The sequence below is a fragment of the Halomonas sp. WWR20 genome, from assembly GCF_054602495.1.
Genome location: NZ_JBTRHR010000007.1, coordinates 228,547 through 286,217, shown reverse-complemented (window position 1 = coordinate 286,217; position 57,671 = coordinate 228,547). Strand labels below are relative to the sequence as shown.

Genomic DNA, 57,671 nt, shown 5'->3' with positions numbered 1-57,671 from the left:
GATCATCAAGGGGCTACTGAGTCTAGTGACGGTGCTGGGGCTGCTGTTGGCGGGGCCTGCCTACATGCTGGCCGGCCATCAGCTCGAGCGCGACGTCGCGTGGTTCCAGGCGGATCGGACCAGCACCGGTCAGGCGCCGGCGCCTGACGAAGTGCGTGATGCCGTGGTGCAAGTCTATGCGGCACGAGCCTTCGACTGGCGGGGCGCCTTTGGCGTGCATACCTGGATCGCCACCAAGGCCGAGAATGCCGAGCAATACCGGACTCATCAGGTGCTGGGGTGGCACCGGCCCACGGTAATCTCCCGTTTCGAAGCGCCCGATCGGACCTGGTTCGGCAATCCGCCGACACTGCTTGCCGAGCTGCGTGGAGACGCCGCGGCACGCGCGATTCCCGCTATCGAGGCGGCGGTGGCCCGCTATCCCGCGCCGGATGTCTATCGTATCTGGCCGGGGCCCAACAGCAACACCTTCACCGCCTGGATAGTGCGTCAGGTGCCGGAACTGAAGGTCGACTTCCCGCCGTTGGCATTGGGCAAGGACTATCTGCTGGAGGGCCTGGTGGCACGCGCGCCCAGCGAAACCGGTTATCAGCTCGCCTTATGGGGGGTATTGGGTGCCATGGCGGCATGGGACGAAGGAGTCGAACTCAACCTGCTGGGCCTGACGGTCGGCGTGGACGTTACGTCGCCGGCCTTGAAGCTGCCGGGAGTCGGGCGTCTGGGTATGCCCCAGCCTACGGGTAGCGACAGACAGCGACAAGTAGATCAAAACGCCGAGCTTGAGCGGATGATAGATCCTGAGCCGGTAACACCGTAGTGGCAATGAAACCGAGGGTCGGCAGGCTGAGCCGTCGCTTTCTTCCGCGCACAAAAAAACCGACACCTTTCGGTATCGGTTCTTTGATGTGGGTAGCGGGGGCCACCGAAGTTGAAACGAGAGGGAGCCGACGACCGGCGCGCCTTTTCGTTCCATACAAAAAAACCGACACCTTTCGGTATCGGTTCTCTGATGTGGGTAGCGGGGGCTGCCGAAGTTGAAACGAGAGGGAACCGACGACCGGGGCGCTTTTTCGATCCATACAAAAAAACCGACACCTTTCGGTATCGGTTTCTCTGTGTTGGTAGCGGGGGCCGGATTTGAACCGACGACCTTCGGGTTATGAGCCCGACGAGCTACCAGGCTGCTCCACCCCGCATCAAATCGATGGGGCGTATTCTACGGATATTCGCCGCTAAGTCAAGGGCGACCAACGTATTTATGCTGACGTCGCCGGAACGCTTTAATCCTTGGTCTCAGAAGGCGGAAAGTTGCCCGGCTCCTGTAGCGCAAGCGATTGAAGCAGCGAGGCCATACGCGGGAGTTGTGCTTCCCATTCGGCGCGGCCGAGCGGGCCGGTAGCCAATATCGCGAGGAGCACTTCGCGCAGTTCGTCTGCCTGACGCTGGGGCTGGCCCCAGCCGTTATTGAGCCGTAATACCTGTACCTGCAGGCGCAGCGGCTCCTCGCTGGGCTCGATGGGGTCGCCCGCCAGCAGGGCGAGATACACGCGCAACTGGGCGAGCCGCTCTAGCGCAGCCTGGCTGTCCGAAATGGTCCGTGCATCGTTGCGGCGTTCGTGCGCACGATGGACATCATCGGGCAGGGCGTTTCCGGCCAGGGCATCACTGACCTCAACGCGAGTTGGCGTATCGCCAATCAACGCTCGGGTATCCGCATCGACGTGGGCTTCAATCAGCGCGCGCCATGCTTGCCAATGCTGTGCCTGCTCCGCCAACGCCAGCCGCTCGAGGCGCTCCCGTCGGGAGCGCACGATACCCTGCCAGCGCTGACGCATGCCGATGCTACGTCGCCCGCCCGGTAACGGTTCCAGTGCATCGGCCTCGGCAATGGCCGTTTCCAGCAGCGCGCTTTCACTGCTGCTGGTCGGCTGCCAGGCTTCGAACCGGTCGATCAGGGCCTGCATGGCCTCGAGCCGCTGCTGGGTGCGCTGGGTACGGTGCTCGCGCTCGGCATCGCGCGCTGCGAAAACGCGATCGCACAATCCGCGAAACTCGCGCCATAACAGTTGTTCTTCCCCTTTAGGCGCGCGCCCCAGGGCGCGCCAGCGGCTTTGCAGTTCCTTGGCCCGTTCGGCGCGTTGCACTGCGGGCAACTCGGTTTCGAGGAGTCCGCGCACCTGGTCGATCAACTCGCGCTTGGCGGCGGCGATCTCACTGGCACGTTGATCGATAAGCTCCTGCAGCGCACGCCGGATCTTGCCAAAGCGTTGGCCGATGGGGCGGGCTTGATCGCGGGGGACGGGGGTCAGGCGCTGCCATTGCTCGCGGGCCTTGTCACGGATTTGGCGCAACGCATCGGGATCCGCGTCGGGGTTGGGCTGGGAGAGCAGGGCCTCGAGCTGTGCGCATAACGCCTCGCGAGCTTCAAGGTGCTGCTGGCGCTGGGTTTCGAGTGCTTCGCGCCAGGGAGCGAGCTGACTATGAATGCGATCCGAGGCATCACGAAACCGAGCCGCCAGCTCTTGGGTCGCGGCGGCGTCGCCCAGCGATTTCCATTCCTTGACCAGTTGGCGATGTCGACGCTCGCGTTCGCCTTCCGGCATGCCGGTCTCCGCCGCCAAGGTCTCGATGGCTTCGAGCAACTGATCGCGTTTGGGACCTGCCACGAAACCTCGCCAGTCACGTAACTCCGCGAGTCGGGCACCTTGGCGTTTCAGAGCCGCCTCATAGGTATGACGAGTAGCGACGTCGAGACTGTCAAAGCGCTGGCGAAGGGTGCGATGCAAGCGGCTGGCGGCCTTGAACGCGCCGCGATCCAGCAGGGTCTCGAGCTGCTCGAGATCGTCACGCCAGGCACGTGCCTCGGTTGCCGGCGTGGGAGTGATCTTCTGCTGTTGCAGTCGTTCTCGAGCCTGGGCGATGCTGGCTGGCGGCGGCAGGTCCGCAGGCCAGGCCAGGCGAGCAAGGCTTGCCTCGAGTTCCGCCACCGAGCCCTCCAGCGCCTGTCGCAACTCCTCGGCATGCACCTCTGCCTTGTCCCAGGCATCACTGATTGCGGCAATATCTTGCAGTGCCTGGGCATAGCGCTCGGCAGTCTGCGTATCGGGGGGATGGCGATCGGAAAGCGTCTGCCAGCGCTCACTGTGCAGACGGCGTTGGGCACGCAGGGTGTCGATATCCTGAGCGGTGAGGTGTTGAGCCTGACGTAGCCCCTGAAGGGTGTCTTCCAGAGCCTCGATCAGAGCCTGACGTGCCTGCGCGGCAGCGTCTCGCCGGCGTTGCTGTTCCGCGAGGGCGTGATCTTCGGTTTCATGATCGCTCAGTACCTTGTGGCAACGCTGGCTGGCTTGGAAAAAGCGTTGCTCCTGCTGTGCACTGGCGGGGTCGCCCAACGCTTCCCAGGCCCGGGTCAGGTGACGATGGCGGGCGGCGTAAAGTGGCTCCCAGGGCTGCTGTGCCAAGTTCTCCATGGCGTCAAGAATACGCTGCCGCTCGGCGCGCATGGCCGCGGCTTGGGCTTCATCGGCCCGTAGGCGGTTGAGGCGTTCACGGGCGAGTCGCGCGACTTGCTTGTCGCGCCTGGCTTCGCGAATCAGTTGTGCCAGCCCGGTTTCGCTAGTCACTCTTTCGGCCGCCGCGTGGCGTACGGCGGCAATGCCATTGTCGCTGGCTTGGCGGATCAGCGCTGCCTCGTCTTCGAGTTTGTCGAGGGCGGCAAGGCGCAGTTGAAGGTTATCACCCTGCAGGGCGATGGCGGCGAGGAGCTCCTGATCATCGAGGTGAGCAATCAACGATTGGCGCAGAGCGAGCGGGGGTGTTTCAATGCCTCCGCACAGCAGGCGCAAAAGCCGTTCCCGCAACTCCGCTGAGCTATGCGTAGGCAACAGAGCCAACAGCCGTTCGGGATTGTCGAGCCGGGATAGCGCGGCGTGGCGTACCCGGGCATCGGGATCCCCGGCGAGCTGCTCCAGGCGCGTCAGATCCTCGTCGTGCTGAGGGTCGAGACGGGCCACGGCCTGGCAGCGAACCTCGGGATCGCGGTGCTGCCAGCGGGGGGAGAAGAAACGGCGAAAGAATCCTGACATGACCCGGCGTGCATCCTATGCATGGTGTGGCTAGATGATGAAGTGGCGGTGGCGGCCACGACAGCGGCTCCTGCTGGTGGCACCGATAGCATATTATCTAAGCATGTGCTGTTGACGGGGGGAAGAGGAAGTCTGTCGTCAAGCGGAGACACCTATCAACTCCCGAGTGCTGGGCATATCATCAGTTGCAGCAATGCTGTCGCTCGCTTAGCTTTATTCTGATTATCCGACGTGGAGTTCGGCCATGAGCCTCAACGTGGACAGGGCAGGTGATGCCTTTACTTTCAAAGGGGGCATGCTGCCCATGACGGTACTGGAGCTAGCCAGTGCCGATCCTGAGCGTATTCAGGCGCAGTTGGCGGGCAAGATGCGTCAGTCACCGGCTTTCTTCCAGCATACCCCGGTGGTGCTCAGTGTCGAGCGTCTCGATGAGCCGCACTTGGCGCTGGAACGCATTTGTGCCGTCTGCCGAACCCATAAGCTGCTGCCGGTGGCGGTACGCGGAGGGGGGGATCCCGTCCGTCAATCGGCGTGGGCATTGGGGTTGGGGTGGTTTCCGCCTCAGGAGTCCCGACCGAGGGTCGTAGCGCCGAACGATGAAAACGATACGGCAGCAGAAGCGGAGCCCGTGACGGCGGTGGCGGGTGGTAGCCGGTTGCACCGTGGCACGGTGCGCTCGGGCCAACAACTCAGTGCTCCGGACGGCGATCTGATCGTGGTCGGAGCTGTCAATGCCGGGGCCGAGGTGCTCGCGGCGGGTAGTGTGCATGTTTATGGTCCGTTGCGCGGGCGCGCGCTGGCCGGTATTCACGGCGACCGTGAAGCGGGTATTTTCTGCAATGAGCTGCACGCCGAGCTGCTATCGCTGGCAGGCAATTACAAGCGGCTTGACGATATCGATCCGCGGCTTCTGGGGCGGGCGGTACAGGTACAGCTCAGCGACGATCAGCTCAGTATTTCGCCGTTGGCATAAACGCTATCGATCATCTTATATGCAACAGGAAGCTTAATCTTGGCCAAGATCATTGTAGTGACCTCCGGCAAGGGTGGGGTCGGCAAGACGACCAGCGCGGCAGCCATCGCCACCGGCCTGGCGCTGCGCGGCAACAAGACGGTGGTGATCGACTTTGACGTGGGGCTGCGCAACCTGGATCTGATCATGGGGTGCGAGCGTCGCGTGGTGTACGATCTTATCAACGTCATTCAGGGCGAGGCGGGGTTGAATCAGGCGCTGATTCGCGACAAGCGGGTCGAGAACCTGCATATCCTGCCGGCGTCTCAGACACGCGACAAGGATGCCTTGACGGCGGAGGGCGTGGAAAAAGTCTTCGATACGCTTGCCGAGACTTTCGACTTCATCATCTGCGACTCGCCGGCGGGTATCGAGCGCGGCGCGCAATTGGCGATGTATTACGCCGACGAGGCGGTCGTGGTGACCAACCCCGAGGTATCCTCGGTGCGCGACTCCGATCGTATCCTCGGGCTGTTATCCTCCAAGACGCGCCGTGCCGAAAAGAATCTCGATCCGGTCAAGGAGCATCTGCTGGTGACGCGCTACGATCCGGATCGCGTGGATAGCGGTGACATGCTCAACCTGGATGACGTGCGGGAAATCCTGGCGATCAACCTGATCGGGTTGATTCCCGAGTCGGAGGCGGTGCTGCGTGCCTCCAACCAGGGGATCCCGGTGACACACGATCAGAGCAGCGATGCCGGTCAGGCCTATGCCGATACCGTCTCGCGCTTGCTGGGAGAGGATGTACCGTTACGCTTTCATTCGGTCCAGAAGAAGGGCCTGCTAAGCCGTATGTTCGGAGGAGGTCGTCGGTGAAACTGCTCGAATTCCTCAAAGGCGAACGCAAGAAGTCGGCATCGGTCGCCAAGGAGCGGCTGCAGATCATTGTGGCCCACCAGCGTGGCCAGCGAGGACAGCCCGACTACATGCCGATGCTGCAGAAGGAGCTGCTCGAGGTGATTCGGCGCTATGTCCAGGTCGATCAGGATGCCATCAACATTACCCTCGACAGCGAGGACGACTGCTCGGTTCTGGAGCTTAACGTCACTCTGCCGCGTAGCGGCTGATTGTCCCACGTGGCTGGCGGTGCCCGCGAGCCGGAACGCAGGGCGATGAACGCTTCGGCCAATGATAAGTGCTGAGGCGGTTGTCGCTCTATGCTAGGCTGGGCGTTTTTCGGCATGTGTGGAGACCGGCATGGCGCAGCCCGCATCACGACAGCCCACCTTCCTCTGGCACGACTATGAAACCTTCGGCGCCGATCCGCGCCTGGATCGCCCCTCGCAGTTCGCCGCCATTCGTACCGATGCCGACCTCAACGAGATCGGCGAGCCACTGACACTCTACTGCAAGCCCGCCGACGATTACCTGCCTCATCCCCAGGCCTGCCTGATCACCGGAATCACGCCGCAGACGGCGCGCCGGCGTGGCTTGCCCGAGGCCGAGTTCGCCGCGCGTATCAATGCCGAGATGAGTCAGCCCGGCACCTGTTCGCTGGGATACAATACCCTGCGCTTCGACGATGAAGTCAGTCGGCACCTTTTCTATCGCAACTTCCTCGACCCCTATGCCCGCGAATGGCAGAACGACAACTCCCGCTGGGATCTGATCGACGTGGTGCGCGCCTTTCACGCGCTGCGCCCCGAGGGCATTGAGTGGCCGCTGCGCGAGGATGGCGCGCCCAGCTTCAAGCTGGAGCACCTAACCGCGGCCAACGGCATTGCCCATGCCGGCGCGCACGATGCCCTGGCCGATGTGCGGGCGACGATTGCCCTGGCACGGCTGTTGCGCACCTGTAACGCGCGTCTGTTCGATTATCTCTTGCGACTGCGCCAGAAGCGCCAGGTCGCGCAGCTGCTGGACATCACGGCGCGCAAGCCGATGCTGCACATCTCGCGGCGTTATCCCGCCAGCCGGGGATGCAGCGCCCTGGTGGTGCCGCTGGCCGCGCACCCCAGCAACCCCAATGGCGTGATCGTCTACGACCTGTCCATGGACCCGGCAGCGCTGCTCGAGCTATCCGCCGAGGCGATCCGCGAGCGGGTATTCGTCAGCGCTGACGAGCTGGCCGAGGGCGAGTCGCGCATCCCGCTCAAGGTCGTGCACATCAATCGCAGCCCAGTGCTGATGCCGATCAGTGCCGTAACTGCCGAGGTGGCGGCGCGGCTGCAATTGGATCGTGAGCGTTGCGAGGTCCATTGGCAGACGCTGACGGCGCATCCCGATGCCGCCCACAAGGTGGCGACGGTCTTCGCGGCGAATAACGAGGCAAACGGGCCGCGGGATCCCGATCTGATGCTCTATTCCGGCGGTTTCTTCTCCGCTGCGGACCGCCAGGAGATGCAGCGCGTACGAGACGCCGCACCGGAGGCCCTGGGGCAGGCCTCTTTCGCCTTTCAGGATCCACGTCTGGAGGAGATGTTGTTCCGTTATCGGGCGCGCAGCTATCCGCATACGCTTTCCAGCGACGAGCAGGCGCAGTGGGAGAGCTACCGCTGGGCTCGCATGAATGATGCCTCGCTGGGCGGGCTGACGCTGCAGGGCTTCGCTCGTGAAATCGAGCAGTTCAATCAGGCCGCGTTGGATGACCGCTCCCGACAGGTACTCGAAGAGCTGGTCATGTACGTGGAGTCGATCATGCCGGCCGAGGCGTTTGGCTAAGTCTTTCGTTCTGGGCAAGGAAACGCCCGGCACCTTACGGTGCCGGGCGTTTTCGTTGGTGCTTTCTCTGCAGTCAATGCCGGACAAGTTAGGGCGATACTTCCGGCAGGGGAGCGAAGCCTTGAGTCAGTGCCATGATATCGCTGGGCTCGGCATCCGGGGCGGAGGTGATGCTGAGTACCGAGGCCTGGCGCAACTGCTGCCATGCCTGACGGATATCTTCCGCCTGCAGGGGCGCGACCTGTTTGGCTAGGCGCTCCCGGCGATCGAAGGTGATGTCGCCGTAAGCCAGCGTCTGCCATAGCCGGTCGGTCAGATCGCCGAGGGACTGGTCGCGCTCGAGCAATCGGTCGTGTACGGCCTGACGGAACGGGACCAGGCCGCGCTCATCGAGCGTGGCAATGCGCTTGTCGAAGCTGTCGAGGAAGGCGTCCATGCGTGCCTGGATGACAGAGCTGGGCGTGTCGGGTGATTGCACCAGCAGATTCAGACCCGGCGCGTCGAGCAGCGGCTGATAGCCGGCGCGCACCACATAGCCGAGCTGCTCCTCGGTACGCAACTGCGTATAGAACGGCGCGTCGATCAACTGGCCGATCACCGCCAGGCGGGCCTGCGCCGCGAGAGAGCGATCGGGCCCTTGCATATAGCGAAGTACGGCAAAGTCATCGCGCCCCGTCTGCGGGTGCAGTTCAGGGGCTGAGGCGGGAATGTCCAGCGGCTTGAGCTCGGGAATCGCCGAATCGCTCAGGGTGGGGGCGAGTGCATTGGCGACCGTCAGCCCTTCCCGGCGTGCCAGCTCGCTATCAAGATTGCCGACCACCATGGCCTGCAGGTGGAGCTGGTGAAGAAATTGCTCGCGATAGGCGCGTACGTCTTCGGCGCTCAGCGGCTCGATGGCCTCGAGAAGCGCTTCGCTGGTCCACTGTGGGCGGATCAATGCTTCGCCCAAGGTGCGATACATCTGCTGATAGAGAGCGTCCTGCGGCAGATTGCGCCACTGCCGCTGTAGCCCGAGTTTGACCCGAGCGACGCTGTCGGCATCGATGTCGCCATGCAGCAGTTGTTCGACGACGTCGTGCATCAGCCGACCCTGACGGTCACGCCAGCCCGAGAAGGACAGCGTCATGCCGCGGGCATGGGCGTAGGCGTTGAAATCCTGCCCGGCCAGACGGGCCGGATAGAAGCGCTCGTTAAGACTGTCGTTCAGCCAGCCGGCGAGCAGGCGGGTCAACGCCGCGTCGCGAGCATGTGCCGCCGCGCTCGGGTTCTGCAGACTGAAGCGCCACTCCACGCGTGGCGTCCCGAAATCGTTGTCGGGCAGATGCCAGAGTTCGACATTGGGCGAGTCGACGATGAGCGCGGGCATTTCGGCGTCCACGTCCTGCAGCGTCAAATCCTCGGCGATGAACGGGTTGGGTGCCGGCAGTGCGAGGCCCGGCAGCGGCTCAGCCTCGGGCCATTGCGTGACCCGGGTCAGGGTATAGGGGGCATCGAAGTAATCGCTGACCTGCTGGCCTTCGACCTCGGGGCCGCTATAGACACGCAGCAGTTGTTCCGGGGTCAGTTCGTCCAGGTAGTCGTGGATGCGCGCGGCATCGAACGCATCCATGCGGTAGGGGGCGTACTGGACATCCTTCAGCGGATAGTAGGCGAGGCTCATGGCCAAGGCGCTGACGGTATGGATGGGCTCGCCGCGCTGCTGGAAACGGAACTCCTGCTCGGCGAGGCGCGCCTGTTCAGCGTAGCGCCACTGCTCGATGCCCTGCCGGCGCAGCCGCTTGATCTGCGCGAACAGGCTGGCCTGGATACGGTCGAGGTGCTGGGCGCCTTCCGGCGTCAGACTGATGGAGACGGCAAACAGCGCATCGTCGCCATCGGACTGCGCGGTTCCCGCCGAAAGACCGTCCGCCCAGCCGGCGTCACGCAGCGCTTCCAGCAGGCTGCCTTCGCCTTCGTGACCGAGTAGATTGCCGATGTACTCCGCCGGCTTGGTGCGGTAGTCGCCGATAGGATCGGGGATTGGGAACAGGAAACGCACCTGGCGCTCCTGCTGTAGCGATTGCACTTCCAGGCGGGCCGGCAGCTGGGCGTCGGTGACCAGGGATTCGGGAATCTCGGGACGCTCAAGACCGCGATCGGGGACCGCGGCAAAGCGTTCTCGAACCAGTTGTTCCAGCGTATCCAGGGATTGCGGGCCGAGTACTGCCAAGTGCATGACGTTGGCGCCGTAGTGACGCTGGTAGAAATCGATCAGGGCTTCACGCAGCGGCTGCTGGCCATCGATCAGGGTCTCCAGGCTGCCCACCGAGAAGCGCGTGGCCGGATGCTCGGGGTTGAGGGCCTGTCCCAGGGCTTCGTTGATACGGCGGCTATCGTCGCGCAGGCGGGCCTGGTATTCGGAGTTGACGGCGTTGCGCTCGCGGTTGACGTACTCGGGGTTGAACTGCGGATCGATGAAGAAGTGACTGAAACGATCCAGGGCTTCGGGAAGCGACTGAGGCTCGATATCGAAGAAGTAGTTGGTGTCCCGGTCGGCGGTGAAGGCGTTGTGGTTGCCGCCGTGCTGGCTGATGAAACTCTGGTAGGCATCGGCTCGCGGATAACGGTCGGTGCCCAGGAACAGCATGTGTTCGAGAAAATGCGCCAGGCCCGGAACTGCCTCGGGATCGTTGTCGCTGCCCACGGCCACGTTCATGGCCGCTGCAGCCTTGTCGGCGTCGGGGTCGCTGACCAGCAGCACTTCGAGTCCGTTGTCGAGCGTCAGGGCACGATAGTCGCGGCTATCGTTGGGGCTTTGGATCGGCGCGACGCTCGCGCTATCCGTCTCGGAGCGGGTCATGTGCTGACAGCCGGCGAGGCCCAGTAGTAGCGTCAGGGCGAGAAGCCAGACGCGCGGGATCAAGTGAGGCATTGTCACTCCTTAAGTCAGTTGCCAAACGGCCATCGGCCCGGTGGGGTGGCCGCAGCTCCAGTCCTGGTGCAAAGGATCGTTCACCAGCCTTGATACCGGAAATATGCCCAACAGTTCCAAGGGAGCCGGAACGAGCTGCGCCTGGGCGACGTCAACCGGCGTCCCGGGGTCCAGCCAGGCGCCTGCCTGGGCCGGGTCGATGATGGCGGGAAAACGATCGCTCAGCGGCGCAATCAGTGAGTTGGCCGCCACGGTAATCAGCGCCGTCGAGTCGGTGAAGGCGGTCAGGGTGGTGTGGTAGCGACACCACACGCCGGCCAGCAGCAACGGGCCTCGGTCGGCCCGGGTCACCAGGAAGGGCTGCTTCATGCGTGGCTGGGGCTTCCAGACATAGACACCGCTGACCGGAATCAGGCAGCGCCGGGCGGCGAAGGCCTCGCGGAACATGGCGCGCTGTTGCAATGACTCGGCGCGCGCGCAGTGTGGCGCGTGATCGAGAACCTTGAGCCAGGGAGGCGTCAGTCCCCAGAATGCCGGCACCAGGCGTGGCGCATCCTGCTCGAGCCGGATCATCGACAGAGGGTGGCGTGGCGCAAGGTTGGGGCTGGTGATGGGCGTGTGATCGACCGTCAGGCCGGGTAGCAGGCGTGACGGCTCCCACGAAGTAATGTGCAGTCGGCCGGCCATGAGGACTCCTGAGTCATTGCTGCGACAGGTTAGCTAAGGCAATAAGACGTGACTAGTAAGACGTTGCTACTTGCGTTTGCGCGCTGTCTCGATATGCTGGTGAAAACACTGTTCGCGCATGGAGTTGTGGCGACGGTGCTCGGTCGGCTCGGTTTCGGTCCGACATCCAGACGTGAGGAACTCAATGGCTCGTCCCAGACAGCATGCGCCCGAGGCGCTGCATGCCCAGGTCATGGCGGCGTGTGATGCTTGGCTGCGCGAAAATCCCGTGCATACATTGTCGTTGCGCGCCTTGGCAAGAGAGGTCGGTTGTGCGCCGAGTACGCTGCTGAAGCTTTACGGCAGCTTCGGTAATCTGCTGCAGTACGTCAATATCGAAACTCTGGGTCGGCTGCGTCATGCCGTGGGAGAATTGAGCGGCGCCACGCCCGAGCCACAGCTGAAATCGCTGGCCATGGCCTACTGGCAGTTCGCCCAGCGTGAACCCTACCGTTGGCAGATGCTCTTCGATTATCCATTGGCGCAGGAAGGCGAACTCGATCAACGCCAAAATGACATGATCGAGGGCTTGTTTGCACGTGTCGAGGCGGCTCTCAAGGAGTACCAGCCGGAATTGGGCGATCTCGAAGCCCGGCGCATGGCCAGGACGCTATGGGGCAGTGTGCACGGATTGGTGCAGTTGGGGCTCAACGAGCGCCTGGGCTACTGGCAGGGCCAGCTGCTCGAGGTGCCGGAGCTGCTCGAGCAGCTGCTGACGACTATTCTGGCCGGACTCAAGCATTCTCCGAGAGCCCCGTGACATCCGCCTTACTCGCCCAGCGTCGTTTCGCCCCCTTCTTCTGGACCCAGTCGCTGGGGGCGTTCAACGACAATGTCTTCAAGAACGTGCTGCTGCTGTTGCTGACCTTTGTCGCTGTGCCGCGTCATGGCTGGGATACGGGGTTGCTCAATAATCTCGCGGCAGGCCTATTCATTCTGCCGTTTCTGTTGTTTTCCGCCTGGGGCGGTACCCTGGCCGACCGACTCGACAAGCGTACCCTGATACGTCGCCTGAAGCTGCTGGAACTGGCCACCATGTGCGTGGCCGCCCTGGCGGTGTGGTACGAGGCTTTTGCGCTGCTGCTCGGCCTGCTGTTCATGATGGGCACGCAGTCGGCGCTGTTCGGCCCGGTCAAATACGCCATTCTCCCCCAGCATCTCGCCCCTACCGAGCTGGTCAAGGGCAATGCCTGGGTGAATCTGGGGACCTTCGTTTCGATCCTGCTAGGCACGCTGCTGGCGGGTGTGCTGGCCTCGCTGGAGGGTGTCTGGGCGCGGGGCGCCATCGCCGCCACGCTAGTGGGGCTGGCGGTGTTGGGCTATTTGGCTAGCCTGGGCGTGCCCAGCGCGCCTTCTTCGGCGCCGGGACCGGTGACCTGGCAGCCGTTGACCGGCACCTTGGCGGTGTTGCGCGACAGCTGGCGCAATCGGCGTGTGTTCACTGCCTTGGTGGGAATCAGCCTGTTCTGGTTTCTCGGCGCCAGCTATCTGACCCAACTGCCGGCCTGGACGCGCGATGTGGTGCAGGGCGGCGAGGCTGCGGTAAGCACCCTGCTGGGCGCCTTCGCCTTGGGGGTGGGAGCCGGCGCATTGTTGTGTGCCCGGTTATCGGCGGGGCGTCTTGAGGTCGGGCTGGTACCGATCGGAGCATTGATCATCGGGCTGGCGGGGCTCGAGCTTGCCCTGCAGCCGGCGCTGCCTGGGGCCGGCCTGCCGGGTGAAGCGCTGGCACTGGAGGCACTGTTGGTACAGCCCGGCTTCTGGATCATGGCGCTGGACCTGGCCATGATCGGCGTGGGGGGCGGGTTATACATCGTGCCCCTGTACACCCTGATCCAAACGCTTAGCCAAGAGGAGCATCGCGCCCGGATGTTTGCCGCCAATAATATTCTCAACGCCCTATTCATGGTCGCCGCGGCATTGTTCGGCATTATCGTGTTGAGCTTGATCGGTGCCTCGCTGCATGTGTTCTTCCTGTGTCTGGCGCTGCTCGCGCTGGCGTTGGGCATGGGCCTGCTGGTGGCCAACCCCAGGCCGGTGCTGCGATTGATGATCTTCGTACTGATGCGGGTGCTCTATCGGGTGCGCTTTCGAGGCCGGAGCGAAATACCCTCGAGCGGTGCAGCCCTGGTGGTATGCAACCACGTCAGTTTCATGGATGCGTTGATCCTGGGCGGCGCCTGCCCGCGTCCGCTGCGCTTTCTGATGGACAGGCCCATCTACGAGTCGCGCGGGCTAAGCTGGTTTTTCCGCATCGCCGGGGCGATACCGGTGGATTCCGAACGTCGCGATCCGGGCGGAATCCGGCGGGCACTGGACGAGGTCAGCCATGCGCTGCGCCAGGGCGAGGTGGTCATGCTGTTTCCCGAAGGGCGCCTGACACCGGATGGCGAAGTGCACCGCTTCCGGCGCGGCGTGGATATCATTTTGAGGCGTGATCCGGTGCCGGTGGTGCCGGCCGCGCTGGCTGGGCTATGGGGATCCTGGACATCGCATTGCGAAGGCCGTGCCTTCACCAAGTGTCCGCGGCGCTTCCGACCGCGCGTGGCGCTCTATTTCGGTCAGTCGTTCAAGGCGTCGGAGGCAACACGCGAGCGTCTGGAGGCCAAGGTGCGCGAACTCAAGCTTCAGGCCGAGGCCGATATACGGCACTAAGTGGGCGCAGCGGTACGGCTGCTCTCGCCGAAAGGCGATATAACATCAGGCCCGCTCGCGATTCGTGAGCGGGCCTGATCGGTTTAGACGCGTGGTTGCCAGGCGGCGAGTTGCCTCGCCTGTCAGGGGATGAGCTTGCGGGCGCGGCGGGCCTGGTGCCAGCAGCGGGCCGAGGTGATCAGGTTGTCCTTCAGCGTCAGTATCTCCATGCGCGTGGCGCCGACCTGCAGGCACGCCGGAGCATCGGGAAACGATTCGAGATGTTCGAGGATCAGACCGTTGAGCGTTTTCGGGCCGTCGGTGGGCAGCTGCCAGCCGAGGACCTTGTTGATATCGCGAATGTTGGTCGTGCCTTCGATCACATAGCTGCCGTCATCCTGCAGATGGATCTCCCGGTGATTGCCGGCGACATCGGTGGTGAATTCGCCGACGATCTCTTCGAGAATGTCTTCCAGCGTGGCCAGGCCCTGTACGTCCCCGTATTCGTCGACCACGATGGCGATGCGGCGCTTCTGCTGCTGAAAATTGAGCAGTTGGGTGTGCAGTGGCGTGGATTCGGGAATGAAGTAGGGTTCGCGGGCTTCCTGAACGATGGCGACCTTGGTCAGCTCCGGCTTGGACAAAAAGCGTGCAGCGTTGCGCAGGTGCAGGATGCCGATGATGTTGTTGATGTCGCCCTTGTAGACCGGCAGGCGCGTATGCTGGCTGGCGCGGATCTGAGTGAGCAGGGTTTCGAGATCATCATCCAGGTCGAGACCCACAATCTCGTGGCGCGGCACCATGATGTCGTTCACGGTGACGTTCTCGAGGTCGAGAATCGACAGCAGCATGGCCTGGTGGCGACGCGGAATCAGGGTACCGGCTTCGTGAACCACGGTACGTAGCTCATCGCGGGTCAGATTGTCGGCACCACCTTCGATCTCCTTGACCCCCATCAGGCGCAACAGGCCATTGGATATCGCATTAACCAGCCACACCAGCGGGTAAAGCACTTTCAGCAATGGATCGAGGACCACGGAGGTGGGGTAAGCGATACGCTCCGGCTTGATGGCGGCGTAGGTCTTGGGTGTCACCTCGGCGAAAATCAGCACTACAATCGTCAGCACCAGCGTGGAAATGGCCGGGCCGGAAACGTCGCCGAAAAAATGGATGGCGATGATGGTGGCGATGGAGGCGGCAAGGTTATTGACGAAGTTGTTGCCGATCAGAATGACGCCGATCAACCGGTCGGGGCGGGCGAGGAGTTTCATCACTCGTTTGGCGGCCCGTTCGCCGCTGTTGGCTCGGTGGCTCAAGCGGTAACGGTTGATGGACATCATGCCGGTTTCCGAACTGGAAAAGAACGCAGACAGGCAGATAAGCAGGAAAAGCAGGCCGAACAGCAGCCCCAGGGGGATGTCGTCGTTCAATGTAGAGGAGTCCTCAATGACATATCAGATTCGTTTGTAGGGATTACCCGATGATGTGTCAAGGAATCCGGCGAGTATCCGTACTCGTTCCGTCGAAAGTGGAATCAGCCCGGCGGGAAAATGATCTGAAGGGCGAATTTGCTGCCGAAGAAGGCCAGCAGCAGTGCCGCGCAGCCGACCAATGTCCAGCGTACGGCACGCGCGCCGCGCCAGCCCAGCCAGTGGCGCCCCGACAGCAGCCCCGCGAATATCAGCCAGGCGATAATCGACAGTACTGTCTTGTGTACCAGGTGCTGGGCAAAAAGATTATCCAGGAAAATGAAGCCGCTGATGATGGAGGCCGTCAGTAGCAGCATGCCGCTCCAGATCAGCTCGAAGAGTAATCGTTCCATGCTGGTCAACGGCGGTAATACCTGAACGATGCCAAGGGTATGGCGCGTCTTGAGCGCATGGTTCTGGAACGCCAGCAGCACGGCCTGGACCGCGGCGATGGTGAACAGCGAGAAAGCCACCACCGAGGTCAGAATGTGAAAGACGATACCCGCCGAAAGCCCTGATTCGACGGCGGCGCTGGGCAGACCGACCACGGCGAGTACGGTTAGTGCGGCCAGGGGAAAGAGGCCCGCGGCGGCATTGAGCACCGGCTTGAACAGGCTGACTATCAGTAGCAGCAGGGCAATCAGCCAGCCGATCAGTGAGGCGCTCTCGAACAGGCCCAGGTGCAGCCCGCTGGCACCTCCGACGCTCACTACCACCACCACGGCATGGCAGGCGACCGCGAGCAATCCGATGCCGCGCACCAGGGGCGGGCGCGGCGGCACTCGGCGCGCCAGGGTCAGGCCCTGCCAGGAACCGGCACCCAGATAGAAGATGATAGCGAGAAGGGCGAAAGGAAGCGCCTGCATCGGTTGCAATCCATGCCGCTAGGCGGCGAAGCAGTAAAAGAGAATCGGTTCGGGCGTTACTATACCCAATCGAGGCATTGGCGCCCAGCCATCGCCGGTCAAGTGCGACAACAAAAGACACCCTGGACGGTGCATGGAGACTGACGAGAGGAAGGCGTATAATCCCCCCCATTATGCTAAGGCACCCCTGCCGGAGAGGCCCATGTTTGAGAGTTTGACCGATCGCCTGTCGCGGACGCTTAAGTCGATCACCGGCCAGGCCAAGCTGACCGAAGACAATATCAAGGACACCCTGCGCGAGGTGCGCCGTGCACTGCTGGAAGCCGATGTGGCGTTGCCGGTGGTCAAGGCCTTCATCGAGCGTGTGCGCGAGCGCGCAGTCGGCCAGGAAGTCTCGCGCAGCCTGTCGCCGGGGCAGCAGTTCGTCAAGATCGTCCAGCAGGAGCTGGAAGCGATCATGGGCGAGAGCGAAGCCTTGTCGCTCAAGGGATCGCCATCGGTGATTCTGATGGCGGGCCTGCAGGGCGCGGGCAAGACGACCTCGGTAGCCAAGCTGGCACGTTACCTGCGCGAACGCGAGAAGAAGAAAGTGCTGGTCGTCTCGGCGGACGTCTACCGCCCGGCGGCCATCGATCAGCTCGAGACGCTGGCGCGGGAAGTCGAGGTCGACTTCTTCCCCTCCTCGAGCGATCAGCAGCCGGTGGCCATTGCCGAGGCGGCCATCAAGCACGCCAAGATCCAGTTCCATGACGTGGTGATCGTGGACACGGCGGGCCGCCTGCATATCGATACCGCGATGATGGACGAAATCCAGGCCCTGCATCGCGCCGTTGCGCCGCAGGAAACGCTGTTCGTCGTCGATGCCATGACCGGCCAGGACGCCGCCAATACCGCCAAGGCCTTCCACGAAGCGCTGCCGCTGACCGGGGTGATCCTGTCCAAGGCGGATGGCGACGCGCGGGGCGGGGCGGCGCTATCGGTGCGCCACATTACCGGGAAGCCGATCAAGTTCCTGGGCGTGGGCGAGAAGGTCGATGCCTTGGAAGCGTTCCACCCGGATCGCGTCGCGTCGCGCATCCTCGGCATGGGCGACGTACTGTCGCTGATCGAAGAGGCCGAACGCAGCGTCGACAAGGACAAGGCCGACAAGCTGGCCAAGAAGGTCAAGAAGGGCGAGGGCTTCGATCTCGAAGACTTCCGCGACCAGCTTCAGCAGCTCAAGAGCATGGGCGGCATGGGAAGCCTGATGTCCAAGCTGCCGGGGATGGGGCAGATGGCCGAGATGGCGCAGAGCCAGGCCAGCGAGAAGGAACTGGGCAAGCTCGAGGCGCTGATCAACTCCATGACGCCCAAGGAGCGCCACAAGCCGGAGCTCATCAACGGCTCACGCAAGCGGCGTATCGCCGCCGGCGCAGGGCTGCAGGTGCCCGATCTCAATCGTCTGCTCAAGCAGCACAAACAGATGCAGAAGATGATGAAAAAGGTCGGCAAGAAGGGCGGCATGCAAAAGATGATGCGGGGCATGTCCGGCATGCTGCCGCCGGGCATGGGCGGTCCTGGAGGTCCTGGCGGCCCCGGAGGGCCGGGCGGTATCGGTGGCGGAGGTTTCCCGCGCCGCTGAGCCTCGGGCCGGAGATATCTGGCCGGCTGTCAAGGAAAAAGGTTTCCAATGCGGGCCGTTTTCCGTAGAATGCTGCGTCTTCATGACGGCCTCTCGCTTGTCATGACAAGTCTGTGGCGTAATTTCGAACATCAACCGAAGGATTGTTAACGCAATGGTTACCATTCGTCTGGCACGTGGTGGCGCCAAGAAGCGTCCCTTCTACCACCTGACTGTAAGCGATTCCCGCAAGTCTCGTGATGGCCGTTTCATTGAGCGTATCGGCTTCTTCAACCCGGTTGCCCGTGGTCAGGAAGAACGTCTGCGCGTAGATCTGGATCGTGCTGCCCATTGGCAGGGCCTGGGCGCTCAGGTTTCTGATCGTGTTGCCGAGTTGCTCAAAGAAGCCCGCAAGCAGCAGGCGTGAGGCCACTCCCCGACATGCCGAGCGAAACGTCCAACGCTGTGCAGCATGGCAGTGACGAGTATGTGGTGCTGGGTAAGCTGACCAGCCCCCACGGCGTGAAAGGGTGGCTTAAGGTGTATTCCTACACCAGCCCCATGGAGAGCATCCTCGAATATCCCGAGTGGATGTTGCTGCTGCGTGGCGAGCGAACATCGTTGCGTCTCGTACAGGGGCGCCGCCAGGGCAAGGGTCTGGTGGCCGAACTTGAAGGCATTACCTCTCGTGAGCAGGCCGAACAGCTGGCCGGGACAGAGATCCTGTTACCCAAGGATGTACTGCCGGAGCTCGACGAGGGAGATTATTACTGGCATCAGTTGGAAGGGCTCAAGGTCGTCACGCTGCAGGGCGTGTGCCTGGGACAGGTAAGTTACCTGTTCGAGACCGGCGCCAACGATGTGCTGGTCGTCAAGGCGACCAGTGACAGTCTCGACGAGCGGGAGCGGTTGTTGCCCTTCCTGCCCGACGAGGTGATTCACGACGTGGACCTGAATACCGCGACGCTGACGGTGGACTGGGATCCCGAATTCTGACATGACGGACCACGCCTGGCGTGGAGCCGTATCCGGTGGGTAGTGTGCCGTGTGGATTGGTGTTGTCTCGCTGTTCCCGGAGATGTTTGAGGCGGTGACCCGTTATGGTGTCACGGGGCGCGCAGTCAAGCAGGGCTTGCTGAATGTGGAGTTCTGGAATCCCCGGGATTACGCCACGGACAGACACCGCACGGTGGACGACCGCCCCTATGGTGGCGGACCGGGCATGTTGATGAAGGTGGAAACCCTGCGCCAGGCCATCGCCGAGGCGCGTGACGCGGCGGCGCATTGCTGTAGCTCACGCCCCCGAGTGATCTATCTGTCGCCGCAGGGACGCCCGCTCGATCAGCAGGGCGCCCGGGAGCTGGCGGGGCTTGAGTCGCTGGTCGTGGTGGCCGGGCGTTACGAGGGTATTGACGAGCGCGTCGTGGAAGCCGATATCGATGAAGAATGGTCGATCGGTGATTATGTCCTGTCCGGCGGCGAGTTGCCGGCGATGGTCATGATCGATAGCGTGGCGCGGTTGATTCCCGGGGTTCTGGGACATCAGGATTCGGCTCAGGAGGACTCCTTTGCCGGCGGACTGCTGGATTGTCCGCACTACACCCGCCCCGAGACGATCGATGGCCGGCAGGTGCCGGAGGTGCTGCTGAGTGGCAACCATGCGGCGATTCGCCGCTGGCGTCTGAAGCAGTCGTTGGGGCGTACCTGGCTCAGGCGGCCCGATCTTCTCGAGAGCCACTCGCTGGATCGCGAGCAGCAGGCACTGCTCGAAGAGTTCATCGAGGAATACGTCGAAAAGACGGAGGTGCATCGGCAGGTCCGCGACGAATGAAAGGCGGATCCGGATGCGTCACCCATATCCAGTCGATTCCCGCGCCTTCGCGCCGGGATCACATGCCGGACGGTGGAAGCATGACATCGCCGTCAGGCAATGAAATCTAGGAGTAGACTATGAGCAGCAAGAACAAGGTGATCCAGGCGATCGAATCCGAGCAGATGGCCAAGGAAATCCCGGCGTTCGCACCGGGCGACACGATCGTCGTCCAGGTCAAGGTGGTCGAGGGTAGCCGCGAGCGTCTGCAGGCGTTCGAAGGCGTGGTGATCGGCAAGCGCAACCGCGGTCTGAACTCCGCTTTCACCGTACGCAAGGTGTCTCACGGTGTCGGCGTCGAGCGTACCTTCCAGACCTACAGCCCGCAGGTGGCTTCCATCGAAGTCAAGCGCCGTGGTGATGTACGTCAGGCCAAGCTGTACTACCTGCGCGAGCGTAGCGGCAAGTCTGCTCGCATCAAGGAAAAGCTGTCCTGATAGGGCGCTTTGGGAAGGGCATGGCGGTGTGTACGGGGTGGTAAGACGTGCAGCCGCCAATGACGAGAACCCTGCTGGCCGCGAGGCCGCAGGGTTCTTGCGTATCTGGCTGGCGTGATGGCAGCGTGACGCAAGGATAACTCATGAACGATGCACTGTTGCGTGATACCTTTCTGGACGCGTTGTGGCTCGAGCGCGGTGCCAGCGAGCATACGCTGAGTGCCTATCGCCATGATCTCGAGACTTGGCAGGCTTTCCTGGACGCACGGGGTGAGCGGTTGCTGACGCCGCGTGCCGAGTCGCTGGGGCGTTTCCTCGATGGCCGTGCCGATAGTCACAAGGCTCGCTCCACCGCGCGGCTGTTGTCGTGTCTGCGGCGCTTCTATCGCTGGGGGCTGGCCGAAGGGCTGCTGGAACACGATCCTCTGGCCGAGGTGCGTCCGCCGCGTGTGCGCCCCAGCCTGCCGGACACGCTGGACGAGGAGGAGGTCGAACGGCTGCTGACTGCGCCGGATGTCAGCGTGCCGCTGGGGTTGCGCGATCGGGCCATGCTCGAAGTCTTGTATGGGTGCGGCCTGCGTGTTTCGGAGCTGGTAGGGCTTAGCGTCGATGCCGTCAATTTGCGTCAGGGGGTGGTGCGGATCCTCGGCAAGGGCGACAAGGAGCGGTTGGTGCCGGTCGGCGAGGAGGCGCTCGCCTGGCTGTCGCGTTATCAGCGTGAAGCGCGGGGGGCGCTGATGAGCGACATGACGCGCGCGCCACTGTTTCCGGGACGTCACGATGGTTTTATGACGCGCCAGACCTTCTGGCACCGTATCAAGGTGCATGCCCGGGCCGCCGGAATCGACAAGCCGCTATCACCGCATACGCTGCGCCATGCTTTTGCGACCCATCTATTGAATCATGGCGCCAACCTGCGGGTCGTACAGTTGTTACTGGGCCATAGCGACCTGTCGACTACCCAGATTTACACGCATGTTGCCCAGGCCCGCCTGGAAGCGTTGCATGCCCAACATCATCCACGAGGCTGATAATGAAACACGCTCTGTTACCCCTTTTTCTGGGCCTATGCGCCCTCGTCCAGTCTCCTTGGGGAGTGGCGGCGCCGCCAGAAGGGTTGGCTGATAAGCTGCATTTCAATGGCAAGCCGATGCCGGTGGAGTCGATCGACGATACGCCCTTGCCGGGTATCTATGAAGTTCGCCTGCAGGGCGGCAATACGCTGTATGCCGATGCCGAGGGAGAATATCTACTGGTCGGTGATCTCTATCACAATGCCGACGAGGGGATGGTCAATCTCACCGAACAGGCCGCGAATGCGCGTCGACAGACGCAACTCGCAGCAGTGCCGCAGGCTGAACGGATCGTCTTCAAGCCTGCCGGCGAAGTACAGGCCAGGGTCACCGTCTTCACCGATGCCTCGTGTCCCTACTGCCAGAAGTTTCATCAGGAAGTCCCCCGTCTCAATCGGATGGGAATCGAGGTAGACTATCTGGCTTTTCCGCGGATGGGGCTAAGCTCGGAGGGCGCTCGGGTCCTGCGCCAGGCCTGGTGCGCGGATAACCCCAGCGAGGCGATAACGGCCGCGATGCGGGGCGAGGCGCTACAGGCGCCCTCCGATTGCGACAATCCGGTCGATGAGCACTATGCGCTGGGGCTTGCCTCGGGCATCCAGGGCACGCCGGCTATCGTGTTGCCCGATGGGCAGATGGTTCCGGGGTATGTCCCGGCAGAGCGTTTGGCCTCGATGCTCGGGATCGAGGATTGACACCCCGAGAGGGGATTTCTACCTTGGCGGCTTGGCGCGGGGCCATGCGTCATTGGGCGGTACTTCGCAAGTTCGTGGCATCATTGCAATAGGGGAGCATGACCTTGAAACCGGTGAGAGTGGGTATCTGTGGGTTAGGAACCGTAGGTGGCGGAACCTTCAATGTGCTGACGCGCAACGCTGATGAGATCGCGCGCCGCGCAGGACGGCCTATCGTCATTGAGCAGGTCGCGGCACGCAGCGATAACCCTGATTGTGACACCACCGGCGTCAAGGTGACCCGTGATATTTTCGAGGTGGTCTGCAATCCCGATATCGATGTGGTGGTCGAGCTGATCGGTGGCTACGACACGGCGCGTGAGCTGGTCATGACCGCTATCGAGAACGGCAAGCACGTGGTCACTGCCAACAAGGCGTTGATTGCCGTGCACGGTAACGAGATATTCCGTGCCGCTCATGAAAAAGGTGTGATCGTGGCCTTCGAGGCAGCCGTCGCCGGGGGCATTCCGGTGATCAAGTCCCTGCGCGAGGGGCTTGGGGCCAATCGTATCCAGTGGCTCGCCGGCATCATCAACGGCACCGGCAACTACATCCTCACCCACATGCGCGACGAAGGCCGGACCTTCGAGGATGTGCTGGCCGAGGCGCAGGCGCTGGGGTATGCCGAAAACGACCCGACCTTCGATGTGGAAGGCATCGACGCCGCGCACAAGCTCACGATTCTGGCCTCGATCGCCTATGGTGTGCCGTTGCAGTTCGACAAGGCTTACACCGAAGGGATTTCGCGCATCACCTTTGATGACGTCGAGCAGGCCGACAACCTGGGGTACGTCATCAAGCACTTGGGTATTTCGCGGCGCACCGACGCCGGCCTCGAGCTACGTGTGCATCCCACGCTGATTCCCAAGGAGCGCCTGCTGGCCAGCGTGCATGGCGTGAAAAACGCCATTGCCATCATGGGCGATGCGGTAGGCCCGACGCTCTACTACGGCGCGGGTGCCGGGGCCGAACCCACCGCGTCGGCAGTGGTCGCCGACCTGCTCGACGTGGCACGCGACATGACCACCGACCACCATTACCGGGTGCCTTACCTGGCGTTCAGCGGCATTATCGAAGGGGACGAAAGCCTGCCGATGCTGCCCATGGAAGATATCGTCACCGCCTATTATCTGCGGTTGCTGGCCGTGGATCGTCCGGGTGTGCTGGCGCGAGTCGCGACGATTCTTTCTGAACGGGGGATTTCCATCGAGGCGATCATCCAGAAGGAAGCCACCGAAGGCGAGCTGGTGCCGATCATCTTGCTTACGCACCGCACCCGGGAGAAACAGATGAACGAGGCGATCCGGCAGTTGGAGTCGCTAGCGGATATTGCCGGTCCGTTGACGCGGATCCGGGTGGAATGCTTGAGCGAGCAGGAGTAGGCCATGCGCTATATCAGTACTCGCGGGCAGGCGCCCGTACTGGGGTTCGAGGATGTGGTGCTGACGGGCATGGCCAGCGACGGCGGTCTCTACGTGCCGGAGAGCGTGCCGCAGTTCTCGCATGATGATCTCGCGGCGATGGCTGGACTGTCTTATGCCGAAGTCGCCTTCCGAGTAATGAAACCGTTCGTCGCCGGTGCCATCGACGACGCGACCTTCCGCGACATCGTCCGTGATGCCTACGCGACCTTCAGCCACGAGGCGGTGGTACCGCTCAATCAGCTAGGCAGTAACCATTTTCTGCTCGAGCTATTCCACGGCCCCACGCTGGCGTTCAAGGACGTGGCGCTACAACTGCTGGGCCGGTTGCTTGACCACTTTCTCAAAAAGCGTGACGAGCGCGCGGTGATCATGGGCGCCACGTCGGGCGACACCGGCTCCGCGGCCATCGAGGGCTGTCGCCACTGCGACAACCTCGATATCTTCATTTTGCATCCGCACAAACGGGTCTCCGAGGTCCAGCGCCGTCAGATGACCTCGGTGCTCGCCGACAACGTGTTCAACATCGCCATCGAGGGTAACTTCGACGATGCCCAGGCCATGGTCAAGGCCAGCTTCGCCGATCAGGGATTCCTCAACGGCACCCGACTGGTGGCGGTGAATTCGATCAACTGGGCGCGCATCATGGCGCAGATCGTCTACTACGTCGCCGCCGGCGTCGCCCTGGGGGCCCCGCACCGCCCGGTCAGTTTCACGGTACCCTCGGCCAATTTCGGCAATCTTTTTGCCGGCTACATGGCCTACAAGATGGGACTGCCCGTCCGGCAGTTCGTGATCGCCACCAACGCCAATGACATTCTGCATCGCACGCTGGCCGACAACGATTTCTCCAAGCGCGATCTCGAGGCGACGCTGGCGCCGTCGATGGATATCGTAGTGTCGTCGAACTTCGAACGCTTGCTGTTCGATGCCTACGACCGCGACGGCGATGCCGTGCGTGAATTGCTCGAGCGTTTCCAAACGGAGCCCACCGCGCTGGCCGAGGCGCCGCTGGCCAAGCTGCGTGAGCTGTTTGCCAGCCACAGCGTAGACGACGCCACGATCCTCGAGGTGATTCGCGACGCGCATCATCGCACCAAGGCACTGCTCGATCCGCATACCGCCACCGGCTTCCGCGCCGCCGAGCGTTGCCGCCGCGACGACGCCACGCCGATGATCACGCTAGCCACCGCCCATCCGGCCAAGTTCGCCGATGCCGTGGTCAAGGCTGGCTTCCCCGGCGTGCCGCTGCCGCTGCACATGGCGGACCTGATGGAGCGCGAGGAGCGTTACGAGGTGCTACCGGCCGAGCTCAAGGCAGTGCAGGATTTCGTCGCCGAGCATCGTCGCTAGAGATATTTTGGCGCCGAGAGGCGCGATGAGGGAGAGTAGGGCCATGTTGAGGATCTGGGGGCGGAGCAATTCCACCAACGTCAAGAAGGTACTGTGGTGCGCCGCTGAGCTGGGCGTGCCATTCGAGCGGATCGACGCAGGAGGTGCCTACGGCGTCGTGAACGATCCCGCCTATCGCGAGATGAACCCCAATGGCCTGATCCCCTGCATCCAGGATGATGGTGTCGTTCTTTGGGAATCCAACGCTATCGTACGCTATCTCTGCGCCAAGCATGGTCAGGGATCGCTGTATGCCGAGGACCTCATAGTGCGAGCCGGGGCGGATAAGTGGATGGACTGGACGACGTCATCGCTGGCAACGCCCTTCAAGGACGTCTTCTGGAATACCGTGCGCTTGTCCGCCGAACATCGGGATGTCGAAGCCCTGGAAAAGGGACTGCAGGCCTGCGGCAAACTGCTTGGCATGGCGGATCGGGCCTTGGCGGATCAGCCCTTTCTGTCAGGATCACGGCTGGGCATGGGGGATATCCCTCTGGGATGCTTTGCCTATGCCTGGTTCGAGATGCCCATCGAGCGCCCGGCGCTTCCCTACCTGGAGGCCTGGTATCAAGGCTTGACGACGCGCTCCGCCTTTCGCGATCACGTCATGATCGCGTTGGCCTGAACGATACCTACATTCTCGCATCGATATCGCACCGCGCCCGGCATGCTGGGCGCTAGCTATTTTCAGGAGTGTCCGTGAACAGTGAAGTTGCCCCGCGTCCGGCGCTGGACTTCCTGCGCCGGCGCATTCAGCCGCGTGTGCGCGATGAGGCGCTCTACCGGCGCGCCCAGGTCGAGGGATTGACCGAGCTCCAGGCTCGGGTGGTGGCGGGGCGTCTGCCTGGACATGACGGACCGATGGCGGCACTGCTTGAGCCCAGCCTGCGTTACCTGGCGCACCCCGAGAAGCTCAAAGATGCCCGGTGCGCCGCCGAGCGTATCGCCCAGGCCGTCAGCGAGGGCGAGCACATCGGCATTCTCACCGATTACGATGTGGATGGCATCACCTCGCATGTGGTCATCCTGCGCACCCTGACCGAGCTGTTTGGCGTGCCGGCCGCCAAGCTGCATAGCCTGATCGGCCATCGTATCCACGATGGTTACGGCATCAGCCTGCCGCTGGTCGAGCGGACTCTGTCGCTGAAGCCGCGGCCCAGTCTGGTGATCACCGCCGACTGCGGCTCCTCCGATGAGCCGCGCATCGCCCGGTTAAAGGCAGCCGGCATCGACGTGGTGGTCACCGATCACCATGCGCTGCCGCTGGCGGGACCGCCGAGCTCCGCCTATGCGGTGGTCAATCCGACCCAGAATGGCTGCGAGTATCCCGATGCGACGATTGCCGGCTGCATGGTGGCCTGGCTGGTCATGTCGCTGGCCCGAGCGGTGCTGATCGAGCAGGGAGTGTTGTCGCAATCGACACCCAAGTTGTCACCCTGGCTCTCCTATGTGGCGTTGGGCACGGTGGCGGATTGCGTCTCACTGGGCGGCAGCGCCGCCAACCGCGCCGTGGTCACTCACGGCCTGACCCTGATCAATCGCATGGAGGCGGCCTGCTGGCGGGCCATGGCCGAGCGCCTGGGCGTCGATAGTGTGCCCTTCGACGCCGAGACGCTGGCCTTCCAGATGGGGCCGCGCATCAATGCCCGTTCGCGCCTCGACGATCCTTACGCCGCCCTGCATTTCATGCTGTCGGCCGACGATGCCAGCGCGCGCCGTCATCTCGAGGTGCTGGATCAAGACAACCAGTCGCGCAAGGCCATCGAGGCGGACATGGCAGAAGCCGCCCGCACGCTGGCCATGCCCGCGCTGTCAGCCAATGAGCCGGCCATCGTAGTGTTCCTCGAGGATGGCCATGCCGGCGTGCAGGGCATCGTCGCTTCGCGTCTGGTGCAGACCTTCGGCCGGCCGGCCATTGTCGTCACACCGGCGGCGGCGCCCGGCATGCTGACCGGCTCGGGGCGCTCCATCGAAGGATTGCATCTGCGGGATGCCCTGCAGCGCACCTACGATCTGGCGCCTGATGCACTGCCGCGTTTCGGCGGGCACAGTGGCGCGGCGGGCATCGGCCTGCCCCGCGAGCGACTCGATGAGTTCCGGCGCACGTTCCTGCTCGCCGTGCGAGAACAGCTCGGCGAGCGTGAACTCTATCCCTGCGTGTTTACCGATGGGGCCTTGTCCGCCGCACAACTCTCGTTAACCACGCTGGACGAACTTGAGCGCCTGGCGCCTTTCGGTCGCGAATTCGACGCCCCGCTGTTCGAGGGCGAATTCGGGGTGGAGAACCTGCGCATCGTAGGCGCCGACGGCAATCATCTGATGCTGGAGCTCTCCAGCGGCGGGGTGAGCCTGCGGGCCATCTGGTTTCGGGCTCTGACGCCGGGCGAGGTTCCGCCGTTCGGCCTGGGGGCACGGCTGCACTGCGCCTACAAGCTGTCGCGCAATCGCTGGAAGGGGCGCGAATCGCTGCAATTGATGATCGAGTATGCCGAGCCGCTATAGGCTTGGCCACAACACGAAACCGCGAAACGCATCGAAAAGAACAACAGAAGGAACAACGCATGGAACAGGCGTCGGGCGTTCCCCACCGGTGGCATGAAGATATTCTGGCGATACTGCTGGGCACGCTGTTCGTGTCGCTGGGGATCACCTTCTACAGTGAAGCCGTGCTGCTCACCGGGAGCACCGCGGGGCTGGCGCTATTGCTGCAATATCTCACCGGGCTGAGTTTCGGACTGCTGTTCTTCGTCATCAACCTGCCGTTCTATTATCTTGCCGTCAAGCGCATGGGCTGGCAGTTCACCCTCAAGACATTCGCCGCGATCGCGCTGGTGGCGCTGTTCTCTCAGCTGACCGGCGCCTGGGTCACCTTCGAGCATCTCAATCCGCTCTATGCCGCACTGTTGGGTGGCGGACTGATCGGCATCGGCATGTTGGTGCTGTTTCGCCACCGCGCGAGCCTCGGCGGCATCAACATCCTGGCGCTCTACCTACAGGATCGCTACGGCCTCCGTGCAGGCTACTTTCAGCTCGGCGTCGATATCCTGATCCTGTTTGCCGCCTGCTTCGTGGTCGGCATCGAGCAGGTCCTGCTGTCCGTCCTCGGCGCGCTGGTCATCAACATGATCATCGCCATCAATCACAAACCGGGCCGCTACATCGGCTTCAGTTAGTCGGTCGGCTCAGTAATTGGGCCACACCCCGGGTGTGGCCAGCTCCAGCAGGTGGCCGTCGGGATCGCGGAAATACAGGCTTTCGCCACCCTTGGGCCAATGGGTTCGGCCTTCGATGGTGACGTTATGGGCCGCGAAATGGCGTTCCCACTCCGGCAGCGCTTCACGGGAGATGGCCAGGGCGATATGCAGCGGACCGTGGCCGTCGTGAGGCGGGATGGTGCCCATGTCGCGGGGCAGGGTGACGGTCTCCAGCGTCGAGCCGCGCTGAAACAGCAATAACACGCTATGCCCGCCTACGTCATAGGCGGTAAAGCGATGGTCGGCGGTGAACGCCTCAAGGCCCATGACCTGTTCATAGAATGCCCGTGCCCGCGTCATGTCGTCGACGTAGAGCGCTGTTTCGATGATACCGTCGAGTGTCGGCATATGCGCCTCCTGCCAGGATTTCCTTTCAGTCTAGCGTCTGGTCGGCCTAGGTGGGTCCCCAGAACCACCAGGCGATTAATCCAATCAGCGCCAGACCGCCTAAATTAACCAGCCAAGTCATGTCGTGACCTCCTCGGAGGGTGGGGTGGGTGAGGGCGAGGCGGTCTTTCTCCGTGCCGCACTCGGCCGGAACAGGCGCAACCGATTGGCGTTACTCACCACCGTCACCGAGGACAGCGACATGGCGATACCTGCGATGACCGGTGACAGTAGCAGGCCGGTGAAGGGGTAGAGCACACCGGCGGCTATCGGAATGCCCAGGCTGTTGTAGCCAAAGGCGCCCCACAGATTCTGCTTGATATTGCGCAGGGTGGCCCGGCTGATCTCGATGGCATCGACGATGCCATGCAGCGAGTTGCGCATCAGGGTGATGCCGGCGCTCTCGATGGCCACGTCCGTGCCTTGGCCAATGGCGAAGCCGACGTCGGCCTGGGCCAGTGCCGGGGCATCGTTGATGCCGTCGCCGGTCATGCCCACCACTTCGCCCGCCGCCTGCAGACGCTTGACTTCGGCCAGTTTGTCTTCGGGCAGCAGCCCGGCGCGATATTCATCGATCCCCGCGGTACGGGCCACGGCGGCGGCAGTATGCGCGTTGTCGCCGGTCAGCATGACCACTTTCAGCCCGTCGGCCTGCAGGCGACGGACGGCCTCGATGCTATCGCTTCTCAGCGGATCGCTGACACCGAACACGGCGGCCAGACGATCATCCACGCTGAAATGGATCACGGTGCGGGCCTGGGCTTCGAGATGGCGGATCATGGCCCGCCCCGGCTCCAGATCGATACCGGCGTCTTCGAGCAGGGCGGCATTGCCCAGGCGCAGCGTCTCGCCCCGATCCGTGCAAGCAATGACGCCTCGCCCGGTGAGCGAGTCGAAATCGCGGACGCTGGCAGGCGTCACACCACGCGTCTCGGCATAGGCCAGCAGGGCCAGGGCCAGGGGATGCTCGGAGCTGCGCTCCAGCGCCGCGACCTGGCCCAGGGCGGCGGCTTCGTCGGAGACGAAGAACTCTGCCTCGGTGACCTGCGGTTTGCCTTCGGTCAGTGTGCCGGTCTTGTCGACGATCAGCGTGGTCAAACGGCTGGCGGTCTGCAGGGCCTGGCCGTTGCGGATCAGCACGCCATGCTCGGCAGCTTTACCGACACCGATCATGGTGGAAATCGGCGTGGCCAACCCCAGTGCGCAGGGACAGGCGATGATCAGTACGGTGGTTGCGGCAACCAGCATGTGAATGATGCGCGGCTCGGGGCCGATGTTGAACCACACCAGCGCGGTAAGTACGGCGATGATCATCACGCTGGGGACGAAAATCGCCGAAACCCTGTCGGCTAACTCGCCAATCGGCGGACGCGAGTTCTGGGCCTGGGAGACCTGCTCGATGATGCGCCCCAGGCGCGTATCGGCACCGATCCGCGTGGCACGGTAGACCAGCGAGCCGCGGCCATTGACGGTGCCGGCGGACACCTCATCGTTCACATGCTTGGCGACCGGAATGGGCTCCCCGGTGAGCATCGACTCATCGATATGGCTCTGACCCTCCTCGATGAGGCCATCCACCGGCAGCCGCTCGCCGGGGCGCACGCGCAGCCGATCACCTTCACGGACGTCGTCGATAGCGATTTCGTGCTCCTCACCGTCGCGAATCACCCGGGCGCTACGCGACTGCAGATCCAACAGCCGCTTGAGCGCCTGGCTGGTGCGCCCACGCGCCTTGAGTTCCAGTGCCTGGCCGAAGCTGATCAGACCGATGATCATCGCCGACGCCTCGAAATAGAGCCCGCGGGCCGCTGGCGGAATCAGCTCGGGGAACACTATCACCACCATGGAGTACAACCAGGCGGTGCCGGTACCCACTGCGATCAACGTGTCCATGTTGGCTTGATGATGACGCAAGGTCCGCCAGGCGTTGACGAAGAAGCGTCGGCCTGCCGTGGCCAGCACGCCAAGCGTGACCAGCCCGACCAGCAGCCAGAACCAGCGTTCGCCGCCGTCGAGCACGGGATGACGGAACAGCATCGAGACCATCAGCGGCACACCGACAGCCAGGCCTAGCGCGGTATCGCGCAGGCGCAGACGATATTCACGGGCCTCGTTGACTTCGCGGGTCTCCTCCGCTCTGCGCAGGTCCTCGATGACCTCGGCAGCATAGCCGGCATCCTCCACGCTACGAATCAGCCGCTGTGCCGAGGCCTCGCCGTAAACCTGTGCGGTACGTGTGCCGAAATTGACCTCGGCATGCTGGACGCCGGGCGTCGCATCGAGGGCTTGCTGGATGGTGCGCACGCAACCGGCGCAGGTAATGCCCGACAGGGCCAGGCGAACGGGAGGTCCCTGAGGCGGCGCCGTGAACGGGGCTTCCGGCGCAGCATCAGAGAGCTCGGTAGTGTCCGCCGGAGTATCGTCCGTGTCTCGCACGACGTCATCCTCAGCGGTTTCCAACTGGGGCGGATAGCCGGCCTCACGCAGCACGCTGTCCAACGTTTCACCGTCGAGGCGGGTGTCGACGTGCAGGCGTTGCTCGGCGGGAATGCCTTCGACATTGGCCGAGGCGTCACGGGCCTGTATGGCGCGGCGCATGTTGGCCACGCAGCCCTGGCAACTCATGCCCGGCACATGACGCTCATGATGGGTGATGGCGGGGGGCTCAGGGGCCGTTTCGGGCGCGGCCTCGGGCGGATAGCCAGCCTCACGCAGCACACTGTCCAATGTTTCACCGTCGAGGTGGGTATCGACGTGCAGACATTGCTCGGCGGGAATGCCTTCGACATTGGCCGAGGCGTCACGGGCCTGTATGGCGCGGCGCATTTTGGCCACGCAGCCTTGGCAACTCATGCCCGGCACGTGGCGCTGATAATCATGGCTCATGAAGACCTCCGTACGCATGGAGAGGAAACGCCGTCAGTTACCGGAGCGCAGCAGTTTTCTGTCGGGAAACTCTCGATCAGTCGGCAAAGGCTGTGACCATTCGGCGTACCGTCGGGCATGTCCTGCCAGGTGGCCATGGCCTGCTCCATGCGCTGGGCCAGCGCCTGAAGTTCTCCGATGCGGGCGTGAATGACCGGCAGCCGCTGAGCGAGCAGATCGCGAACCATCGGGCAGGGCGAGTCGCCGTGGTCGGCATGATCGAGAATGGCGCTGATCTCCTTGAGGCTAAAGCCCAGCGTGCGGGCGCGTTGGATGAACTGCAAGCGACTGAGCGCCGTGCTGTCATACAGTTGATAGCCGTTGCCGGGATCGCGGTGAGGCTGTAACAGACCTTCGCGTGTGTAGTGCCGCACGGTTTCCGCCGTGACCCCCGCTGCCCGAGCCAATTCGCTGACCTTCATGAGCGCCTCCTGAGTAACTCAGAATCTTAGTTTAAAACCTTTGGGTAACCCATGGGTCAAGCGAGATAAACGCCCCGCGCTCATGACAGAAATGTCTAATTGAAAGCGCGAGGCCCTGGTGGCGAAATGGCATCTCCTAGGCCGTACCAGAATGTTAGTGCAAGTAAGACTAAAGAATTGGCCGGTTTGATTTTAAAACAAACGTTTGCTCTTGACTTGTTTGCGGCTATCGGCCAAAACGGAAACAGGCTCTTGCTCGGGTCGGGCAAGCGAGTAGAACACTTCCAGCCCATTTATCCTGGATGAGGGGACATTACTGTTATGAATAATAAAATCAACAAGCTTACCCTGGCGATTGCACTGGCCAGCAGCGGGTTTACGGGACAGGCGCTGGCCGGCGCCTTCCAGCTCAACGAGCAGAGCGTCAGCGGGCAGGGGTCGGCCTTTGCCGGGCGTACCTCCAACGTCACCGATGCCACCATCGTCTTCGGCAATCCGGCGGGTATGTCGTTTCTCGACCGCGCGCAGCTGAGCGCGGGGGCGACGTATCTCGACGTCAACACCGATATCAAGAATGCTTCGGGGGCTCAGCCGGCAGTGACGGGAATGGGGGCGAGCGGCCCAACGGTCGGCCTCGTGCAGACTCAAGGTTCCAATGATGGCGATATGGTACCCGGTACGGCCGTGCCGTTTGGCTATTACGTACACCCCATCAATGAGCGTATGACGTTCGGTTTTGGTGTGTATGCCCCGTTCGGGCAGATTACCGACTACGAAAGCGATTTCCAGGGTCGCTACATGGGTAGCAATACCGAGATTGCCGTCATCACTGCCCAGCCGACGCTTTCTTATCGTTTCAATGATCAGTTCGCGGTAGGGGTGGGGGTTACCTACAACATGATGGAGGGGCAGCTCGATTCACGTACGCCTAACCCGTTGAACCCGACATCTGCCGGCGATGGTAGCGTCAAGATCGATGGCGACGACGAGGCATGGGGCTACAACGTCGGCCTGATCTATCGGCCCGTACCGTCAACCACGTTGGGTTTGACCTATCGCTCCAAGGTCGATTACGAGCTGGAAGGTGATGCCGATTTCAACAGCGTTTATGGTATGCCCGCCGCGTCGATCAGCACGTCTGGCTCACTGGACCTGACGCTGCCGGAAACCGTCGATCTCTCGATCACCCATCAGCTGGACGACCGCTGGACGGTCATGGCCGGGGCGGCCTTCGTGCGTTGGAGCCGTTTCGACAAGCTGGTCGTCGAAAACGAGGTGATGCCCATCGAGGAGGCGCAGAGTTACGAAAATGCCTGGCAGTTTGCGGTGGGCGCTGCGTATCAACTCAATCCGCAATGGGTGCTGCGTAGCGGTCTGGCCGTTGACGAGTCGCCGATTCCTGACCACGCGCGCACCGTGCGGGTACCCTCGACCGATCGTACCGCAGTGTCCTTCGGCGCCGGCTGGACCCCCATGCCGGACATGACCATCGATCTGGCTTACACCTATCTTTGGGAAGACACCGCCTCGGTGGAACAGGTAAGCGACAGTGGCAGCCGCTATCAGGCCGACTACGAGAATTCCGCGCACGGCTTCGGCGCGCAGTTGACCTACCGCTTCTAACCTTGCTGCACACTTCTACCCCCAAAGCCCGGCCTAGCGCCGGGCTTTCTTTTTAGGTGTGGGTATCTGCCTTTCGAGACATTGCTCAAGCGGCATCGATAACCTCAACGTGCGCTCATGAAGGCCCGAATACCGTCGGCCAGCCGGCGTCCCAGGCGCATCAGCGTTTCGCCCTCGACCATGCCGATGCCCAGCACCAGCCCGCGACGCGGGTCATCCTCGGCGCATACTGGACTGAGGGGTTTAACCACCAGCCGGCAGTGATGGAGCAGGTAGCGCGTGAGCCGAACGTCATCGATACCGGGCGTGAGGGTGACGCACAAACTGATGGTGCCCGCCGGGGGGGACACGTCGATAACGCCTGGCAGATCCGTCAGCATCGCGTGCAGGGCCTGTTGGCGCAGCAGATAGTCACGATTGATGCGCCGACACCAGCGGTCCAGATCGCCATCGGCCATGAACTGCGCCAGCACCGCTTGATCCAGCATCCTGCCTTCGCGAAAGACCTCGCTGCGCACCCTATTGATGACACCGCTGAGCGCCCGGGGGACGACCAGATATCCCAGTCGCAAGCCCGGGAACATCAGCTTGGAAAACGAGCCGGCCAGAATGTGGTGACCGGCACCGGGATCAAACAGCAGGTCGCGATGGCGGGCGTCGAAGAACTCGTAGTCATCCTCGATGATCACCTCGGGGACGAGCCTTTTCACCAGCTCGCGCTTGTCAGCCACCGGCATGGGCACGCTCAAGGGATAGTGGCGTGCGCCGGTCAGGTAGAGAAAGCGTGGTGCTCTCTGCCGAGTGGGGACATGACGATAGCCCCGGCCGGGCTGCCAGTGGCACTGTTCGATGGCAAGACCTGCGGCGCGAAAGACATTGCGCGCGCCCCAGTAGCAGGGGGAGTCCATCACCGCTCGATCGCCGTGATCGGCCAGCGCCAGCGCACACAGCTCCAGACCATGGTGGGTGCCGTCGGTGATGACGATCTGTTCCAGTGCGCATTCGATGCCTCGCCAGCGCTTGATAAATTCGGCAATGGCGCGCTTGAGCGGGCCGTAGCCGCCGCTGGAGTAGGAGAGCAGCAGCGCGTTGTGGGGCACGGTCAGGGTGGAGTAGAGCTCACGCCAGCGGCGCATGGGAAAGCGGGCAATATCAGGGATGCCGGGCACAAAGGCGCCGCTTTGTATGGCGCTGGCAGCCGCGCCTTCCAGAATGCACTGTGCCCGCTGTGACAGGGCCACGGCGGGGGCGTCAAGGGCGCTATCGGGGCTGACGGGGCGATGGCTCCAACTGCCGCGGCCGTGCTGGGTGACCAGCAGGCCTTGGCGCTGCAGATTTTCCATGACGCCGGCCAGCGTGTTGCGCGCAAGCCCCAACCGTATGCAGATATGGCGATGCGCCGGCAGGCGCTGGCCATCGGTCCACTGGCTCTCGATCAGCGTCATCAACGCTTGCTCCAGACGTGCCCGCTTGCCTAGCCGGTCGGGCTGGCACTGCCAGGCGGCTTCAATATCCGTCAGAGCCTCTTCGGCAGATCGCAGCATGGCATCATCCGGGCGTGAGAAAAGCAGAGCACAGGAGCGTCATTATGAGCTTTACGGCGGCAAGTGGTCCACTTGAACTCACAAGTGGTTCATGTGCCCGGCCGTAGGGGAGTGGTAGCGTGTGGACGGGGATACACAACACGCCGCTGACGTGCCATGACACCTCCCAGCCCTGACAGACCACAACAATGACGGATAAACCCTATGCAGAGCTCAACCAAGCCACGTGAACTGGTACGCGTACTGGCACGGGCCGACGTGCTGGCTGGTGGAGGCTCTGGCGGTACTGCTATCGCTGGCCATGGTATGCCTCTATCTCCTATCTCCCCGGCAGTCCGTCAGCGCTGACATCCGATACAAACGAGGTTGACCGATATGCAGGATATTGAATTCACCAATCAGCGCGCCGCTGCTCTGATTGGTGGGCGCTGGATCGAAGGCGCACGACATTTTGCGGTGAACAATCCGGCCACCGGTGAGCGGGTGGCGGAAGTGGCCGATCTGGGCGCCGATGAGACGCGTGAGGCGGTAGCCGCGGCTGAATCAGCTCTCGGCGCATGGCGCAAGACACCGGCCAAGGAGCGCTCGCGCCTGCTGCGTCGCTGGTTTGATCTGGTGACCGACAATACCGAGAAACTGGCGCGGCTGATGACATGTGAGCAGGGCAAGCCACTGGCGGAGGCGCGCGGTGAGGTCGGCTATGGCGCCTCGTTTATCGAGTTCTACGCTGAAGAGGCCAAGCGGATTGCCGGTGAAACACTGCCGAGTCATGGTGCCGATAAGCGCATTCTGGTGGTTCGTGAGCCCATCGGCGTGGTCGCAGCGATCACGCCGTGGAACTTCCCGCTGGCGATGATCACGCGCAAGTGTGCGCCGGCACTGGCCGCCGGCTGCACGGTGGTGATCAAGCCCGCCGAGGCGACCCCGCTCACCGCGCTGGCGCTGGCCGCACTGGCGCTGGAGGCCGGCATTCCGTCCGGTGTGATCAACGTGGTCACGGCGTCAAGCCCGGTCGCCGTGGGCGAGGTGCTGACCACCGATCCGCGCGTGCGCAAGGTCTCCTTCACCGGCTCGACCCCGGTGGGCAAGAAGCTGCTGGCGCAGTGCGCCTCCACGGTCAAGAAGACCGCCATGGAGCTGGGCGGCAACGCGCCCTTTATCGTCTTTGACGATGCCGATATCGATGCGGCCGTCGAGGGTGCCATTGCGTCGAAATATCGCAATGCCGGGCAGACCTGCGTGTGCACTAACCGTTTTCTGGTGCAGTCCGGTGTGTATGACGCCTTCGTCGAGAAGCTCGCCGCGCGGGTCCGCGAGATGAAGGTGGGTAACGGTCTCGAGAGCGGGACCCTTGTCGGGCCGCTGATCAACCAGGCGGCGGTCGACAAGGTCAGCGCTCACGTCAGTGACGCGCTGGGCAAGGGCGCCCGGCTGGTCGAGGGCGGCAAGCCTCATGCGCTGGGGCACAGCTTTTACGCACCGACGGTACTGGCCGATGTGACGCCGGAGATGGCGGTGGCCCATGAGGAGACCTTCGGCCCCCTGGCGGCAGTGTTTCGTTTCGAGCGGGATGAACAGGCCATCGCGATGGCCAACGATACGCCCTTCGGGTTGGCGGCCTATTTCTATGCCCGCGACTACAAGCGTATCTGGCACGTCATGGAAGCGCTAGAGTACGGCATGGTCGCGATCAACGAAGGGCTGTTGTCGACCGAACTGGCGCCCTTTGGCGGTATCAAGGAGTCGGGGCTGGGCCGGGAAGGCTCGCACCACGGTCTCGAGGAGTTTACCGAACTCAAGTATGTCTGCCTCGGCGGGCTGTGATCGCTGTACATCAAGGGAGATTACGCATGAACAACAACGAGCTGAACGATCTGAAAAAACGCTATGTCGCCAACGGTGCGGCAAGCCCCGATGGGCATTTTGCCGACCGCGCCGAGAACGCCGAATTGTGGGACGCCGATGGCAAGCGCTTTATCGATTTCGCCGGCGGCATCGGTGTGCTCAATATCGGTCACCGCCATCCGAAGGTGGTCGAGGCGGTCAAGGCCCAGCTCGACAAGGTGATGCATACCTGCCAGACCGTCATGCCCTATGAGGGCTACGTGAGGGTGGCCGAGAAGCTCAGTCAGATCACGCCGGTGCGTGGGCATGCCAAGGTGATGCTGGCCAACTCCGGTGCTGAAGCCCTGGAGAACGCGGTCAAGGTGGCGCGTGCCGCGACCGGGCGCTCCAACGTCATCTGCTTTACCGGCGGCTATCACGGACGTACCTTCATGACCATGGCGATGAACGGCAAGGTCGCCCCCTACCGCAACGATTTCGGCCCCATGCCGGGGCAGGTCTACCGCGCGCCCTATCCGGTCGAATCGATCGGCGTCAGCGAAGAGGATGCGCTGCGCGGGTTGAAGATGACCTTCAAGACCGATGCCAATCCGAAGGATACCGCCGCGATCGTGATCGAACCGGTGCTGGGCGAGGGTGGTTTCCACGCCGCCTCGCCGAGCTTCATGAAGGCGCTGCGCGGGATCTGTGACGAGCACGGCATTTTGCTGATCGTCGATGAAGTGCAATCCGGCTTTGGCCGTACCGGCAGGATGTTTGCCATCGAGCACACCGGCGTCGAGCCGGACATCATGACCATGGCCAAGAGCATGGGCGATGGCATGCCGATTTCGGCGGTTGTCGGCACCGATCACCTCATGGACGCCTCGGGTCCCAATTCTCTGGGGGGCACCTACACCGGCAGCCCGGTCTCCTGTGCGGCCGTTCTGGCGGTACTGGAAGTGTTCGAGGAAGACGACATCCTCGGCAAGAGCCAGGCGCTGGGCGAGAAGCTTGCCACTCGTTTCGAGCAGTGGCAGCAGTCGTTTTCCTGCGTGCGTAACGCCCGTCATCTGGGGGCCATGGCCGCCTTCGATCTGGTCGATGCCCAGGGCGAGCCGAACGCCGGGTTGGCCGGCAAGCTATGCAGTACGGCGCGTGAGCGCGGGCTGATCCTGCTCTCCTGTGGACTCTACGGCAACACGATCCGCTTTCTGATGCCGGTGACCATCGGCGATGACGTGCTGAATGAAGGCCTTGATCTGATCGAGACGATGCTCAAGGAACTGGTGGGCTGAAAGCAGACCGCCGAAAAAAGCCTCCGCTATGAGCGGCACTTGACCCGCACTCCGGAAGTGGCCAGCCACGCCAATTTTCGGAGTGTTTTTTGGGGGGCTGCTTGCAGCGGCATTGCTCAAGCGACGTCGTTAACGAAGGCGGCGCGCATCAGTTCCTGGGTGTAGCGCTCGTGCGGGTTGGCGAAGATCTCTTCGGTCGTTCCCTGTTCGACGACCCGGCCCTCCTTCATTACCAGCACGGTGTCGGCGAGCGCGCGAACCACCGACAGGTCGTGGCTGATGAACAGGTAGGTCAGGTCGTGCTTGCGTTGCAGCTCACGTAGCAGATCGATGACCGTGACCTGTACCGAGCGATCGAGTGCCGAGGTGGGCTCGTCGAGCAGCAGGAATTCCGGCTTGAGGACCAGTGCGCGGGCGATCGCGATACGCTGGCGCTGGCCGCCGGAGAACTCGTGCGGATAACGGTTGCGCATTGCCGGGTCGAGTGACACCTCCTCGAGTGCGGCAATCACTTGCGCCTCGCGCTGGCGGCGATTGAGCTCCGGATGATGGACGCGTAGCCCCTCGCTGATCACTTCGCCGACGGTCATGCGCGGCGACAGCGAGCCGTACGGATCCTGAAACACCACCTGCATTCGCGAGCGCAGCGGCCGCATGCCGGCCTTGTCGAGTGCCGTCAGGTCGACGTCCTCGAAACGGATGTTGCCGCTGCTCTTGAGCAGGCGCAACAACGCCCGTCCCAGCGTCGACTTGCCCGAGCCGGATTCACCGACGATACCTACCGTCTGGCCGCGACGGATGGTCAAGTCGATGCCGCGCACCGCCTCGAAATATTCGCTATCCCGAAACAGCCGCTTCTTGAGCGGAAAGCGCACACGTACGTCTGTTGCCTCGAGCAGTACCGGTGCCCCAAGGTCGACCGGTGCCTTGCTGCCGTGCGGATCGGCGTCGATCAGCATGCGCGTGTAAGCGTGACGGGGATTGGCAAAGAGTTCGGCAGTGGCGCCGCTCTCGACCAGTTCGCCGCGGCGCATCACACAGACCCGATCGGCGAAGTGGCGCACGATTCCCAGGTCATGGGTGATAAACAGGATCGCCATGCCGTAGCGCGCCTGCAGGTCCTTGAGCAGGCGCAGGATCTGCGCCTGGACGGTAACGTCGAGCGCGGTGGTCGGCTCGTCGGCGATCAGCAGCTCCGGCTCGCAGGCCAGCGCCATGGCGATCATTACCCGCTGGCGCTGGCCGCCGGAGAGCTCGTAGGGGTAGCTGTCGATACGCCGCGCCGGCTCGGGAATCCCCACCTGCTCGAGCAATTCGATGACCCTGGTGCGTGCCGCGCGGCCCTTGAGCGCCTTGTGCTTGCCCAGGACTTCGGCGATCTGGCGGCCGATGCGGTGCAGCGGGTTGAGCGACGTCATCGGCTCCTGAAAGATCATCGAGATGGCGTTGCCGCGAATGTGGCGCATGCGCTGCGGAGTGACCGCCAGCAGATCCTCGCCCTTGAAGCGGATCGCTCCCGACGTGGTGGCCAGTTCCGGCAGCAGGCGCATGGCCGCGGTCGAGGAGACCGATTTGCCGGAACCCGATTCGCCGACCAGTGCCAGCGTCTCGCCAGCGCGAACATCGAAGCTTACGCCCTTGACCGCGGAAACCCGGCCGGCGGGCAGGTGGAAGTTGACCGTCAGGTTGTCGATTTCGAGTAGCGTGTCGGACATGGTGTTTTCCTAACGGGTCTTGGGATCCAGGGCGTCGCGCAGCCCGTCGCCCAGGAAGTTGAGGCAGAACAGCGTCACGGCGAGAAACGTCGAGGGGACCAGCAGCATCCACGGCGCGGTTTCCATCATGTCCTTGCCTTCCGAGATCAGCACGCCCCAACTGGTCAGCGGTTCCTGCACGCCGAGGCCCAGAAACGACAGGAAGCTCTCGAGCAGAATGACCTTGGGCACGGTGAGGGTGACGTAGATGATCACCGGACCGATGGCGTTGGGAATCAGGTGGCGGGTGATGATGGCGCGATCCTTGACGCCCAACGCATGTGCCGCCTCGATGAACTCGCGCTGCTTGAGCGCCAATGTCTGGCCGCGCACGATACGCGCCATGTCGAGCCACTCCACTGCGCCGATCGCGGCGTAAATCAGAAAGATATTCCGCCCGAACACCACCATCAGCAGGATCACCAAAAACATGAACGGCAACGAGTACATGATATCGACGAAGCGCATCATGGCATTGTCGACGCGTCCCCCCAGGTAGCCTGAAATGGCGCCGTAGAGCACGCCGATCACCAGGCTGACGAAGGTGGCGACCAGCGCCACCGACAGCGACACCCGGCCGCCGTAGAGCGTGCGCGTGAGCAGGTCGCGGCCGTTGGCATCGGTGCCCAGGAGGTGGCCGTTTTCGATGCCCGGCGCGGCGCTGAAAGCGTTCCAGTCGACCTCGGCCAGCCCCCACGGCATGACGTAGGGGCCCAGCACGCAAACCGCGGCGATAACGATCAGCAGCACCAGGCTGACCATCGCCGCCTTGTTCTGCTTGAGACGCCGCCAGGCATCGCGGCTCAGGCTTTCGCCGGCGATGGGGTCGGGGCTGGCCGGCGGGTTGGGTCCGCCGGCCGGCATGTTGTGGCCGCTGTAAGGCGTGGTATCAATGGTCATGAGAATAAAAGCCTCGCCGGTCAGTCGTCATAACGGATTTGCGGGTCGAGCGCGGAATAGATCAGGTCGACGAGCAGGTTCATCAGCACGATGAGCGCGCCATAGAACACCACCGTGCCCATCACCAGGGTGTAGTCGCGGTTCAGGGCCCCCTGCACGAAATAGCGGCCGATGCCGGGAATACCGAAGATCTGCTCGATCACCACCGAGCCGGTGATGATTCCGGCGATCGCTGGCCCCAGGTAGGAGGTCACCGGCAGCAGTGCCGGGCGCAGGGCGTGACGCAGAATCACCTCGCCTTCCGACAGGCCCTTGGCGCGGGCGGTGCGGATGTAGTGGCTGCCCAGCACCTCGATCATGCTGGCGCGCATCATGCGGGCGATATAGGCGATCTGCTGGATCGACAGCGCGATCACCGGCAGCACCAGGTTGGGCAGTGCGCCGCCGTTCCAGCCACCGGCCGGCAGCCAGGCCAGCAGCACGCCGAACACCAGCGCCAGGATCGGCGCGATGACGAAGTTGGGCACCGCGATGCCCGCCAATGCCACACTCATCACCGCATAATCGAGCGCCGAATTGCGCTTGAGCGCGGCGATCACGCCCAACGGCAGGCCGAGCAGCAGGGCGAGCAGAATCGCCAGGCCGCCGATCTCCAAACTCACCGGGAAGCCCTGCAGGATCAGTTCGGTGACCGAGAAGTCCTTGTACTTGAACGACGGACCGAAATCGCCGTGAAGCAGGTTGTTCATGTAGCGCAGATACTGCATGGGCAGCGGTTCGTCGAGATGATAGGCCGCATTGAGGTTGGCCTCGATTTCCGGCGGCAACTGGCGTTCGCCGTCGAACGGTCCGCCCGGCGCGACGCGCATCAAAAAGAACGAGAGGGTGATCACGATCAGCAGCGTGGGAATGGCCTGCAGCAGGCGCTTGAGTGTGTAGCTCAGCATACGGGGACGCTCCGCAGCGTTAGGATGCAATAAGGCAACGTCTTATTCCTCGAGGCGGATATAGCGAAGGGGATGCACGTCCATCGGCGTGGTCTGCCAACCTTGCACCTTGGGCGAGACCAGATGGGCGCTGACGTAGTCGTACAGCGGCAGCAATGCATAGTCATCGAGCAGTAACTGTTCGGCGCGGCTCAGCAGCGCCGCGCGACGCTCGGGGTCGAGTTCGTGCGTGCTCTGTTCGACCAGCGCATCGTACTCGGCGTTGCGGTAGCCGCTGCTGCGCTGTGCCGAGCCGCCTTCGGCATAGGCGTTGAGAAAGTCGTAGGGGTCGTTGACGGTGGCGACCATGCCGTAGCGGGCGATCTGGAACTGCCCCTGATTGACCGTCGCGTAGTGCACGGCGGCCTCGGCATTGACCAGGTCGACCTCGACACCCAGCGGTTTCCACATCGCCGCCACCGCCACGGCAATCTTCTTGTGATCCTCCAGCGTGTTGTAGCGCAGCTCGAGCGCGAGCGGATGCTCGGGCCCGTAGCCGGCCGATTGCATCAGTTGCTTGGCTCGTGCCAGACGCTGGTCCAGGGGCATGTCGGCAAAGGCCATTTGGCCTGCGGTGTCACCGGCGGTGGCGCGCGACACGTACCCGTAGGAGGCGCGCTGGCCCATGCCGAGCAGCTGTTCCGTGATCACCTCGCGGCGCACGGCGAGATTCAGCGCCTCACGTATGCGCGGGTCGGCCAGCGGCTGGCCGTCGCGGAGGTTGAACATATAAAAGTATTCGGCGACCAGCGGCGCGACACGCAGAGCCTCGGGCAGGTTTGCCGAGACCCACGCGAAGCGCGAGGCCGGGACGCCGGAATAGGCAATATCCAGGGTACCGGTGCGAAAGCGGTTGAGCGCCGCACCGGGGTCGTCGACGGGATAGAACACGGCGCCATCGAGGGCGACGCTACCGGCGGCGTAGAAGCGCGGGTTCTTGACGACTTCGATACGCGCCTGCGGACGCCATTCACGCAGCGTGAAGGCGCCGCTGGACACCATCTTGCCCGGAACAATCCAGGCATCGTTCGCAGAGGCGATGATGTGTTCGGGCAGCGGCGCAGCCTCGCTCATCGCCAGCGCCTGGAGGAAATAGGCGGTGGGTTGGCTGAGCTCGATGACCAGGGTATGCGCATCGGGTGCCGAGACACCCAGCGTCTGCGGGTCGGCCTGACCGATATTCACTGCCCTTGCGTTCTCGATGGCGTAGTACAGGTTGGCATTATGGTTGGCGGTCGCAGGGTCGAGGAGCCGGCGCAGCGCGAACACGGCGTCGCCAGCGGTAATCGGCTGGCCATCGGACCACTGCGCATCGCGCAGATGGAACGTATAGACCCTGCCGCCGTCGCTGATCTGCCACGACTGCGCCAACCCCGGCATCAGCGTACCGTCCTCGGCGTAGGTGACCAACCGCTCGAACAGCGACTGGACGATACGCGTCTCCCAGACACCGCTGGTCTTCTGCGGGTCCAGCGTGCCGGGCTCGGCCCCGTTGCCGATGTGCAGCGTGGCGGCGTGACCCAGCGGCGCCACGGCCAGCATCGCGGACAGGAGTGCAGCCGGCAACAGGCGGTAGTGGGGCATGGCGGATTCCGGCAGCTTATGGCGCGAACGTCACCCAGCGCGAAGGATGGTCATCCTCGGGGTTGTCTTCCCAGCCTTCGAGCTCGGGATTGACCAGATTGCGCGTCACATAGTAGAGCAGCGGCACCAGCGCGTAGTCGTTCAGTGCCACGTTCTCGGCCTGCTGCAGCAGTTGCTGGCGCTTATCGAGATCCAGCGTATTGGCGGCCTCGTCGAGCAGGGCATCGTATTCGGGGCTGGAGTAGGCGCCGTAGTTGTTGCCCACACCGCTGTGCAGCAGGGTCAGGAAGTTTTCGGCATCGTTGTAGTCGGCGATCCAGCCGGCGCGGGCGACATCGAAGTTGCCTTCCTGGATAGTCTGATAGTGCACGGTGGCTTCGGAATTGACCATCTCGATATCGACACCGAGCGGACGCCACATCGCCGCCAGCGCAATGGCGATCTTCTTGTGCTCGTCCGCGGTGTTGTAGCGCAGCGTCAGGTGCAACGGGTTATCCGAATCATAGCCGGCATCGGTCAGCAACTGCTTGGCACGCGCCAGGCGCTGCGAATAGTCGGCATCGCCGAGCGGCATGTGCTGGACGTCATAATGAGCGGTGCCGGGCGGTACCAGGGCGTCGGCATCCTCGAAGCTGCCCGCCATGATCTGTTCGGAGAGAATCTTGCGTCGCACCGCCAGGTTGAGCGCCTCGCGCACACGCTTGTCGGCGGTGGGCCGGCCGTCGCGGTTGTTGAGCGCGTAGTAGTACGACCCCAGCATCGGGCTCAGGTGGGTGGCCTCGGGCAGGTTGTCCTTCAACCACTGGTAGCGGCTCGAGGGATATTCGCGCAGCACGTCGAGCTCGCCGGCGCGAAAGCGCGAGATACCGGCGTTGCGGTCCTCGGTGGTGTAGTAGTTGACGCCGTCGAGACTCACCTCGTCGGCATCGTAATACTCGGGATTCTTCTCGACGCTGATGCGCGACTGCGAGACCCACTCGACGGGCGTGAAGGCGCCGTTGGTCACGATGTTGTCCATCTTGATCCACTGCTTGCCGAACGCGTCGACGGCGTGCTTGGGCAGCGGGTAGGCGGTGTAGTGGGTCAGCAGTTGCAGGAAATAGGGCGTCGGAGCGGCGAGCGTGACCTCGAGGGTCTTGCCGGCGTCCAGCGACTTGACGCCCAGCGCGTCGAGAGGGGCCTCGCCGGTGTTGACGGCCTGGGCGTTGGCGATCGGGTAGAGCAGGTAGGCATATTTCGAGGCGCTGGCGGGATCGAGCAAATGCTGCCAGCCGAATATGAAGTCCTCGGCGGTGACCGGCTCGCCGTCCGACCACTGGGCATCGTCGCGTAGATGAAAGGTATAGGTCAGGCCGTCTTCGGAAATTTCCCAGTCGCTGGCCATGCCGGGCAAGCGCTCGCCGCTGGGCGACTCCTTGAGCAGGCCCTCGTAGACATCCATGAGAATCTGCGATTCCCAGACCCCGCCGGAAACTTGCGAGGTGTCGAAGGAGGCCAGCTCACCCATGACCCCTATGTTCAGGGTTTGGGCAAGGGCCGGCGAAGCGAACAGCGCGCCGGACAGGGCCAGTACGCTCAGCATGTAGGAGGAGGAGGGCTTGGACATAGGGTACAGGTTCCGACTTGTTGTTGTGGCGCGGTGTGAATGCATTCACGAAATGTGAAAATAGGCACATTGTGCCTCGAATGCCTTACCTTCCCGCGATCATGAAGCGGTGTCTAATGCAAATGCTCGATAGGGCGTTCGATTTCATGCATGAAGATGGCGCAAAAGCGGGCCAGGCCGCGCTTTTGCTGTTAAAAAACTAACATCGAGGCTTTTATCCAGTCGTGCCCTGGTTTCATCGATCGGTCATTGTCCGCGGTCTTCGCTCAGGCGTATCCAGCGCGAGGGATGCATGTCCAGGGCATTGTCGTGCCAGCCTGTGAGCTCGGGCGCGACCAGGTTGCGTGAGCTGTAGGTGTAGATCGGCGTCAGTGGGTAGTCGCTCAGGCCCAGCGACTCGGCGCGTTGCATCAGTTCGCGCCGCGCTGCGGGGTCCTGTTCGCTGTCGGCCTCGGCGAGCAGGGCGTCGTATTCGTCGTTGTGATAGGCGCCGTAGTTGTTGGTCTCGGCGGAGAGCAGCTGCAGGAAATTCTGCGCATCGTCGTAGCTGGAGATCCAGGCCGCACGAGCGACTTCGAAATCCCCCTCCATCAGGTCGGCATAGTGAATGTTGGCCTCGCTGTTGCGCAGCTCGACATCGACGCCCAGCGGCTTCCACATCGCCGCTACCGCCACGGCGATCTGGCGATGCTCGTCGCCGCTATTGAAGCGCAAGGTGAGTTCGAGCGGATGCTCGGGGCCGTAGCCGGCCTCTTTCATCAGCGTCTCGGCACGTGCCAGGCGCTCTTCCATCGGCGCCTCCAGCCCTGGCTGCGATTGCGCCTGATAGTCGCTGGTACCCGGCGGCACCAGTGAGGTCGCCGGCTCCACGGCGCCCTGAAGCAGCTGATCGGCGATCACATCGCGGCGAATGGCCAGGCTCAGTGCCTCGCGGATGCGCGGGTCGGCCACCGGCGAGCCCTCGCGGGTATTGAAGACGTAATAGTAAGTGCCCAGCGAGGGGAACAGGTGGGTGGCGTCGGGCAGGATATCGGTCAGGCGTGAATATTGCGCGGCCGGATAGTCGCGCAGCACGTCGAGTTCGCCGGCGCGAAAGCGCTGGATGCCGGCATTCTTGTCCTCCAGGGGATGGTAGGTAACGCTATCCAGCGAGACGGCGGCGGCGTCATGGTAGCGCGCGTTCTTGACCGCCTTGAGTTGCGAGTGCGAGACCCATTCCACCGGCTTGAAGGCACCATTGACCACGATGTTCTCGGGGCGGCTCCAGTCCTCGCCGTACTGTTCGTAGGCGTGTTGCGGGATGGGATAGGCAAACGGCAGCACCAGGGTCTTGAGGAAGTAGACGGTGGGCTCGGTCAGGGTGACCTGCAGCGTCTTGCCGCCCTCCACGGATTCGACGCCGAGGCTGTCCAGAGGCTTGTCACCGGCATTGATCGCCTGGGCGTTGACGACCGGGTAGAGGCGGTGGGCGTAATTGGAGGCGGTGGCCGGGTCGACCTGATGACGGTAGGCGAAGACGAAGTCGTCGGCGGTCAGCGGCGTGCCGTCGGACCAGGTAAGGCCATCGCGCAGATGGAAACGGTAGGTGAGGCCGTCCTCCGACACTTCCCAGTCGCGGGCGGCGCCGGGAATGATCCGGCCCTCGGCGTCGATGGCGATCGGCCCCTCGAAGATATCGCGCATCACATCCTCCTCCCAGACGCCGCCGGTGAGCTTGGCCGGACTGAGCGAGGCGGGATCGCCGGAAATGCCGATGTCCAGGGTGGCGGCGGACAAGGGCAGCGAGAACAGGGCAACGGTCAGGCCCAGGGCCTGGGCGACACGGGGAGGCGCGAACATGAGAGATCCCTTCGATGGCAGCGTAATCGGCTATTGTAGTGGCGTGTTTGCGATGATAGCGCATCGCAAGGCGGGGTAAAGCCGGGCAGAGCCGGAGAAAGCCGCGCCGCTGTCTTCAGGATGACGCTATCATGGCCTTTAGCTACAATGAGCCTCCTTTTTTCGCGCCGCCCCATCGTGGCGGTGCGCCAAGCGCAATGCCGACAGGATTCCCATGCAAGAGATCAACCCGATCAACAATCTCATCAAGGAGCTGTCCGAACGGACAGATATCCTGAGGGGGTATCTTTGACTATGCCGAGAAGAAGGATCGGCTAGAGGAAGTCTCCCGCGAACTCGAGAATCCGGACGTGTGGAACGATCCGGACTATGCCCAGAAGCTGGGCAAGGAGCGCGCCGCGCTGGAGCTGGTGGTGGAAACCATCGACGAGCTCGACCGAGGGCTGGCCGACAGCAGCGAGCTGCTCGAGCTGGCGGTGATGGAGGACGACGAGGGCACTGTCGCCGAGGTCGACAGGGAGCTCGGACGTCTCGAGGCCGCACTCGAAAAGCTCGAATTCCGGCGCATGTTCGCAGGCGAGATGGACGCCAACAATGCCTATCTCGACGTTCAGGCCGGCTCGGGCGGCACCGAGGCCCAGGACTGGGCCAACATGTTGCTGCGCATGTACCTGCGCTGGGCCGAGCATCACGGCTTCAAAGCCGAAATCGTCGAGGTCAGCGCCGGGGAAGTGGCAGGCATCAAGTCGGCGACCATTCATGTCCAGGGCGAATACGCCTTTGGCTGGCTGCGCACCGAAACCGGCGTGCACCGCCTGGTCCGCAAGAGTCCGTTCGACTCCGGTGGTCGCCGGCATACCTCGTTCGCCTCGGTGTTCCTGTCGCCGGAAGTCGACGACAGCTTCGAGGTCGACATCAACCCCGCCGACCTGCGCACCGATACCTATCGCTCGTCCGGCGCCGGCGGTCAGCACGTCAACACCACCGATTCGGCGGTGCGGATCACCCACGAACCGACCGGCGTGGTGGTGTCGTGCCAGACCCAGCGTAGCCAGCATGCCAACCGCGATTTCGCCATGAAGCAGCTCAAGGCCAAACTCTACGAGCTGGAAATGCAAAAGCGCAACGCCGCCAAGCAGCAGGCCGAGGACAGCAAGTCCGATATCGGTTGGGGTAGCCAGATTCGCTCCTACGTTCTCGACGATCAGCGCATCAAGGATCTGCGTACCGGCGTGCAATCCAGCAACTGCGACAAGGTGCTCGACGGCGACCTGGATCAGTTCATCGAGGCGAGTCTCAAGCAGGGACTCTGAGCCGGCGCTGCTGCGCTCGCGACGGCCCTTCTCCACGGGAAGGGCGGTATTCGAAACAGCGAATTTCATCTTCTAATAGGCAGAGCAATGGCGAACCAGGATCATCCACAATCTCCCGACGCCCACGACGAGAATCGTCTGATCGCGGAGCGGCGGGCCAAGCTTGCCGTGCGCCGCGAGCAGGCGGCAGAGCAGGGCGGAAGCGCCTTTCCCAACGACTTTCGTCGTGACAGTCTGGCGGCGGAGCTGCAGGCCGAACTGGGCGAACTCGACAAGGCCGAGCTGGAAGGGCGTCAGCGTCAGGCCGCTGTGGCGGGGCGCGTGATGCGCAAGCGTGGCCCGTTCCTGGTGATTCAGGACGTCTCCGGACAGATCCAGCTCTACGTCGACAAGAAGGGGCTGCCCGAGGCGGTGCTCGACGATATCAAGGGCTGGGATATCGGCGACATCGTCGCCGCGCGCGGACCGGTACACAAGTCGGGCAAGGGGGATCTGTACGTCAAGATGGACGAGGCGCAGTTGCTGACCAAGAGCCTGCGCCCATTGCCCGACAAGTTCCACGGCCTGACCGACACCGAGGCGCGTTATCGTCAACGCTACGTCGACCTGATCATGAATCCCGAGTCGCGCCGCGCCTTCGAAGTGCGTGCCGGGGTGATCGCCTCGATTCGCCGCTTCTTCGAGGCCCGCGGCTTCATGGAAGTCGAGACGCCGATGCTGCAGCCGATTCCCGGTGGCGCCACGGCGCGGCCGTTCACCACGCACCACAATGCGCTGGACATCGACATGTACCTGCGCATCGCCCCGGAGCTGTATCTCAAGCGCCTGGTGGTGGGCGGCTTCGAGCGGGTCTTCGAGATCAACCGCAACTTTCGCAACGAGGGGCTGTCGACGCGTCATAACCCCGAGTTCACCATGCTCGAGTTCTACTGGGCGTACGCGGACTACAAGGACCTGCTCGACCTGACCGAGGCGATGATCCGCAATGCCGCCCAGGAAGTGCTGGGCACCACGACTCTCAACTATCAGGGCACCGAGTACGACCTGGGCCAGCCGTTCCGGCGGCTAACGCTGCGCCAGGCGATTCTCGAACACGGCGGCAATCTGACCGACGGCGACATCGACACGCTGGAGGCGGCCCGTGCCACGGCCGAACGTCTGGGCATCCAGGTCAAGTCCGGCTGGGGGCTGGGCAAGCTGCAGACCGAGATCTTCGAGGAGGTCGCCGAAGCCAAGCTCGATCAGCCGACCTTCATCATCGAATACCCGGCCGAGGTCAGCCCGCTGGCGCGGCGCAATGACGCCGACCCGTTCGTCACCGACCGCTTCGAGTTCTTCGTCGGCGGGCGCGAAATCGCCAATGGCTTCTCGGAGTTGAACGATGCCGAGGATCAGGCCGAGCGCTTCGCCGCCCAGGTGGCCGAGAAGGAGGCCGGCGATCTCGAGGCGATGTATTTTGATGCCGACTACGTGCGCGCACTGGAGTACGGCTTGCCGCCGACCGCCGGCGAGGGTATCGGCATCGACCGGCTGGTGATGTTGTTCACCGATAGTCCGTCGATTCGCGATGTGCTGCTATTCCCGGCGATGCGCCCTCAGGCCGACTGACGATTGCGACGCTCGGCGATACTGCGGCGAAAGCGGACAGACCATGCTCATGTATCACTGCGTACACTGCACTGTCTTGTCCGCGTCTTCTTGTCCCGCCTCGGTGCGCGAGGTTTTCCGTTCGCAGTGGAATAGTTGGTAAGAGGCGCTCCGAACGACCATAATGGTCACCGTTTCGACGTCGAGGAGAGTCCGATGAAACTGCTCAACCGTTCCGCGCTGAGCGTCAAGCCGACCCAGGTATTCGTGGACTGGATCAATTCACTGGAACCTACGATGGGCGATGACGACCTGACTCTCGCCGATGTCGACCGGGAAAATACCGTCTATCTGATTCCCGAGATGGACACGCCGGAGGCTCTGGAAGCCTTCGTGCGCGAGCGCTTCGCCGATATTCTGGAAAGCGAGCTGCGCGCCTGGGAAGAAGACGATCGCCAATGGCCGGCAACGCTGGACTGGGCGTTGTTCAAGCGCTTTCTCAACGTCGAGCATAGCTATCTGGCGATCGATCTCGACGACGAGGCGCCGCTGGAAATCGCCGAGGTCGATGACGCGCTGCTGCTTGAAGCCGACGAGGACTGATATGGTTGCTCTCGGCGAAGCGTATCCTTTGCGTGCCTCGGCAAACGCGGCATGCGCGAGGACGGGCATGTCGTCGTTGTGCTGTTAGGCCGGCTGTTCGAGACGCGCCCCGGAGACAGCGGTCTGCCGGGTCCGCAGCGTCGGCTTGCGGTGTTCACGCTGATCATGGGCACGCTGATGGCGGTGCTCGACAGCGGCATCGTCAATATCGCCCTGCCAACCCTGGCCCGTCAGCTCGACGTCCCGGGGTCGCGTGCAGTGTGGGTGACCAACGTCTATCAGCTGGTGTGCGCCGCCTTGCTGCTCTCCTTTGCCGCACTCAGTCACCTCATCGGGCGCTACCGCCTTTATATCGGCGGGCTGATGGTGTTTACGCTGGCGTCGCTGAGCTGCGCACTGTCCCGCTCGCTGGAGGCATTGCTGGTGTCGCGTGCCCTGCAGGGGGTCGGTGCCGCCGCGATGCTCAGCATCGGCCCCTCGCTGTATCGAGTCATCTTCCCACCACGCCTGCTGGGGTCGGCCATCGGCCTGAGCGCCTTCGTCGTCGCCTTCGGGATCGCTTTCGGCCCTTCGCTGGGCGGCGGCATCCTGTATCTCGCCAGCTGGCCGTGGCTGTTCGCGATCAATGTGCCGATCGGTCTACTGGCGCTGTGGCTCGCCTGGCGCGCCCTGCCGCGCGAGCCGGCAAAGCCGGGGGCGTTCGATTGGCCCGGGGCGCTGCTCTCGGCGGTCATGCTGGGCGGTTTCGTATTGTCTATCGACCGCTTCGGCCACGGGGGACATGGCGGGGTTGTGGCGCTGCTGCTGTTGGCGAGCCTGCTTTGCGCAGGGCTCTTCGTGTGGCGCCAGCGCCGCGCGCCAAGGCCGCTGGTGCCACTGGTCATGTTTGCCGAGCCGCGCTTTGCCTTGGCCGCTGCCGTCTCCCTGCTGGCGTTCGTGGCGCAGGGGGCGGCCTTCGTCGGACTGCCGTTCCTTTACCAGACCCAGATGGATCTTTCGCCGTTGCAGGCCGCTTGGCTGTTCACGCCCTGGCCGCTGGCGTTGATGTTTTCCGGGCCGCTGGCCGGGCGCCTGGCGGATCGCTTCAACCCGACGCTGTTGTCATCATTGGGGTTGGGGGTCTTTCTGCTCGGTATGCTGGCGTTTGCCATGATGAGCGTCGAGGCGACCGCGCTCGATATCGTCTGGCGCGCGACCCTGTGCGGGCTGGGCTATGGCCTGTTCCAGGCGCCTAACAATCGCGAGCTGATCGGCAGCGTGCCGCTCGAACTGAGTGCCAATGCCTCGGGCATCCTGGCCTCGGTGCGGACCTTTGGTCAGTCGTTGGGGACCGCGCTGGTCGGGCTGGTCATGGCGCTGTCCTTCGGGTCGCTGACCTTGGCCTTATGGCTAGGGTGCGCGTCGGTCCTCGCGGCATTGTTGCTGAGTGTCCGGCGGATTCCGTTGGCCGCGAAGCACTAAGCGCATCGCTCAAGGGCCGTCGACACGTTACAATGGCGGCTTCCGACAGAGGAGGCTTCCCGTATGAGCGTCCAGGCACGTATCGAAGACAAGCTGCAGATTCTCGAGCCGGTCTACCTGACGGTCGAGAACGAGAGCCACATGCATCATGTTCCTGCCAATTCCGAGACACATTTCAAGGTGACTCTGGTGTCGTCCGGCTTCAAGGGGCTGATGCCCGTCAAGCGTCACCAGCAGATCTACTCGGTGCTGGCCGACGAACTTTCAGGGCCGGTACACGCGCTGGCGCTGCATCTGTATACCCCCGAGGAGTGGCAGGCACGCGGTAATCTGAGCCCCGCCTCTCCCAACTGCCGGGGCGGCGGCAGCCGCTAGATGGTCACCGAACCGCAGCGGCTGCAGTATCTGGAGGCGATGGGGCTGGCCGCCTGGAGCAGTCGCTATCGTCTGCCCAATGCCGCACTCACTCCGCAGTGCGAATGGCAGGAGGATGCCACGCCGGCCACCGAGCCGCGCGGCGCGCGCTTGCATGCCCTGCTCGACACCGCGAGTGCGCCCGAGGCGTCGGCTGTGGTTGTCGAACCGCCCGCTACGCCCCGACCAGCGCTGGCTCGGGCCCGCGCGTTGCTGGAGGAGGATGCCCAGCCGAAGGCTGCACCTGGCGCCCCCCGCCAAGAACACACCGAACCTCATCCGACGGCCAGCCAGGAACCCGCTTCGCAAGTGCAGGCCGAGCCGCTGCGCTTCACGCTGCAGGTCGCGGCGCTGCAGGGGCGTTGGCTGGTGCTGGCATCCGAGGAGCAGGGAATCGGCGCGACCGAGCAGCAGTTGTTGATCAATCTGCTGAGAGCGGCCGGTATCGTAGTGGCGGAGGCACCGTCCTTCGAAACGTTCCGCTGGCCCTTGATGAAAGGGATGACGACGGCCGCGCCGCTCGAAGAGGCCCGTGACGGGGTGCGCGCGTTCATTGCGGGCCAGGCGCGGCGCGGCTGGCGGCCCGAGCGATTGCTGGTCTTCGGTCATGACGATGTGCTGACGCCGCTGTTGCAGGTCGAAAACGCCGAGTGTCGTACCCTGGCACTGCCCTGCTGGCAGGCGCCCTCGCTGACGACATTGGCCAACTCTGCCGAGGCCAAGCGCAGTCTATGGCCGGTAATGTCCACGTGGCAGACTGCCTGGGCCGACACTGCTACCGCTACAGGCGCCGACGTCGGGCCGGACCACGGCGCGACCGATGCATCTTGAGCGCCTCGGGTTCGAGCATTTGGCGGATGTCGTCGCCCTCGAGCAGTGCGGGCAGGCACATCCTTGGAGCGTTGCCCAACTCGAGTCGGCTTTTGACGATGAACGTAGCGAGGTATGGGGTGCCTGGGAGGTAGTCGGCGATGAAACCCGGCTGGTCGGCTTCGCGGTATTCTACTGGCTGCCCTTCGAGGCCGAGCTGCAGGCGATCACCGTGTCGCCCGCTGCGCGCCGGCAAGGCGTGGGGCGGTATTTACTGGCTCGGCTGGCCGAACTGGCGATAAGCCGTGGCAATGAGCGCTTGTTGCTGGAGGTGCGCCGCGACAATACCGCGGCGCTAACGCTTTACGAGGCGGCGGGCTTCGACGTCGATGGCCATCGGCGTCACTATTATGTCAATGCCGATGGCACTCGCGAAGATGCGGTGCTGATGTCGCGGGCACTTGCCGACAGGGGCGCATGCCGCCGCTTTCAGGACGACGCGCCGTCTTCGCTTTCCAATCCCTGAAACTTGCCTAGCAACTCGCCCAGGCGGCGTTCCCAGTCATCGCGCTCCTGCTTGAGGCGGGTATTCTCTTCACGAAGCTCCTCGGTCTCCATCTTCAGCATCTCGATGGTGTCGACGGCGTTTTGAACTTTCTGTTCCAACTGATTGAAAAGCTCGATGCTCATTGCATTCTCCTGTGGTGAGGCATGGCGGTCAGCGTACGTAGCCCTTCTCGAGGCGGCAAGCGGCGTACGCCGATACGGGTAGATTTTTTGCGATTCTCACGGCATGACGCGATACAGGCGTCCGATACTGTCGCCGGCGCGTATCTCTCGGTGAAGCAGCCAGGCGCTGGGGGCGCTGAAGTCGAGCTCGGATTCGGTCTCGACATAAACGAAAGCGTCGGCTTCCAGCCAGCCGGCTTGATCCAGACGCGTGCAAGCCGCCTGCGCCAACCCCTGACGAAAGGGGGGATCGAGGAAGACCAGGCCGAAGGGCGTGGCGGGGCCGGCGAGAAAGTGTTCGGCATCCTGAGTCACCACCCGGCCCGGCGCCGCCAGTGTGTCGAGATTGGCCTGCAGGGCCTGGGCGACGCGCGAGGCGCGTTCGACGAATACCACCTCGTGTGCGCCCCGCGACAGTGCCTCGATCCCCAGCGCCCCGGTACCGGCATACAGATCCAGTGCCCGACAGCCGGCAGTCACCGCGGACAGCCAGTTGAACAGGGTCTCGCGGACTCGATCCGGGGTCGGGCGCAGGCCCGGACTGTCGAGCACCGGCAACAGGCGGCGGCGGTACTGACCGCCGATGATGCGCAGCTTGCCCGGGCCCTTTCCCTGGCCGGGAGGAGCGGAGCGCTGGGCATGACGGGTTCGGGAGGTTGATTGGCGTCGACTCATAATCGGCGGATTGTACCCCCACCCAGGCAGGAGTGATAGGATGATGCCCATCCTTTCGGAAGGTCGAAGCTGACGCTATACGTTCGGCCTTCGCGCGCCGTGGAATTGCCGTCTCCGCGTCGTGCAAGGCGAAAGGCCGGCGATCCGACATGACACCCCAGTCAGGACCGCCGGCGGTCAGCCACATTGTCCAACCTTTATTCAAGCCAGGACAGATTCTCGCCCATGTTCGGTTTTTTCAAGCGTAAGAAGAAGCAGCAGGAATCTCAGGCGCAGGAGCAAGAGCAGGAAGCGCTGCGCCGTGAGGAGGAGTCCCCCGCCGAGGAAGATGCCGCCGCGCCAGCGGGCGTGGCCATCGAACCTCCGACGACCGAGGGCGAAGCGCATACGGTGGATCCCGAGACGTTGCCGCCTGTCGAGGTGACCCCCAACCCGCGTGAGCGTGAGTCGGCCCGCGAGTCGCTGAGTGAGCCGAGCGATGCCAGTGGTGGGCAGTCGGCACTGGAAGAGCGCCCGGTCGATCCCGCGTCGGAAGCGTTGGCCACGGATGCCGTCCCCGCTTCGCAAGCTGCCCCGGGGGAAGAACGGGCCAGCGAGTCTCCCGCGACGGCGGGCGAAGCGCATACGGTGGACCCCGAGGCGTTGCCCCCTGTCGAGGTGGAGCCCGCGCCTCGCGAGCGCGAGGCGGCCCGCGAGTCGCTGAGCGAGCCGAGAGATGCCAATGGCGGGCAGTCGGCGCTGGAAGAGCGCCCGGTCGATCCGGCGGCGGAAGCGCTGGCCGCGGACGCGACTGAGCCGGAGGAGGCTGAGATAGCCTCGGCCAGTGATGCGGTGGCGCGCGGCGAATTGCCCGCAGAACGCGACAAGTCCGCAGTGCTCAAGGAAGCCGCCGCAGAAGCCCATCAGGAAACCCGCGAGCAGCTTGGGGAGACAGGAGCGCGCGCCGACGAGCCGCTGCCCGACGTGACATCGACCCCTGCTGCGCCGCAGGAAAAGCCCAAGGGAGGCTGGTTTGCCCGAATCAAGGCCGGCCTGGGCAAGACCCGCGCCAACCTGACCGAAGGGATCGCCGATCTGTTTCTGGGCAAGAAGCAGATCGATGACGAGCTGATGGAGGATCTGGAAACCCAACTGCTGATGGCGGATGTGGGCATCGAGGCAACCACCGAGATCATCGATCGGCTGGCAGGGCGCGTCAGCCGCAAGGAGCTCGACGACCCGCAAGCGTTGTACAAGGCGCTGCAGGAAGAACTGGCCGGACTGCTCGAGCCGGTCAGTGTACCGCTGGTGCTGCCACCCAAGGGCGAAGGCCCGTTCGTGATTCTGATGGTCGGCGTCAATGGCGTCGGCAAGACCACTACCATCGGTAAGCTGACCAAACGCTTCCAGAGCGAGGGACGCAGCGTGATGCTGGCCGCCGGCGATACTTTCCGCGCCGCTGCCGTCGAGCAGCTCAAGGTATGGGGGGATCGCAACCGAGTGCCGGTAGTGGCCCAGCATACCGGTGCGGATAGTGCTTCGGTGATCTACGACGCCCTGGCAGCCGCCAAGGCACGCAAGATCGATGTGCTGATCGCCGATACCGCAGGGCGGCTGCACAACAAAGGCCCGCTCATGGAAGAGCTCAAGAAAGTGCGTCGGGTCATGGCCAAGCTCGATGAAAACGCTCCTCACGAAGTCATGCTGGTGCTGGATGCCGGCACCGGCCAGAATGCTCTGGCGCAGGCCTCGACATTCAACGAGGCGATCCCCGTCACCGGGATCACCCTGACCAAGCTCGATGGCACCGCCAAGGGCGGCATCATCTTCGCGCTGGCCAAGCAACTGAATATGCCGCTGCGCTACATCGGGGTGGGCGAGTCGCTCGACGATCTGCGGCCCTTCGCGGCGCGGGATTTCGTCAAGGCGCTGTTCGAGCGCGACGAGACGGCAGATCGCTGAGACATGATTGCGTTCGAACACGTCGGTAAGCGCTACGGTGGGCGCTTCGAGGCGCTCGCCGACATCAACTTCCAGGTCCGGCGCGGTGAAATGCTGTTCCTCACCGGGCATTCGGGGGCGGGCAAGAGTTCCCTGCTGCGCCTGATCATGCGTCTGGAGCGTCCATCACGCGGGCGGATTCTGGTGGCGGGGTACGACATCGACCGATTGCACAATAGTCAGGTGCCGTTCTATCGCCGCCAGATCGGCGTGGTGTTTCAGGATCACCAGTTGCTGTTCGATCGCAGTATCTTCGCCAACGTGGCGCTGCCGCTGGAGATCCAGGGCATGGAGCCGCGCGAGGCGGCACGGCGCGTGCGGGCGGCGCTCGACAAGGTGGGGCTGCTGCATCGCGAGAAGGCTCTGCCCATCGAACTTTCGGGCGGCGAGCAACAGCGTGTCGGTATTGCCCGGGCGGTGGTCAACAAGCCGGCGCTGCTGCTCGCCGACGAGCCGACCGGTAACCTCGACCCGCAGCTGTCCGCCGAGATCATGCGATTGTTCGAGGACTTCAACCGCATCGGCACGACCGTCGTCGTTGCCAGCCACGACTTGGCGCTGATCGAACGCTTGCAGCACCGCATGCTGGCGCTGCGCGACGGACGTCTCGTCAGCGATCAGGAGGTGGCATGAGCCGGCGCGAACCGTTAGCCGCGCGCCGTGGAGCTCGCGCCAGCCGCCCGGGGATGGAGAGCCGTACGCGAGCCTGGCTGCGTCATCATCGCGCCATGTGTCTCGACAGTGCCCGCCGGCTGGTACGCTATCCGCTGGGTAGCGTGCTGACCATGCTGGCCATCGCGATCGCCTTGATTCTGCCCTGCGGCCTGTGGCTGACACTCGGCGCGGCACGCCTGCTGGATGCAGAACTCGATGCCAGCGCCACGGTGACGGTCTATCTGGCGGCCAGTGTCGACGAGTCGCAGGCGCTGGACATTGCGGCGACGCTGCGTGAACAGCCCGGAATCGACACTACGCGGCTGGTCACGGCCGCCGAAGGGCTCGCCGAGTTCCAGCAGACGCTGGGATTAGAGGATTCTCTGGACATGTTGGAGAGCAATCCGCTGCCGGCCAGCGTCATCGTCGCACCCGACGATACCCGCCCCGAGGCGGTGCGTGAACTAGCCGAACGCCTGCGGCAGATCCCCGGTGTCGAGGAGGCGCGGCTCGATCTGGCCTGGCTCCAACGGCTGCGCAATATCGCTGATCTGGGACAACGATTATCCTTGGCGCTGGGCCTATTGTTTGGGCTTGGGGTGTTG

49 protein-coding genes and 1 tRNA gene (2 of these 50 only partly in view) are annotated in these 57,671 nt (G+C 63.4%); 32 read left to right on the top strand and 18 right to left on the bottom strand.

The window, feature by feature from the left end; genetic code table 11:
- Window positions 1-817, top strand: the 3' portion of a protein-coding gene (locus ACW4DH_RS14840; RefSeq protein WP_459637171.1) for a DUF3750 domain-containing protein. The gene continues 20 nt to the left of window position 1, outside the view; the window shows 817 of its 837 coding nt (coding positions 21-837); its start codon lies beyond the left edge, outside the window; its stop codon occupies window positions 815-817.
- A gap of 302 nt (window positions 818-1,119) precedes the next feature.
- Here ACW4DH_RS14840 and ACW4DH_RS14835 read toward each other — a convergent pair.
- A tRNA-Met gene (locus ACW4DH_RS14835) sits at window positions 1,120-1,196 on the bottom strand.
- Window positions 1,197-1,280: 84 nt separating this feature from the next.
- Window positions 1,281-4,085 (bottom strand): DUF349 domain-containing protein, encoded by a 2,805-nt coding sequence (locus tag ACW4DH_RS14830; protein WP_459637170.1) that lies wholly within the window; start codon window positions 4,083-4,085, stop codon window positions 1,281-1,283.
- Between the two features lie 244 nt (window positions 4,086-4,329).
- On the opposite strand from ACW4DH_RS14830, the gene minC reads away from it, so the two are divergent.
- From minC to sbcB, 4 genes are all read left to right on the top strand, one after another.
- Complete coding sequence (gene minC, locus ACW4DH_RS14825) at window positions 4,330-5,058, top strand: septum site-determining protein MinC (protein ID WP_459637169.1); 729 nt, start codon at window positions 4,330-4,332, stop codon at window positions 5,056-5,058.
- Window positions 5,059-5,097: 39 nt separating this feature from the next.
- Entirely contained in the window at window positions 5,098-5,916 is an 819-nt protein-coding gene (minD, locus tag ACW4DH_RS14820; RefSeq protein ID WP_459637168.1) for a septum site-determining protein MinD, read from the top strand.
- A complete protein-coding gene (gene minE / locus ACW4DH_RS14815) occupies window positions 5,913-6,167 on the top strand; it encodes a cell division topological specificity factor MinE (protein ID WP_459637167.1) in 255 nt (84 codons plus the stop codon). The genes minD and minE overlap by 4 nt, the downstream gene beginning before the upstream one ends.
- A 130-nt stretch (window positions 6,168-6,297) precedes the next feature.
- Complete coding sequence (sbcB, locus tag ACW4DH_RS14810; protein ID WP_459637166.1) at window positions 6,298-7,761, top strand: exodeoxyribonuclease I; 1,464 nt, start codon at window positions 6,298-6,300, stop codon at window positions 7,759-7,761.
- Between the two features lie 88 nt (window positions 7,762-7,849).
- Here the strand turns inward: sbcB and ACW4DH_RS14805 are convergent, their stop codons facing one another.
- Window positions 7,850-10,672 (bottom strand): insulinase family protein, encoded by a 2,823-nt coding sequence (locus ACW4DH_RS14805; RefSeq protein WP_459637165.1) that lies wholly within the window; start codon window positions 10,670-10,672, stop codon window positions 7,850-7,852.
- A 9-nt stretch (window positions 10,673-10,681) separates the two neighbouring features.
- Entirely contained in the window at window positions 10,682-11,359 is a 678-nt protein-coding gene (locus ACW4DH_RS14800) for an SOS response-associated peptidase (RefSeq protein ID WP_459637164.1), read from the bottom strand.
- Window positions 11,360-11,543: 184 nt separating this feature from the next.
- Here ACW4DH_RS14800 and ACW4DH_RS14795 point away from each other — a divergent pair, with 184 nt between their 5' ends.
- Both ACW4DH_RS14795 and ACW4DH_RS14790 read left to right on the top strand, forming a co-directional pair.
- Complete coding sequence (locus ACW4DH_RS14795) at window positions 11,544-12,158, top strand: TetR/AcrR family transcriptional regulator (protein ID WP_459637163.1); 615 nt, start codon at window positions 11,544-11,546, stop codon at window positions 12,156-12,158.
- A complete protein-coding gene (locus ACW4DH_RS14790; RefSeq protein ID WP_459637162.1) occupies window positions 12,155-14,053 on the top strand; it encodes an MFS transporter in 1,899 nt (632 codons plus the stop codon). Before ACW4DH_RS14795 ends, ACW4DH_RS14790 begins: the two co-directional genes overlap by 4 nt.
- A 122-nt stretch (window positions 14,054-14,175) precedes the next feature.
- Here ACW4DH_RS14790 and ACW4DH_RS14785 read toward each other — a convergent pair whose 3' ends face one another.
- Together ACW4DH_RS14785 and ACW4DH_RS14780 are read right to left on the bottom strand one after the other, a co-directional pair.
- Window positions 14,176-15,462: an HlyC/CorC family transporter gene (locus ACW4DH_RS14785; protein ID WP_459637161.1), complete on the bottom strand. Its 1,287-nt coding sequence runs from the start codon at window positions 15,460-15,462 to the stop codon at window positions 14,176-14,178.
- Between the two features lie 104 nt (window positions 15,463-15,566).
- On the bottom strand, window positions 15,567-16,367 hold the full coding sequence (locus ACW4DH_RS14780; protein ID WP_459637160.1) for a cytochrome C assembly family protein: 801 nt from the start codon (window positions 16,365-16,367) through the stop codon (window positions 15,567-15,569).
- Window positions 16,368-16,569: 202 nt separating this feature from the next.
- On the opposite strand from ACW4DH_RS14780, the gene ffh reads away from it, so the two are divergent.
- The 12 genes from ffh (at window position 16,570) to ACW4DH_RS14720 (ending at window position 28,067) form a co-directional block, all read left to right on the top strand.
- The gene (ffh, locus tag ACW4DH_RS14775; RefSeq protein ID WP_459637159.1) at window positions 16,570-17,988 is read left to right on the top strand and encodes a signal recognition particle protein; all 1,419 of its coding nucleotides are present in this window, start codon (window positions 16,570-16,572) and stop codon (window positions 17,986-17,988) included.
- 154 nt (window positions 17,989-18,142) lie between these two features.
- On the top strand, window positions 18,143-18,394 hold the full coding sequence (gene rpsP, locus ACW4DH_RS14770) for a 30S ribosomal protein S16 (protein WP_459637158.1): 252 nt from the start codon (window positions 18,143-18,145) through the stop codon (window positions 18,392-18,394).
- A 14-nt stretch (window positions 18,395-18,408) separates the two neighbouring features.
- Complete coding sequence (gene rimM, locus ACW4DH_RS14765; protein WP_459637157.1) at window positions 18,409-18,963, top strand: ribosome maturation factor RimM; 555 nt, start codon at window positions 18,409-18,411, stop codon at window positions 18,961-18,963.
- 49 nt (window positions 18,964-19,012) lie between these two features.
- The gene (trmD, locus tag ACW4DH_RS14760; protein WP_459637156.1) at window positions 19,013-19,798 is read left to right on the top strand and encodes a tRNA (guanosine(37)-N1)-methyltransferase TrmD; all 786 of its coding nucleotides are present in this window, start codon (window positions 19,013-19,015) and stop codon (window positions 19,796-19,798) included.
- A 119-nt stretch (window positions 19,799-19,917) separates the two neighbouring features.
- Window positions 19,918-20,274, top strand: coding sequence for a 50S ribosomal protein L19 (rplS, locus tag ACW4DH_RS14755; RefSeq protein ID WP_459637155.1), 357 nt, complete (start codon window positions 19,918-19,920; stop codon window positions 20,272-20,274).
- 143 nt (window positions 20,275-20,417) lie between these two features.
- Complete coding sequence (gene xerD, locus ACW4DH_RS14750; protein WP_459637154.1) at window positions 20,418-21,305, top strand: site-specific tyrosine recombinase XerD; 888 nt, start codon at window positions 20,418-20,420, stop codon at window positions 21,303-21,305.
- A gap of 2 nt (window positions 21,306-21,307) precedes the next feature.
- Entirely contained in the window at window positions 21,308-22,042 is a 735-nt protein-coding gene (locus tag ACW4DH_RS14745) for a DsbC family protein (protein ID WP_459637153.1), read from the top strand.
- 104 nt (window positions 22,043-22,146) lie between these two features.
- Window positions 22,147-23,463, top strand: coding sequence for a homoserine dehydrogenase (locus tag ACW4DH_RS14740; protein ID WP_459637152.1), 1,317 nt, complete (start codon window positions 22,147-22,149; stop codon window positions 23,461-23,463).
- A gap of 3 nt (window positions 23,464-23,466) precedes the next feature.
- On the top strand, window positions 23,467-24,855 hold the full coding sequence (gene thrC, locus ACW4DH_RS14735; protein WP_459637151.1) for a threonine synthase: 1,389 nt from the start codon (window positions 23,467-23,469) through the stop codon (window positions 24,853-24,855).
- Window positions 24,856-24,898: 43 nt separating this feature from the next.
- Entirely contained in the window at window positions 24,899-25,519 is a 621-nt protein-coding gene (locus ACW4DH_RS14730; protein WP_459637150.1) for a glutathione S-transferase, read from the top strand.
- 74 nt (window positions 25,520-25,593) lie between these two features.
- Window positions 25,594-27,396, top strand: coding sequence for a single-stranded-DNA-specific exonuclease RecJ (gene recJ / locus ACW4DH_RS14725; RefSeq protein WP_459637149.1), 1,803 nt, complete (start codon window positions 25,594-25,596; stop codon window positions 27,394-27,396).
- 59 nt (window positions 27,397-27,455) lie between these two features.
- A complete protein-coding gene (locus tag ACW4DH_RS14720) occupies window positions 27,456-28,067 on the top strand; it encodes a YitT family protein (RefSeq protein WP_459637148.1) in 612 nt (203 codons plus the stop codon).
- Window positions 28,068-28,076: 9 nt separating this feature from the next.
- On the opposite strand, the gene ACW4DH_RS14715 is transcribed toward ACW4DH_RS14720, so the two are convergent.
- The 3 genes from ACW4DH_RS14715 to ACW4DH_RS14705 all read right to left on the bottom strand — a co-directional run bounded on the left by ACW4DH_RS14715 (window position 28,077) and on the right by ACW4DH_RS14705 (window position 31,882).
- The gene (locus ACW4DH_RS14715; protein WP_459637147.1) at window positions 28,077-28,496 is read right to left on the bottom strand and encodes a VOC family protein; all 420 of its coding nucleotides are present in this window, start codon (window positions 28,494-28,496) and stop codon (window positions 28,077-28,079) included.
- Window positions 28,497-28,613: 117 nt separating this feature from the next.
- Window positions 28,614-31,160: a heavy metal translocating P-type ATPase gene (locus ACW4DH_RS14710; RefSeq protein WP_459637197.1), complete on the bottom strand. Its 2,547-nt coding sequence runs from the start codon at window positions 31,158-31,160 to the stop codon at window positions 28,614-28,616.
- 257 nt (window positions 31,161-31,417) lie between these two features.
- A complete protein-coding gene (locus ACW4DH_RS14705) occupies window positions 31,418-31,882 on the bottom strand; it encodes a MerR family transcriptional regulator (RefSeq protein ID WP_459637146.1) in 465 nt (154 codons plus the stop codon).
- Between the two features lie 321 nt (window positions 31,883-32,203).
- Between ACW4DH_RS14705 and ACW4DH_RS14700 the strand changes: the two genes are divergently transcribed.
- Entirely contained in the window at window positions 32,204-33,505 is a 1,302-nt protein-coding gene (locus tag ACW4DH_RS14700) for an OmpP1/FadL family transporter (RefSeq protein ID WP_459637145.1), read from the top strand.
- A gap of 104 nt (window positions 33,506-33,609) precedes the next feature.
- Here the strand turns inward: ACW4DH_RS14700 and ACW4DH_RS14695 are convergent, their stop codons facing one another.
- Window positions 33,610-35,049, bottom strand: coding sequence for an aminotransferase-like domain-containing protein (locus ACW4DH_RS14695; RefSeq protein WP_459637144.1), 1,440 nt, complete (start codon window positions 35,047-35,049; stop codon window positions 33,610-33,612).
- A 375-nt stretch (window positions 35,050-35,424) separates the two neighbouring features.
- Here ACW4DH_RS14695 and ACW4DH_RS14690 point away from each other — a divergent pair, with 375 nt between their 5' ends.
- Window positions 35,425-36,873 carry an NAD-dependent succinate-semialdehyde dehydrogenase gene (locus ACW4DH_RS14690; RefSeq protein WP_459637143.1) on the top strand — a complete coding sequence of 483 codons (1,449 nt, stop codon included), beginning with the start codon at window positions 35,425-35,427 and terminating at the stop codon, window positions 36,871-36,873.
- A 26-nt stretch (window positions 36,874-36,899) separates the two neighbouring features.
- Window positions 36,900-38,171, top strand: coding sequence for a 4-aminobutyrate--2-oxoglutarate transaminase (gene gabT, locus ACW4DH_RS14685; RefSeq protein ID WP_459637142.1), 1,272 nt, complete (start codon window positions 36,900-36,902; stop codon window positions 38,169-38,171).
- Window positions 38,172-38,287: 116 nt separating this feature from the next.
- Here gabT and ACW4DH_RS14680 read toward each other — a convergent pair whose 3' ends face one another.
- The 6 genes from ACW4DH_RS14680 to ACW4DH_RS14655 form a co-directional block, all read right to left on the bottom strand.
- Entirely contained in the window at window positions 38,288-39,886 is a 1,599-nt protein-coding gene (locus ACW4DH_RS14680; RefSeq protein WP_459637141.1) for an ABC transporter ATP-binding protein, read from the bottom strand.
- Between the two features lie 9 nt (window positions 39,887-39,895).
- Window positions 39,896-40,789, bottom strand: coding sequence for an ABC transporter permease subunit (locus tag ACW4DH_RS14675; RefSeq protein WP_459637196.1), 894 nt, complete (start codon window positions 40,787-40,789; stop codon window positions 39,896-39,898).
- 56 nt (window positions 40,790-40,845) lie between these two features.
- Window positions 40,846-41,772: an oligopeptide ABC transporter permease OppB gene (gene oppB, locus ACW4DH_RS14670; protein WP_459637140.1), complete on the bottom strand. Its 927-nt coding sequence runs from the start codon at window positions 41,770-41,772 to the stop codon at window positions 40,846-40,848.
- Between the two features lie 42 nt (window positions 41,773-41,814).
- The gene (locus ACW4DH_RS14665) at window positions 41,815-43,395 is read right to left on the bottom strand and encodes a peptide ABC transporter substrate-binding protein (protein WP_459637139.1); all 1,581 of its coding nucleotides are present in this window, start codon (window positions 43,393-43,395) and stop codon (window positions 41,815-41,817) included.
- A 16-nt stretch (window positions 43,396-43,411) separates the two neighbouring features.
- Entirely contained in the window at window positions 43,412-45,001 is a 1,590-nt protein-coding gene (locus ACW4DH_RS14660; RefSeq protein ID WP_459637138.1) for a peptide ABC transporter substrate-binding protein, read from the bottom strand.
- Window positions 45,002-45,247: 246 nt separating this feature from the next.
- A complete protein-coding gene (locus ACW4DH_RS14655) occupies window positions 45,248-46,840 on the bottom strand; it encodes a peptide ABC transporter substrate-binding protein (RefSeq protein WP_459637137.1) in 1,593 nt (530 codons plus the stop codon).
- 214 nt (window positions 46,841-47,054) lie between these two features.
- Here ACW4DH_RS14655 and prfB point away from each other — a divergent pair.
- The 7 genes from prfB to rimI all read left to right on the top strand — a co-directional run bounded on the left by prfB (window position 47,055) and on the right by rimI (window position 53,554).
- Window positions 47,055-48,153 (top strand): peptide chain release factor 2 gene (gene prfB / locus ACW4DH_RS14650; protein WP_459637136.1). Its coding sequence is split into 2 segments (ribosomal slippage): window positions 47,055-47,129 and window positions 47,131-48,153, totalling 1,098 coding nucleotides; the frame shifts between segments, so codons are not numbered across the junction.
- 87 nt (window positions 48,154-48,240) lie between these two features.
- Window positions 48,241-49,761 carry a lysine--tRNA ligase gene (lysS, locus tag ACW4DH_RS14645; RefSeq protein WP_459637135.1) on the top strand — a complete coding sequence of 507 codons (1,521 nt, stop codon included), beginning with the start codon at window positions 48,241-48,243 and terminating at the stop codon, window positions 49,759-49,761.
- Window positions 49,762-49,956: 195 nt separating this feature from the next.
- The gene (locus ACW4DH_RS14640) at window positions 49,957-50,343 is read left to right on the top strand and encodes a hypothetical protein (RefSeq protein ID WP_459637134.1); all 387 of its coding nucleotides are present in this window, start codon (window positions 49,957-49,959) and stop codon (window positions 50,341-50,343) included.
- A 51-nt stretch (window positions 50,344-50,394) separates the two neighbouring features.
- The gene (locus ACW4DH_RS14635) at window positions 50,395-51,804 is read left to right on the top strand and encodes an MFS transporter (protein WP_459637133.1); all 1,410 of its coding nucleotides are present in this window, start codon (window positions 50,395-50,397) and stop codon (window positions 51,802-51,804) included.
- 63 nt (window positions 51,805-51,867) lie between these two features.
- The gene (locus ACW4DH_RS14630) at window positions 51,868-52,179 is read left to right on the top strand and encodes a BolA family protein (RefSeq protein ID WP_459637132.1); all 312 of its coding nucleotides are present in this window, start codon (window positions 51,868-51,870) and stop codon (window positions 52,177-52,179) included.
- Window positions 52,180-53,049 carry a hypothetical protein gene (locus ACW4DH_RS14625; RefSeq protein ID WP_459637131.1) on the top strand — a complete coding sequence of 290 codons (870 nt, stop codon included), beginning with the start codon at window positions 52,180-52,182 and terminating at the stop codon, window positions 53,047-53,049.
- The gene (gene rimI, locus ACW4DH_RS14620) at window positions 53,039-53,554 is read left to right on the top strand and encodes a ribosomal protein S18-alanine N-acetyltransferase (protein ID WP_459637130.1); all 516 of its coding nucleotides are present in this window, start codon (window positions 53,039-53,041) and stop codon (window positions 53,552-53,554) included. The genes ACW4DH_RS14625 and rimI overlap by 11 nt, the downstream gene beginning before the upstream one ends.
- Here the strand turns inward: rimI and ACW4DH_RS14615 are convergent.
- Together ACW4DH_RS14615 and rsmD are read right to left on the bottom strand one after the other, a co-directional pair.
- Window positions 53,518-53,718 carry a cell division protein ZapB gene (locus ACW4DH_RS14615; protein ID WP_459637129.1) on the bottom strand — a complete coding sequence of 67 codons (201 nt, stop codon included), beginning with the start codon at window positions 53,716-53,718 and terminating at the stop codon, window positions 53,518-53,520. The two genes, rimI and ACW4DH_RS14615, sit on opposite strands and share 37 nt — an antisense overlap.
- A gap of 96 nt (window positions 53,719-53,814) precedes the next feature.
- Window positions 53,815-54,432, bottom strand: a complete 618-nt coding sequence (rsmD, locus tag ACW4DH_RS14610) for a 16S rRNA (guanine(966)-N(2))-methyltransferase RsmD (RefSeq protein WP_459637128.1) — start codon at window positions 54,430-54,432, stop codon at window positions 53,815-53,817.
- A 537-nt stretch (window positions 54,433-54,969) separates the two neighbouring features.
- Between rsmD and ftsY the strand changes: the two genes are divergently transcribed.
- The 3 genes in view from ftsY to ftsX are tightly spaced (at most 3 nt apart) and all read left to right on the top strand, a layout consistent with a single transcriptional unit that may run on beyond the window.
- Entirely contained in the window at window positions 54,970-56,373 is a 1,404-nt protein-coding gene (gene ftsY / locus ACW4DH_RS14605; RefSeq protein ID WP_459637195.1) for a signal recognition particle-docking protein FtsY, read from the top strand.
- A gap of 3 nt (window positions 56,374-56,376) precedes the next feature.
- Window positions 56,377-57,045 carry a cell division ATP-binding protein FtsE gene (ftsE, locus tag ACW4DH_RS14600; RefSeq protein ID WP_459637127.1) on the top strand — a complete coding sequence of 223 codons (669 nt, stop codon included), beginning with the start codon at window positions 56,377-56,379 and terminating at the stop codon, window positions 57,043-57,045.
- Window positions 57,042-57,671: the 5' portion of a permease-like cell division protein FtsX gene (gene ftsX / locus ACW4DH_RS14595; protein WP_459637126.1), read on the top strand. Its footprint extends 348 nt past the window's final position; only the first 630 of its 978 coding nucleotides appear in the window; its start codon is at window positions 57,042-57,044; its stop codon lies off the right edge, out of view. The genes ftsE and ftsX overlap by 4 nt, the downstream gene beginning before the upstream one ends.

Coding starts and splice junctions, on each gene's coding strand:
- ACW4DH_RS14830 (WP_459637170.1), bottom strand. CDS start 4,085: ATGTCAGGATTCTTTCGCCGTTTCTTCTCCCCCCGCTGGCAGCACCGC.
- minC (WP_459637169.1), top strand. CDS start 4,330: ATGAGCCTCAACGTGGACAGGGCAGGTGATGCCTTTACTTTCAAAGGG.
- sbcB (WP_459637166.1), top strand. CDS start 6,298: ATGGCGCAGCCCGCATCACGACAGCCCACCTTCCTCTGGCACGACTAT.
- ACW4DH_RS14805 (WP_459637165.1), bottom strand. CDS start 10,672: ATGCCTCACTTGATCCCGCGCGTCTGGCTTCTCGCCCTGACGCTACTA.
- ACW4DH_RS14800 (WP_459637164.1), bottom strand. CDS start 11,359: ATGGCCGGCCGACTGCACATTACTTCGTGGGAGCCGTCACGCCTGCTA.
- ACW4DH_RS14795 (WP_459637163.1), top strand. CDS start 11,544: ATGGCTCGTCCCAGACAGCATGCGCCCGAGGCGCTGCATGCCCAGGTC.
- ACW4DH_RS14780 (WP_459637160.1), bottom strand. CDS start 16,367: ATGCAGGCGCTTCCTTTCGCCCTTCTCGCTATCATCTTCTATCTGGGT.
- ffh (WP_459637159.1), top strand. CDS start 16,570: ATGTTTGAGAGTTTGACCGATCGCCTGTCGCGGACGCTTAAGTCGATC.
- rpsP (WP_459637158.1), top strand. CDS start 18,143: ATGGTTACCATTCGTCTGGCACGTGGTGGCGCCAAGAAGCGTCCCTTC.
- rimM (WP_459637157.1), top strand. CDS start 18,409: ATGCCGAGCGAAACGTCCAACGCTGTGCAGCATGGCAGTGACGAGTAT.
- rplS (WP_459637155.1), top strand. CDS start 19,918: ATGAGCAGCAAGAACAAGGTGATCCAGGCGATCGAATCCGAGCAGATG.
- xerD (WP_459637154.1), top strand. CDS start 20,418: ATGAACGATGCACTGTTGCGTGATACCTTTCTGGACGCGTTGTGGCTC.
- ACW4DH_RS14745 (WP_459637153.1), top strand. CDS start 21,308: ATGAAACACGCTCTGTTACCCCTTTTTCTGGGCCTATGCGCCCTCGTC.
- thrC (WP_459637151.1), top strand. CDS start 23,467: ATGCGCTATATCAGTACTCGCGGGCAGGCGCCCGTACTGGGGTTCGAG.
- ACW4DH_RS14730 (WP_459637150.1), top strand. CDS start 24,899: ATGTTGAGGATCTGGGGGCGGAGCAATTCCACCAACGTCAAGAAGGTA.
- ACW4DH_RS14720 (WP_459637148.1), top strand. CDS start 27,456: ATGGAACAGGCGTCGGGCGTTCCCCACCGGTGGCATGAAGATATTCTG.
- ACW4DH_RS14715 (WP_459637147.1), bottom strand. CDS start 28,496: ATGCCGACACTCGACGGTATCATCGAAACAGCGCTCTACGTCGACGAC.
- ACW4DH_RS14710 (WP_459637197.1), bottom strand. CDS start 31,160: ATGAGTTGCCAGGGCTGCGTGGCCAACATGCGCCGCGCCATACAGGCC.
- ACW4DH_RS14705 (WP_459637146.1), bottom strand. CDS start 31,882: ATGAAGGTCAGCGAATTGGCTCGGGCAGCGGGGGTCACGGCGGAAACC.
- ACW4DH_RS14700 (WP_459637145.1), top strand. CDS start 32,204: ATGAATAATAAAATCAACAAGCTTACCCTGGCGATTGCACTGGCCAGC.
- ACW4DH_RS14695 (WP_459637144.1), bottom strand. CDS start 35,049: ATGCTGCGATCTGCCGAAGAGGCTCTGACGGATATTGAAGCCGCCTGG.
- ACW4DH_RS14690 (WP_459637143.1), top strand. CDS start 35,425: ATGCAGGATATTGAATTCACCAATCAGCGCGCCGCTGCTCTGATTGGT.
- gabT (WP_459637142.1), top strand. CDS start 36,900: ATGAACAACAACGAGCTGAACGATCTGAAAAAACGCTATGTCGCCAAC.
- ACW4DH_RS14680 (WP_459637141.1), bottom strand. CDS start 39,886: ATGTCCGACACGCTACTCGAAATCGACAACCTGACGGTCAACTTCCAC.
- ACW4DH_RS14675 (WP_459637196.1), bottom strand. CDS start 40,789: ATGCCGGCCGGCGGACCCAACCCGCCGGCCAGCCCCGACCCCATCGCC.
- oppB (WP_459637140.1), bottom strand. CDS start 41,772: ATGCTGAGCTACACACTCAAGCGCCTGCTGCAGGCCATTCCCACGCTG.
- ACW4DH_RS14665 (WP_459637139.1), bottom strand. CDS start 43,395: ATGCCCCACTACCGCCTGTTGCCGGCTGCACTCCTGTCCGCGATGCTG.
- ACW4DH_RS14660 (WP_459637138.1), bottom strand. CDS start 45,001: ATGTCCAAGCCCTCCTCCTCCTACATGCTGAGCGTACTGGCCCTGTCC.
- ACW4DH_RS14655 (WP_459637137.1), bottom strand. CDS start 46,840: ATGTTCGCGCCTCCCCGTGTCGCCCAGGCCCTGGGCCTGACCGTTGCC.
- lysS (WP_459637135.1), top strand. CDS start 48,241: ATGGCGAACCAGGATCATCCACAATCTCCCGACGCCCACGACGAGAAT.
- ACW4DH_RS14640 (WP_459637134.1), top strand. CDS start 49,957: ATGAAACTGCTCAACCGTTCCGCGCTGAGCGTCAAGCCGACCCAGGTA.
- ACW4DH_RS14635 (WP_459637133.1), top strand. CDS start 50,395: ATGCGCGAGGACGGGCATGTCGTCGTTGTGCTGTTAGGCCGGCTGTTC.
- ACW4DH_RS14630 (WP_459637132.1), top strand. CDS start 51,868: ATGAGCGTCCAGGCACGTATCGAAGACAAGCTGCAGATTCTCGAGCCG.
- ACW4DH_RS14625 (WP_459637131.1), top strand. CDS start 52,180: ATGGTCACCGAACCGCAGCGGCTGCAGTATCTGGAGGCGATGGGGCTG.
- rimI (WP_459637130.1), top strand. CDS start 53,039: ATGCATCTTGAGCGCCTCGGGTTCGAGCATTTGGCGGATGTCGTCGCC.
- ACW4DH_RS14615 (WP_459637129.1), bottom strand. CDS start 53,718: ATGAGCATCGAGCTTTTCAATCAGTTGGAACAGAAAGTTCAAAACGCC.
- rsmD (WP_459637128.1), bottom strand. CDS start 54,432: ATGAGTCGACGCCAATCAACCTCCCGAACCCGTCATGCCCAGCGCTCC.
- ftsE (WP_459637127.1), top strand. CDS start 56,377: ATGATTGCGTTCGAACACGTCGGTAAGCGCTACGGTGGGCGCTTCGAG.